Annotated in this window: 53 protein-coding genes, 1 tRNA gene and 1 pseudogene (1 of these 55 running past the window's edge); 16 read left to right on the top strand and 39 right to left on the bottom strand. The window is 70.3% G+C overall.

The genetic code is table 11. From position 1 onward, the window contains the following. Positions 1 to 806: the 3' portion of a hypothetical protein gene (locus tag DW306_RS06235; RefSeq protein WP_136054751.1), read on the top strand. Its footprint begins 247 nt before the window's first position; only the last 806 of its 1,053 coding nucleotides appear in the window; the start codon falls outside the window, past its left edge; it ends in the stop codon at positions 804 to 806. 199 nt (positions 807 to 1,005) lie between these two features. Then, positions 1,006 to 1,833 (top strand): RIO1 family regulatory kinase/ATPase, encoded by an 828-nt coding sequence (locus DW306_RS06230; RefSeq protein ID WP_240747092.1) that lies wholly within the window; start codon positions 1,006 to 1,008, stop codon positions 1,831 to 1,833. Between the two features lie 130 nt (positions 1,834 to 1,963). On the opposite strand, the gene speB is transcribed toward DW306_RS06230, so the two are convergent. The 4 genes from speB to DW306_RS06210 are packed head-to-tail and all read right to left on the bottom strand — an operon-like array spanning position 1,964 to position 7,577. Then, positions 1,964 to 2,914, bottom strand: a complete 951-nt coding sequence (speB, locus tag DW306_RS06225; protein ID WP_136054749.1) for an agmatinase — start codon at positions 2,912 to 2,914, stop codon at positions 1,964 to 1,966. A 2-nt stretch (positions 2,915 to 2,916) separates the two neighbouring features. Continuing rightward, on the bottom strand, positions 2,917 to 4,527 hold the full coding sequence (locus DW306_RS06220; RefSeq protein ID WP_136054748.1) for a thiamine pyrophosphate-dependent enzyme: 1,611 nt from the start codon (positions 4,525 to 4,527) through the stop codon (positions 2,917 to 2,919). Next, the gene (locus DW306_RS06215; RefSeq protein WP_136054747.1) at positions 4,520 to 6,187 is read right to left on the bottom strand and encodes an amidohydrolase; all 1,668 of its coding nucleotides are present in this window, start codon (positions 6,185 to 6,187) and stop codon (positions 4,520 to 4,522) included. The genes DW306_RS06220 and DW306_RS06215 overlap by 8 nt, the downstream gene beginning before the upstream one ends. A gap of 52 nt (positions 6,188 to 6,239) precedes the next feature. Continuing rightward, a complete protein-coding gene (locus DW306_RS06210) occupies positions 6,240 to 7,577 on the bottom strand; it encodes an MFS transporter (RefSeq protein ID WP_136054746.1) in 1,338 nt (445 codons plus the stop codon). Positions 7,578 to 7,799: 222 nt separating this feature from the next. Here DW306_RS06210 and DW306_RS06205 point away from each other — a divergent pair, with 222 nt between their 5' ends. From DW306_RS06205 to DW306_RS06195, 3 genes are all read left to right on the top strand, one after another. Beyond that, entirely contained in the window at positions 7,800 to 8,696 is an 897-nt protein-coding gene (locus tag DW306_RS06205; RefSeq protein WP_136054745.1) for an Lrp/AsnC family transcriptional regulator, read from the top strand. A 63-nt stretch (positions 8,697 to 8,759) separates the two neighbouring features. Beyond that, positions 8,760 to 10,166 carry an MFS transporter gene (locus tag DW306_RS06200; protein ID WP_136054744.1) on the top strand — a complete coding sequence of 469 codons (1,407 nt, stop codon included), beginning with the start codon at positions 8,760 to 8,762 and terminating at the stop codon, positions 10,164 to 10,166. 18 nt (positions 10,167 to 10,184) lie between these two features. Beyond that, positions 10,185 to 11,102 (top strand): cation diffusion facilitator family transporter, encoded by a 918-nt coding sequence (locus tag DW306_RS06195; protein ID WP_136054743.1) that lies wholly within the window; start codon positions 10,185 to 10,187, stop codon positions 11,100 to 11,102. Between the two features lie 19 nt (positions 11,103 to 11,121). Here the strand turns inward: DW306_RS06195 and DW306_RS21565 are convergent, their stop codons facing one another. Then, positions 11,122 to 11,679 (bottom strand): MarR family winged helix-turn-helix transcriptional regulator, encoded by a 558-nt coding sequence (locus DW306_RS21565; RefSeq protein ID WP_240747091.1) that lies wholly within the window; start codon positions 11,677 to 11,679, stop codon positions 11,122 to 11,124. 105 nt (positions 11,680 to 11,784) lie between these two features. Here DW306_RS21565 and DW306_RS06185 point away from each other — a divergent pair, with 105 nt between their 5' ends. Next, complete coding sequence (locus tag DW306_RS06185; RefSeq protein WP_136054742.1) at positions 11,785 to 12,555, top strand: hypothetical protein; 771 nt, start codon at positions 11,785 to 11,787, stop codon at positions 12,553 to 12,555. A 61-nt stretch (positions 12,556 to 12,616) separates the two neighbouring features. Here DW306_RS06185 and DW306_RS06180 read toward each other — a convergent pair whose 3' ends face one another. Beyond that, positions 12,617 to 13,264, bottom strand: coding sequence for a TetR/AcrR family transcriptional regulator (locus DW306_RS06180; protein ID WP_136054741.1), 648 nt, complete (start codon positions 13,262 to 13,264; stop codon positions 12,617 to 12,619). 73 nt (positions 13,265 to 13,337) lie between these two features. On the opposite strand from DW306_RS06180, the gene DW306_RS06175 reads away from it, so the two are divergent. After that, a complete protein-coding gene (locus DW306_RS06175) occupies positions 13,338 to 14,291 on the top strand; it encodes an alpha/beta hydrolase (protein WP_136054740.1) in 954 nt (317 codons plus the stop codon). On the opposite strand, the gene DW306_RS06170 is transcribed toward DW306_RS06175, so the two are convergent. Both DW306_RS06170 and dcd read right to left on the bottom strand, forming a co-directional pair. Further along, entirely contained in the window at positions 14,275 to 14,730 is a 456-nt protein-coding gene (locus DW306_RS06170; RefSeq protein WP_136054739.1) for a hypothetical protein, read from the bottom strand. The genes DW306_RS06175 and DW306_RS06170 overlap by 17 nt on opposite strands. Position 14,731: 1 nt before the next feature. Then, positions 14,732 to 15,337 (bottom strand): dCTP deaminase, encoded by a 606-nt coding sequence (gene dcd / locus DW306_RS06165; protein WP_136054738.1) that lies wholly within the window; start codon positions 15,335 to 15,337, stop codon positions 14,732 to 14,734. 104 nt (positions 15,338 to 15,441) lie between these two features. Between dcd and DW306_RS06160 the strand changes: the two genes are divergently transcribed. Further along, positions 15,442 to 19,875 carry a glycoside hydrolase gene (locus tag DW306_RS06160; protein ID WP_136054737.1) on the top strand — a complete coding sequence of 1,478 codons (4,434 nt, stop codon included), beginning with the start codon at positions 15,442 to 15,444 and terminating at the stop codon, positions 19,873 to 19,875. A 113-nt stretch (positions 19,876 to 19,988) separates the two neighbouring features. Continuing rightward, positions 19,989 to 20,062, top strand: a tRNA-Gly gene (locus DW306_RS06155). Between the two features lie 2 nt (positions 20,063 to 20,064). Here DW306_RS06155 and DW306_RS06150 read toward each other — a convergent pair. Then, positions 20,065 to 20,295 (bottom strand): hypothetical protein, encoded by a 231-nt coding sequence (locus DW306_RS06150; RefSeq protein ID WP_136054736.1) that lies wholly within the window; start codon positions 20,293 to 20,295, stop codon positions 20,065 to 20,067. Between the two features lie 101 nt (positions 20,296 to 20,396). Here DW306_RS06150 and DW306_RS06145 point away from each other — a divergent pair, with 101 nt between their 5' ends. Beyond that, positions 20,397 to 21,077 (top strand): histidine phosphatase family protein, encoded by a 681-nt coding sequence (locus DW306_RS06145; RefSeq protein ID WP_136054735.1) that lies wholly within the window; start codon positions 20,397 to 20,399, stop codon positions 21,075 to 21,077. 30 nt (positions 21,078 to 21,107) lie between these two features. Here the strand turns inward: DW306_RS06145 and DW306_RS06140 are convergent, their stop codons facing one another. The 8 genes from DW306_RS06140 to DW306_RS06105 form a co-directional block, all read right to left on the bottom strand. After that, a complete protein-coding gene (locus DW306_RS06140) occupies positions 21,108 to 21,437 on the bottom strand; it encodes an L-rhamnose mutarotase (protein ID WP_136054734.1) in 330 nt (109 codons plus the stop codon). A gap of 151 nt (positions 21,438 to 21,588) precedes the next feature. Next, on the bottom strand, positions 21,589 to 21,762 hold the full coding sequence (locus tag DW306_RS06135) for a CsbD family protein (protein WP_136054733.1): 174 nt from the start codon (positions 21,760 to 21,762) through the stop codon (positions 21,589 to 21,591). A gap of 108 nt (positions 21,763 to 21,870) precedes the next feature. Next, complete coding sequence (locus DW306_RS06130; protein ID WP_136054732.1) at positions 21,871 to 22,083, bottom strand: hypothetical protein; 213 nt, start codon at positions 22,081 to 22,083, stop codon at positions 21,871 to 21,873. A gap of 36 nt (positions 22,084 to 22,119) precedes the next feature. Then, on the bottom strand, positions 22,120 to 22,734 hold the full coding sequence (locus DW306_RS06125; protein WP_136054731.1) for a hypothetical protein: 615 nt from the start codon (positions 22,732 to 22,734) through the stop codon (positions 22,120 to 22,122). Then, positions 22,731 to 23,315 (bottom strand): DUF6286 domain-containing protein, encoded by a 585-nt coding sequence (locus DW306_RS06120; RefSeq protein ID WP_136054730.1) that lies wholly within the window; start codon positions 23,313 to 23,315, stop codon positions 22,731 to 22,733. The genes DW306_RS06125 and DW306_RS06120 overlap by 4 nt, the downstream gene beginning before the upstream one ends. Beyond that, positions 23,312 to 23,707: a hypothetical protein gene (locus DW306_RS06115; protein WP_240747090.1), complete on the bottom strand. Its 396-nt coding sequence runs from the start codon at positions 23,705 to 23,707 to the stop codon at positions 23,312 to 23,314. Before DW306_RS06115 ends, DW306_RS06120 begins: the two co-directional genes overlap by 4 nt. Continuing rightward, positions 23,707 to 23,895: a DUF2273 domain-containing protein gene (locus DW306_RS06110; protein ID WP_136054729.1), complete on the bottom strand. Its 189-nt coding sequence runs from the start codon at positions 23,893 to 23,895 to the stop codon at positions 23,707 to 23,709. The genes DW306_RS06115 and DW306_RS06110 overlap by 1 nt, the downstream gene beginning before the upstream one ends. Further along, on the bottom strand, positions 23,892 to 24,416 hold the full coding sequence (locus DW306_RS06105; RefSeq protein ID WP_136054728.1) for an Asp23/Gls24 family envelope stress response protein: 525 nt from the start codon (positions 24,414 to 24,416) through the stop codon (positions 23,892 to 23,894). Before DW306_RS06105 ends, DW306_RS06110 begins: the two co-directional genes overlap by 4 nt. 256 nt (positions 24,417 to 24,672) lie before the next feature. Between DW306_RS06105 and DW306_RS06100 the strand changes: the two genes are divergently transcribed. Genes DW306_RS06100 through DW306_RS06085 form a run of 4 tightly spaced genes read left to right on the top strand, consistent with a single transcriptional unit; the run spans position 24,673 to position 27,192 of the window. Beyond that, complete coding sequence (locus DW306_RS06100; protein WP_136054727.1) at positions 24,673 to 25,194, top strand: sigma-70 family RNA polymerase sigma factor; 522 nt, start codon at positions 24,673 to 24,675, stop codon at positions 25,192 to 25,194. Then, a complete protein-coding gene (locus DW306_RS06095) occupies positions 25,191 to 25,877 on the top strand; it encodes a zf-HC2 domain-containing protein (protein ID WP_136054726.1) in 687 nt (228 codons plus the stop codon). Before DW306_RS06100 ends, DW306_RS06095 begins: the two co-directional genes overlap by 4 nt. A gap of 52 nt (positions 25,878 to 25,929) precedes the next feature. Further along, entirely contained in the window at positions 25,930 to 26,466 is a 537-nt protein-coding gene (locus DW306_RS06090) for a hypothetical protein (RefSeq protein WP_136054725.1), read from the top strand. A 42-nt stretch (positions 26,467 to 26,508) separates the two neighbouring features. Beyond that, positions 26,509 to 27,192, top strand: coding sequence for an SGNH/GDSL hydrolase family protein (locus DW306_RS06085; protein WP_136054724.1), 684 nt, complete (start codon positions 26,509 to 26,511; stop codon positions 27,190 to 27,192). Here DW306_RS06085 and DW306_RS06080 read toward each other — a convergent pair whose 3' ends face one another. After that, positions 27,193 to 29,670, bottom strand: a complete 2,478-nt coding sequence (locus DW306_RS06080; protein ID WP_136054723.1) for a glycoside hydrolase family 2 protein — start codon at positions 29,668 to 29,670, stop codon at positions 27,193 to 27,195. It abuts the gene before it with no gap. A 131-nt stretch (positions 29,671 to 29,801) separates the two neighbouring features. On the opposite strand from DW306_RS06080, the gene DW306_RS06075 reads away from it, so the two are divergent. Next, positions 29,802 to 29,996, top strand: a complete 195-nt coding sequence (locus DW306_RS06075; protein ID WP_136054722.1) for a DUF4175 domain-containing protein — start codon at positions 29,802 to 29,804, stop codon at positions 29,994 to 29,996. Positions 29,997 to 30,040: 44 nt separating this feature from the next. Here DW306_RS06075 and DW306_RS06070 read toward each other — a convergent pair whose 3' ends face one another. The 12 genes from DW306_RS06070 to DW306_RS06015 all read right to left on the bottom strand — a co-directional run bounded on the left by DW306_RS06070 (position 30,041) and on the right by DW306_RS06015 (position 45,175). Continuing rightward, positions 30,041 to 30,415 carry a hypothetical protein gene (locus tag DW306_RS06070; protein WP_136054721.1) on the bottom strand — a complete coding sequence of 125 codons (375 nt, stop codon included), beginning with the start codon at positions 30,413 to 30,415 and terminating at the stop codon, positions 30,041 to 30,043. 86 nt (positions 30,416 to 30,501) lie between these two features. Continuing rightward, positions 30,502 to 32,424: a helix-turn-helix domain-containing protein gene (locus DW306_RS06065; RefSeq protein ID WP_136054720.1), complete on the bottom strand. Its 1,923-nt coding sequence runs from the start codon at positions 32,422 to 32,424 to the stop codon at positions 30,502 to 30,504. Between the two features lie 59 nt (positions 32,425 to 32,483). Then, positions 32,484 to 33,260: an enoyl-CoA hydratase/isomerase family protein gene (locus DW306_RS06060; protein ID WP_136054719.1), complete on the bottom strand. Its 777-nt coding sequence runs from the start codon at positions 33,258 to 33,260 to the stop codon at positions 32,484 to 32,486. Then, positions 33,260 to 34,525 (bottom strand): CoA transferase, encoded by a 1,266-nt coding sequence (locus DW306_RS06055; RefSeq protein WP_136054718.1) that lies wholly within the window; start codon positions 34,523 to 34,525, stop codon positions 33,260 to 33,262. The genes DW306_RS06060 and DW306_RS06055 overlap by 1 nt, the downstream gene beginning before the upstream one ends. Then, positions 34,522 to 35,883 (bottom strand): MFS transporter, encoded by a 1,362-nt coding sequence (locus tag DW306_RS06050; protein WP_136054717.1) that lies wholly within the window; start codon positions 35,881 to 35,883, stop codon positions 34,522 to 34,524. Before DW306_RS06050 ends, DW306_RS06055 begins: the two co-directional genes overlap by 4 nt. Positions 35,884 to 36,014: 131 nt before the next feature. After that, entirely contained in the window at positions 36,015 to 37,202 is a 1,188-nt protein-coding gene (locus tag DW306_RS06045; RefSeq protein WP_136054716.1) for a M20 family metallopeptidase, read from the bottom strand. Then, the gene (locus DW306_RS06040) at positions 37,199 to 37,987 is read right to left on the bottom strand and encodes an ABC transporter ATP-binding protein (protein ID WP_136054715.1); all 789 of its coding nucleotides are present in this window, start codon (positions 37,985 to 37,987) and stop codon (positions 37,199 to 37,201) included. Before DW306_RS06040 ends, DW306_RS06045 begins: the two co-directional genes overlap by 4 nt. Further along, positions 37,984 to 39,777: a dipeptide/oligopeptide/nickel ABC transporter permease/ATP-binding protein gene (locus DW306_RS06035; RefSeq protein WP_136054714.1), complete on the bottom strand. Its 1,794-nt coding sequence runs from the start codon at positions 39,775 to 39,777 to the stop codon at positions 37,984 to 37,986. Before DW306_RS06035 ends, DW306_RS06040 begins: the two co-directional genes overlap by 4 nt. A 5-nt stretch (positions 39,778 to 39,782) precedes the next feature. Then, positions 39,783 to 40,826, bottom strand: coding sequence for an ABC transporter permease (locus tag DW306_RS06030; protein WP_136054713.1), 1,044 nt, complete (start codon positions 40,824 to 40,826; stop codon positions 39,783 to 39,785). A gap of 4 nt (positions 40,827 to 40,830) precedes the next feature. Further along, the gene (locus DW306_RS06025) at positions 40,831 to 42,414 is read right to left on the bottom strand and encodes an ABC transporter substrate-binding protein (protein ID WP_136054712.1); all 1,584 of its coding nucleotides are present in this window, start codon (positions 42,412 to 42,414) and stop codon (positions 40,831 to 40,833) included. Positions 42,415 to 42,500: 86 nt separating this feature from the next. Next, positions 42,501 to 44,075: a hydantoinase/oxoprolinase family protein gene (locus tag DW306_RS06020; RefSeq protein ID WP_136054711.1), complete on the bottom strand. Its 1,575-nt coding sequence runs from the start codon at positions 44,073 to 44,075 to the stop codon at positions 42,501 to 42,503. Then, positions 44,072 to 45,175 (bottom strand): DUF917 domain-containing protein, encoded by a 1,104-nt coding sequence (locus DW306_RS06015; protein WP_136054710.1) that lies wholly within the window; start codon positions 45,173 to 45,175, stop codon positions 44,072 to 44,074. Before DW306_RS06015 ends, DW306_RS06020 begins: the two co-directional genes overlap by 4 nt. Before the next feature lie 73 nt (positions 45,176 to 45,248). Here DW306_RS06015 and DW306_RS06010 point away from each other — a divergent pair, with 73 nt between their 5' ends. Then, positions 45,249 to 46,727, top strand: coding sequence for a PucR family transcriptional regulator (locus DW306_RS06010; RefSeq protein ID WP_168429249.1), 1,479 nt, complete (start codon positions 45,249 to 45,251; stop codon positions 46,725 to 46,727). A 9-nt stretch (positions 46,728 to 46,736) separates the two neighbouring features. Here the strand turns inward: DW306_RS06010 and DW306_RS06005 are convergent, their stop codons facing one another. From DW306_RS06005 to DW306_RS05965, 9 genes and pseudogenes are all read right to left on the bottom strand, one after another. After that, a complete protein-coding gene (locus DW306_RS06005) occupies positions 46,737 to 47,876 on the bottom strand; it encodes a CoA transferase (RefSeq protein WP_136054708.1) in 1,140 nt (379 codons plus the stop codon). A 69-nt stretch (positions 47,877 to 47,945) separates the two neighbouring features. Continuing rightward, complete coding sequence (locus DW306_RS06000) at positions 47,946 to 49,520, bottom strand: amidohydrolase (protein ID WP_168429248.1); 1,575 nt, start codon at positions 49,518 to 49,520, stop codon at positions 47,946 to 47,948. Positions 49,521 to 49,527: 7 nt separating this feature from the next. After that, positions 49,528 to 50,997 carry an amidohydrolase family protein gene (locus tag DW306_RS05995; RefSeq protein WP_136054706.1) on the bottom strand — a complete coding sequence of 490 codons (1,470 nt, stop codon included), beginning with the start codon at positions 50,995 to 50,997 and terminating at the stop codon, positions 49,528 to 49,530. A gap of 24 nt (positions 50,998 to 51,021) precedes the next feature. Further along, on the bottom strand, positions 51,022 to 52,050 hold the full coding sequence (locus DW306_RS05990; RefSeq protein ID WP_136054705.1) for an ornithine cyclodeaminase: 1,029 nt from the start codon (positions 52,048 to 52,050) through the stop codon (positions 51,022 to 51,024). Continuing rightward, positions 52,047 to 52,685, bottom strand: a complete 639-nt coding sequence (locus DW306_RS05985) for an FMN-binding negative transcriptional regulator (RefSeq protein WP_136054704.1) — start codon at positions 52,683 to 52,685, stop codon at positions 52,047 to 52,049. Before DW306_RS05985 ends, DW306_RS05990 begins: the two co-directional genes overlap by 4 nt. Then, positions 52,682 to 53,509 carry a MaoC family dehydratase N-terminal domain-containing protein gene (locus DW306_RS05980; RefSeq protein ID WP_136054703.1) on the bottom strand — a complete coding sequence of 276 codons (828 nt, stop codon included), beginning with the start codon at positions 53,507 to 53,509 and terminating at the stop codon, positions 52,682 to 52,684. The genes DW306_RS05985 and DW306_RS05980 overlap by 4 nt, the downstream gene beginning before the upstream one ends. Then, a complete protein-coding gene (locus DW306_RS05975) occupies positions 53,506 to 54,735 on the bottom strand; it encodes a CoA transferase (protein ID WP_136054702.1) in 1,230 nt (409 codons plus the stop codon). The genes DW306_RS05980 and DW306_RS05975 overlap by 4 nt, the downstream gene beginning before the upstream one ends. Next, positions 54,732 to 55,739 (bottom strand): hydroxymethylglutaryl-CoA lyase, encoded by a 1,008-nt coding sequence (locus DW306_RS05970; RefSeq protein WP_136054701.1) that lies wholly within the window; start codon positions 55,737 to 55,739, stop codon positions 54,732 to 54,734. Before DW306_RS05970 ends, DW306_RS05975 begins: the two co-directional genes overlap by 4 nt. Beyond that, positions 55,736 to 55,928, bottom strand: a pseudogene (locus DW306_RS05965) (3-hydroxy-3-methylglutaryl-CoA reductase); the annotation flags it as partial. The pseudogene DW306_RS05965 and the gene DW306_RS05970, both read right to left, overlap by 4 nt.

Raw genomic sequence — 55,928 nt, 5'->3', positions numbered from 1 at the left:
CGCTGGCGATGCCGCGCAGCGAAGACGACGACCTGCTCGCGGGCGGCGGCACCATAGCGGTCTTGTCCGGTACGGACCTCGTCGTGACCCGGAACGAGCGAGCGCCGGTGCTGTCGGTGATCGACACGACGACGATGACGGTGCGTGACCTGCCCCGAGAGCCGGCGGTCAGCAACGACGACTTCGGCGACTTCGCGTTCGGCGATATCGCCGTGCACGACGGCGATGCGATCGTCGTGCGGTATCAGCCCCGATCCACCGGATATCTGGACTACCAGCTGCTGCGGGTCGATCTCGACGACGGTGCGAGGACCCTGCTGTACAGCGCACCCCTGTCGCTCGACGACGCCCCCGATACGTTCCCCGGCGTTCCGCCGGTAGACCTCGATGTCGACGCCGAGGGACGCATCTACCTGGCGACGCCATCGGCGCGGATCGTGCTGGACGCCGAGGGCTCCGAGCTGAGCGCGCACGAACAGGCGGCCGACCATCCTCGTGTCGCCGTGGGTCCGGACGGCACCGCGCTCTGGTGGGGCGGCGAGCCCGAGGAGTCGAACGTCCGCGGCGTGACGGTGGGCGGATCGTCCGAGGCGAGAGAGGCGATCGCCCGGCGCGAGAGCTGCGCCAAGGCCGAGGTGTTCCGCACGGATGCGCTCTCGCTGAGCGACGGCGAGGCGCAGCATCCGCTCCCCTTCCTGTGCGGCGCGAACGCCGCCGTCTGGACCGGGGACTCATGGGTGGTCGCGATCGGCGGCGAAGGCGACGGGGTGCTCGTCCGTCTCACCCCGCCCGACGCTCGCGACTGAAGGCACGGCGGCGCCGGGTCTGGACAAGCCGGATGCCGGCGGCCTAGGCTCATCGACGCACCGGGACGAGCCCGGAAGGCCCGAGCGGGAGGAGCTGAGGACATGAACACCGTCTCTGTCGCGCTCTCCGCCGACCACCTTCCCTTCGAGGCCACCCGCTCCTGATCCCTGGCGTGGCCTCCTCTTCCGGAGCCACATCTTGTCTGATCCTCTCGAAACAGAACTCTTCTTCGCCGACGTCGAACCCGGCGAGAACCAGCGCTGGTCCACGTGGCCGGCCGTCACCCCCACCGAACGCGGACCCGAGCCCCGGCCGGACTGGGTCGTCACCTCCGCCGGCGCGCTCGACACCGAGCTCGGCATCCTCAAGACCGGCAAGGAGGCCGACGTGTTCCTTCTGGAGCGCGCTGTGCCCGATGACCCGGCGCAACGCACGCTGCTCGCGGCGAAGCGCTACCGCTCGGCGGAGCATCGCAGCTTCCACCGCTCGGCCGTCTACACCGAGGGCCGCAGCACCCGGAACACCCGCGACGCCCGAGCCCTCGCCCGGAAATCCAGCCACGGGCGGGAGGTCGCCGCGGCGCAGTGGTCGTTCGCCGAGTTCGAGGCGCTGTGCCGCATGTGGGAGCTGGGCGCGCCCGTGCCCTACCCGGTGCAGGTCAACGGCACCGAGCTGCTGATGGAGTTCCTCGGCGACGCGCACGGCACGGCCGCTCCCCGTCTCGCCCAGGTGCGCAACGAGCGTGTCGAGCTCGCCGGGTTCTACGACCAGGTGGTCGAGATCATGCGGGTGTTCGCCGCCGCGGGCTTCGCCCATGGCGACCTGTCGGCGTACAACCTGCTCGTGCACGAGGGTCGCGTGCGCGTGATCGACCTGCCGCAGATCGTCGACATCATCGCGAACCCGCAGGGACTGGATCTGCTGCACCGCGACTGCGTCAACATCTGCGACTGGTTCACCCGCCGGCGCGTGGAATGCGACCCGGAGGAGCTGTTCGCCGAGCTGCTCGCCGCGTCCTACGCCTGAGGCCTTCGGCCACGACCCTTCCGGTCGCAACGGATGCCGCCAGCTCTCCTTCCGGTCGCAACGGATGCCGCCTCCGCGAGGAAAAGGCGGCGGAAAGTGCGACCGGAACCGCCGACGCCGGATGCCGGGGCTACGGCTGCGCGACCTGTGAGGCCAGCAGACTCACGAGTTCGTAGACGACGTGGCTCGCGGCGATGCCGGTGATCTGCGCGTGATCGTATGCCGGGGAGACCTCGACGACGTCGGCGCCGACGATGTTCTGCGCGCCGAGAGCCCGCAGGATGCGCAGCAGCTCGCGGCTCGTCAGGCCTCCGGCCTCGGGGGTGCCGGTGCCGGGGGCATGCGCGGGGTCGAGCACGTCGATGTCGATCGAGACGTACAGCGGCTTGTCGCCGATGCGCTGCAGGACCCGCGTGATCGCGGCCTCGACGCCGTGCTCCTCGATGTACTCGCTCGACACGATCGAGAAGCCGAGGCGCTCGTCGTCCTCGAGGTCCTGCTTCGAGTACAGCGGGCCGCGGGTGCCGACGTGGCAGCTCGCGGTGAGGTCGATCAGCCCCTCTTCGCTCGCCCGGCGGAAGGGCGTGCCGTGCGTGATCGGCGCACCGAAGTACGTGTCCCAGGTGTCGAGGTGTGCGTCGAAGTGCAGCACCGCGACCGGGCCGTGCTTCGCGGCGACAGCCCGCAGCAGCGGCAGCGCGACGGTGTGGTCGCCGCCGATCGTGACGATGCGCTGCACCTGCTCGCCGAGGGCGATCGCGGCCGTCTCGACCTCGCTCACCGCGGCGGTCAGGTCGAAGGGGTTCACCGGGATGTCACCGGCATCCACCACCTGCGCGATCGCGAAGGGCGAGACGTCCTGCGCGGGGTTGTACGGACGCAGCAGACGCGACGACTCGCGCACGTGCGACGGGCCGAAGCGCGTGCCGGGGCGGTAGCTCACGCCGGAGTCGAAGGGGATGCCGACGACGGCGATGTCGGCGCGCGGCACATCCTCGATGCGCGGCAGCCGGGCGAAGGTCGCGATCCCGGAATATCGGGGGTTCACGGAGGCGTCGATGGGGCCGATGTTGTCGGTCATGGTCAGTCCTGTCTTCCGGTGGGGATGTGGACGAGCTGCACGCCGCCCTCGGCGATGGCGGCGCGGATGCTCGGCACGATGTCGTCGCGACGATCGACCCGGCGTCCGGTCGCGCCGAACGCCGTCGCGAGGGCCGCCCAGTCGGGCTGCACGAGGTCGACGCCGATCGGGGACATTCCGCGATCCACCTCGTTCTGACGGATCTCGGCGTAGCCGCCGTTGTCGACGCACACGATCGTGACGTCGAGGCGCTGCTCGACAGCGGTCACGAGCTCGTTCACGCAGAACATCAATGCGCCGTCGCCGATCACGGTGACGACCGGGCGTTCGGTCTGCGCGACGCGCGCGCCGATCGCCGCGGGAAGGCCGTAGCCGAGCGTCGCGTAGGTGGGCGTGTACAGCAGGGAGTGCGGATGCTGCGCCCGCAGCACGCTGCCCAGCGCCATGTAGACGATCTGCGAGGAGTCACCGGCCACGATCGCGTCGGCGGGAAGGCCCTCGACGATGATCTCGGCGAGGGCGACGGCATCCGGCGCGGTCTCACGCATCTCGGCATCGATCGCCGCGCGCGCCGCGGTGAGATCGGGGGCCGGTCGCCCTTCCGAAGGGAGAGCTGCGAGCAGCGAACCGGCGATCGCCGTCGCATCACCCGTGATCCCGACCGTCGCGGTGAGGTTCTTGTCGCGCTGCGCGGGCGAGATGTCGACGCGCACGACGGCTCCGCGCGCCTCCAGCCGCGGAGCCCACAGCTCGGCCTCGCCGAGCTTCGACCCGATCACGAGCAGCACATCGGCATCCTCCGCGACGGCGCGTGCGGCCGCGAGGCGCAGGTTCGATCCGAGGGACAGCGGATGCCGCTCGTCGACGACGCCCTTGCCGTTCAGCGTCGTGAGCACCGGAGCACCCAGGTGCTCGGCGAGCGCGGTGACTTCTGCGGCGGCATCCGTCGCTCCGCCACCGGCGACGATCACCGGGGTGCGAGCGGAGGCCAGCAGGCGCGCGGCATCCGCCACGGAGGAGGGGTCGCCCGCGGCGGGATCGGGCACGGATCGTGCCTTCCGATCCGCGAGGGGGACATCCGCTGCGGCTTCGAGAACGTCGAGGGGGATCTCGATATGCACAGGCCGCGGGCGACCGGTTCGGAAGAGGGTGAACGCATCGTGCACGGCCTCGACGGCTTCTGCCGCCGACTGCACGCGACGCGACCACTCGGCGATCGCGCCGACCATGGCCGTGGCATCCTTCGTCTCGTGCAAGGTGCCGACGTCGGCGAACTCCGCGCCGAGGGGCACGCCGGGCGACAGCACGAGCAGCGGACGCGACTCGCAGAAGGCGGTGCCGATCGCGCTCATGGCGTTCTGCAGTCCCGGTCCGGAGGTGGTGATGACCACGCCGGGGAGGCCGGTCTGGTGCGCCCATCCGTCGGCGCCGTAGCCGGATCCCTGCTCGTGGCGGTTCGTCACCGCGCGGATGCCGAGATCGGCGAGCGGCCGGTAGAGCTCGAGGTTGTGGGTGCCGGGGATACCGAAGATCGCGGTCACGCCATAGGCGCGGATGGTCTCGAGCACCGCGCGGCCCGCGGTGTCGGCGTAGTCGGCGGCGACGTCAGGCACGGTGCCGACGCTCCCCGTCCACCCAGGTCTCGCGCACGGTGATCGCGGCGATGTCCTCGGCGGCCACGGCGAGCGGATCGTCGGAGAGCACGGCGAAGTCGGCGTACTTGCCGACCTCGAGAGATCCGAGATCGTCTTCGCGGCCGATCGAGATCGCGCCCTCGATCGTGTGGGCACGCAGCGCGGCGAGCGCGGAGACCCGCAGGTCGTCGGGTCCGAGCTTGTGCCCGCGACGCGTGACGCGGGTGACCGCGGTCTGGATGGCCTCGAGCGGGATGGGCTCGGCGACCGGAGCATCCGACGAGATCGTGAACGGCACACCCGCGCGCTCGAACTCGCCGAGCGGGTTGAAGCGCTCCCCCGGGGTGCCGATGGCCTCTTCGACGCCCTCCCCCCAGTTGAAGTAGTGCTGCGTCTGGTTCACCGGACGGATGCCGGAGACGGCCATCCGCTCGATCTGCTCGGGCGTCGGCAGGCCGCAATGCTCGATGCGGTGCCGGGCATCGGCATCCGGACGCTCGGCGAGAGCGGCCTCGATCGCCGACACCACCATCTCGATCGCGGTCGGCGACTGCGCGTGCGTCGCGGTCTGGAGGCCGGCCGCGTGGGCCTTGCTGATCAGCGCGGTGTACTCGGCGGGCTCGTGGTACAGCTGACCGGTGCGGCACGGGTCGCCCACATAGCCGTCGGGGAAGTACGCGGTCCAGCCGCCGAGCGTGCCGTCGGCGTAGAGCTTGATGCCGGCGAAGCTGAGGTGCGCGTTGCCGAACTGCCCGACCAGCCCCATCTCGAGCGCCTCGTCGAGCAGGTGCGAGAGCAGGTACATCGACACGCGCAGCTCCAGCCGCCCCGCCTCGGCGAGACGCAGGTACATGTCGAACTCGCGGCGCGTGACCTGGCAGTCGCCGATCGAGGTGACACCGCCGGCGAGGAAACGCTGCGTCGCGGCATCCAGCTGGCGGAGGTGCTCCTCGGGCTCGTCGGCGAGGTGGAAGTTCGGCCCGTGGTGGCCGATCTTCACGCCATGCACGCCGGTGAGGATGTTGCAGGCGGCATCCGACAGCTCGCCGGTCAGCTCGCCGTCGGCGTCGCGGAAGAACTCCCCGCCGTCGGGATTCGGGGTGTCGCGGTCGACGCCGTTCACCGTGAGCGTGTGCGAGTTGACGACGCCGCCGTGACCCGAGGCGTTCATCAGGTACACCTCGCGGTCCGTCGCGACCTCGTCGAGCTCGAAGCGGGTGGGATGCCGCTTCTCGGCGAGGTTGCGCTGCTCGTAGCCGTAGCCGCGGACGGGCCGCCCTTCCGGAGTCTCGGCGGCGGCCGCCTGCAGCAGAGCCACGATCTCGGGGATGCTGCCGGCCTTCTCGGGCCCGCAGTCGACCCACGTCATCAGCTGCCCGAACATCAGGGGGTGGGCGTGCGCGTCGACGAAGCCGGGAACGACCACCGCGTCGCCGAGATCGATCCGCTCCGGGGAGTGCCCACCCCGTTCGGCCGCAGCCTCGCACTCGGCGGGGGTGCCGATCGCGAGGATCCGTCCGCGATCGGTGAGCATCGCCGTGGCCGTGGTGGCCTCGGCATCCGCCGTGTGGATCGCCCGCGCCGTGAGCAGTCGCGGCGTGGTCTGGGCAGAGCGGTCGAAGGGGGTGAGCTTTCTCATGGGAGCCTGTTCGCGGTCGTGTCGGTGCGGGCGGTGAGGGAGGCGGCGCCGATCAGGGCAGCCGGTTCGCCGTCGTGTCGGTGCGGGCGGTGAAGGATGCCGTCACCGGGGCTTCATCCGAGTGCTGCGGCGCGAGCTTCGTGCAGACGCCGGCGATCACGGCCATGCCGATGAACATCGCGATGACCGACCAGATGCTGCCCGTCCAGGCGATGAGCTGCGTCGCGAACCACGGCGAGAATCCGGCCCAGACCGCGGCGCCCACGCCGTACGACAGCGCGATCGAGGTGTAGCGGGCCTGCGGACGGAACATCTGCGCGAGCAGTGCCGCGATGGGGGCGTAGGTCGCGCTCATCGCGATGCGCACCAGCGACGCGAAGAGGAAGATCAGCGGTTCGACGCGTCCCGGCATGATCAGCAGGAACGGCACGAAGGTCAGCACCGAGGTGATCAGGCCGATGTACATGACGTTCTTGCGGCCCCACTTGTCGCCCAGCCAGGCGACCGGCAGCGTCACGAGGAACTCCACGAAGGAGGCGATGGTCATCGCGTCGAGGATGACCTGCTCGCTGACCGAGATCGGCTCGCCGGTGGCGTAGGCCGTGACGAACGTCGTCGCGAGGTAGTAGCCGCCGGTCGAGATCGGGAGGATGCCGATGCCGAGCAGGATCGGACGCCAGTTGGTGCGCAGCGCGAAGGCCAGCGGCATCGACTGCTTGCGGCCTTCGACCTTGGTCTCGAAGACCGGGGTCTCCTCGACGCGGTAGCGCACCCAGAATCCGACGCCGACCAGCACGATCGAGAGCAGGAACGGGATGCGCCAGCCGCCGTCGATGATGAAGTTCTCACCCATGCGCGACATGATCGCGAAGATGCCGGAGGCCAGCAGGGCGCCAGCGGGGTTGCCGAGCTGCGTGAAGCCGCCGTAGAAGGTCTTCGACTTCTCGGGCGCGTGCTCGACGCTCATGAGCACCGCGCCGCCCCACTCGCCACCGACCGCGAGACCCTGGATCGCGCGGAGCAGGATCAGGAGGATCGGCGCCAGGATGCCGACGTTCTCGTAGGTCGGCAGGCAGCCGACGAGCACCGTGGCGGCGCCCATCAGCAGCAGCGTGATGACGAGCGACGTGCGCCGGCCGAGCTTGTCGCCGATGTGGCCGAAGATGATGCCGCCGAGCGGGCGGACGAGGAAGGCGACCGCGAACGTGGCGAAGGCGGCGGCCGTCTCGGCGAGCCGGTCGCCGCTCGGGAAGAACAGCGGACCGAAGACGAGGGCCGCGGCCGTCGCATAGACGTAGAAGTCGTACCACTCGATCGTGGTGCCGACGAAGGCGGCGATGCCGGCGCGTCGCGCCCGGCTGTGGGTGCCGCTGGTGGTGGGGGAACTCATGGGTGGGCCGCTCCTTTGCGGAAGATGTCGGGTACCGGAGGATGCTACGACCGCGACGAGCCGCAGACAAGGGCAGAACTCCAGCGGAAGGAGTCATTCACTGGAGTAATGAACGGATGGCGATGCAGATGTCGTCTTCCCGCCGGTCGTGTGTCTTCGTATGCTGAGGATGTGCTCGCGAGTGCGAGCGTTCCCGGGAAAGTGACGAATCGGACGGATGCCATGGATTTCGACGCCGAACTGATCCGCGCACTGCAGGTGGACGGGCGCGCCAGCATCCGCTCCCTGTCTCTCCGCCTCGGTCAGTCGCGCGCCGCGGTCGCTGCCCGGCTCAAGGCCATGCTGGAGGACCGCACGGTGCGAGTCGTCGCGGCCGTCGACCCGGTGTTCCTCGGGCAGCACGTGCTCGCCCACGTCTCGATCCGCACCGACGGCGCCGTCGAGCTGGTCGCCGAGCATCTGCGGGACATGAGCGAGACCGTGCTGGTGTCGGCCGTCGGCGGCTCGCACGACGTCGTCACCGAGATCCGCGTCGGGTCGATGTCGGAGCTGCACGACCTGCTCGCGCAGATCCGTGCGATCTCGGGCGTGCTCGACATCAGCACGATCATCTACTCGACGGTGATCAAGGGATTCTTCGTCTCGGAGTACCACGGCGGCGTGACGCTCGACGCGATCGACGAGGCGCTGATCGAGCAGCTGCAGACCGACGGGCGTCGCAGCTTCCGTGCGCTCGGCGAAGAGGTGCGACTCTCCCCCTCGGCTGTCGCCACCCGGGTGCAGCGGCTCATCGACGGCGGGGTCATCAAGATCAGCGCGGTCGAGGCCCGCGGGCTCGCGCATCGGCAGCTCTCGATGGGCGTCGGCATGATCCTCGGTGACGACGACGAAGCGGTGATCGACGAGCTGCGGCGCGGACGTGGCGTCGACTTCGCGGCGCGCACCCTCGGCCGGTTCGACGCGGTCGCGACGCTCGTCGAGCCGTCGGCCGGTGCGCTGTACGCGAGCCTCGAGCGCCTGCGCGCCCTCCCGGGAGTCACGCGCATCGAGGCCTGGCTGCACCTGGCGGTACTGAAGGAGGACTACGCCCGCACGCTCCGGCCGCTGCGCACGGAGTGAGGCGAGAGCACCGTCACGGCGCGCCGTCACCCCCCGTTCACCGGGCAGCGCCAGACTTCGAGCATGAGCGAACCCGAACCTCGCCCGGTCACACCCGAGCCCACAGCGACCGCGAACAGCGGAGCCGTCGGCGTGATCGGGCTCGACCTGCGCGGCGAGACGCCCGCCCCGAAGAAGCAGGTCTACTCCTGGGCGCTGTGGGACTGGGCGACGCAGCCCTTCAACACCGTGATCCTCACCTTCGTGTTCACGGCGCTGTACCTGGTCGGCGAGGGCTTCCTCCCCGCCGACATCGCGGCACTCGACTCCTCCGACCCTGTGCGGATGGCCGCCGAGGCCGACCTCGCCTCGGGACTCGGGCTGGGTTCGACGATCGCCGCCTTCGGCATCCTGCTCCTCGCCCCGGTGCTCGGCCAGCAGGCGGATGCCGCCGGACGGCAGAAGCTCTGGCTCGGGATCGGCACCGGCGCCCTGGTGTTCTGCATGCTCGGGCTGTGGTTCGTCGAGCCGACCCCCAGCCTGTTCTGGCTCGGCGTGGCACTCGTCTCGGCCGGATCGGTCTTCGGTGAGATCGCGGCCGTGAACTCGAACGCCATGCTCATCGGCATCGCGAATCCGAAGAACGTCGGCCGCATCTCGGGCCTCGGGTGGGGCTTCGGCTACATCGGCGGCATCCTCGCCCTCGTGATCGTGGTGGTGCTCGACACGTTCGACTGGTTCGGCATGTCGACCGACAACGGTCTCGCCTACCGCCTGATCGCGGTCGGGTGCGCGGTCTGGACCATCATCTTCAGCATCCCGATCTTCCTGAACGTGCCGGAGCCCTCGCTCGGTCGCCCCGAGCGCAAGGTCGGCTTCTTCCGCTCATACGGCCTGCTCGTGAAAGACGTCGCCGGCCTGTACCGCGACCCCGAGACCCGCCCGACGTTCTGGTACCTGCTCTCGAGCGCGGTGTTCCGCGACGGCCTCGGCGGGGTGTTCGCGTTCGGAGCCATCATCGGCACCGCGGTCTTCGGCTTCGAGACCCAGGAGATCATCATCTTCGGCATCGCCGCGAACCTCATCGCCGGCGTCTCCACGATCCTCGCCGGACGCCTCGACGACCGCCTCGGACCGAAGCGCATCATCCTCGCCTCGATCGGATCGATGGTCGTCGCGGGCCTCGCGGTGTTCTTCCTTCGCGACGGCGGGGCGATCGTGTTCTGGATCGGCGGGCTCATCCTGTGCGCCTTCGTCGGCCCGGCGCAGGCGGCGGCGCGCTCGTTCCTCGCCCGGGTCACCCCGGCCGGCCGCGAAGGCGAGATCTTCGGCCTCTACGCCACGACCGGTCGCGCGGCCAGCTGGATCGCCTCGGGCGCCTGGACCATCCTCATCGTGGCGACGAGCCAGACCGCCTTCGGCATCCTCGGCATCGTGCTCGTGCTGATCGCCGGGTTCCTGCTGCTCCTCCCGGTGAAGGCGCCGCGCTGACGGGAGTAGCCTGACCGCGTGACCGTGATCATCGCCTTCCTCGCCAACATCCTGGTCGCGATCGCGAAGACGGTCGCTGCCGTCATCACGTCGTCGGCGTCGATGGTCGCCGAGGCGGCGCACTCGTGGGCGGATGCCGGCAACGAGATCTTCCTGCTGATCGCCGACCGCCGCGGGGCGCGCACGAAGGACGCCCGGCACCCGCTGGGGTACGGCCGTAACGCGTTCGTGTGGTCGCTGATCGCGGCGTTCGGCATCTTCACGGCCGGAGCGATCGTGTCGATCATGCACGGCATCCAGGAGCTGTCGGAGACGGGCCCGGTCGAGAGCCCGCTCATCGCGTACATCGTGCTCGGCATCGCGTTCGTCCTGGAGGGCGCGTCGTTCACGCAGGCGATGGTGAAATCGCGGCGGCTGGCGAAGGAGCGCGGGTCGTCGACGTGGGACTTCGTGCTGGAGACGAGCGACACCACGCTGCGCGCCGTGTTCTTCGAGGATGCCGCCGCTCTCATCGGCCTCGTGATCGCCGGTGGCGCGATCCTGCTCCACCAGATCACCGGCGCCGCCGCCTGGGATGCCGTGGGCTCGATCCTCGTCGGCATCCTGCTCGCGGTGGTCGCGATCATCCTCATCCGTCGGAACATCGACTTCCTGGTGGGCACGACGGCGGCGCCGAAGCTGCGTGCGCGTGTCGGGACTGCGCTGCTCGCCCTGCCCCAGATCGAACGGGTGACGTACCTCCACATCGAGTACGTCGGACCGAACCGGCTGTTCATCGTCGCCGAGGTCGACCTCGCGGGCGATGCGCTCGAGCATGACGTCGCCCGCCGCCTGCGCGATGTGGAGCAGCAGATCGAGGCACACGAAGCGGTCGAGACCGTGGTGCTGTCGCTCTCGGTCGACGACGAGCCGTCACTGGAGTTCGCCGCCTCATAGGCGGGCGGCCGCAGCCGCCCTATCGCTGCCAGTTGTCGGCGAGCTTGTTCAGCAGCCGGGCGAGCTCGGTGCGCTCCTCATCGGTGAAGGCGGCCAGCGCGCCGGCGAGCATCTCGCGCCGCTCACCGCGCATGCCGCGGGCGATCCGCCGCCCCTCGTCGGTGAGCGCGATGCGCGTGCGGCGCGCGTCGTCGGGGTCGGCCTCGCGGCGCACGAACCCCCGCTCGACCCCCTGCTGCACGAGCCGTGACGCGCGGGGCTGATCGACGCCGATCGCCTCACCGAGAGCGCTGACGCTCAGCGGAGTGGATGCCGTGGCCAGCGCCTCCAGCATCCGCATCCGGGCCGGGCCACCCATGCGGCCGGAGGGGTCGGACATCCACGGCGGCATCCCGGGATGCCCGCGGTGGCCGAAGGGACCGCCGCCGTGTTCACCGGGATCACCATGGGGGCCGCCGGGCCAGCCGTGCGGCCCGCCATGGCCTCGGCCGCCGGGGCCGCCGCCGAACCGGCGTCCGCGCAGGCGCGAGAGGGCCTGGGCGATGGCTTCGGCGGGATCGTTCGGTTCGGTCGTCACGAGAATTCATTTTACATGCGACTTGACATGGATCTGTGGTGCATGTCACACTACATATACATGACATGTGACAACCACATGCACACTGACATCTAAGGACTTCCCATGAACACCACTGATTCACAGAACTCAGAGAACACCTCCCGCCCCTTCGGCTACTGGCTGAAGGCTGCCGACCGTCTGATGGCGGCGGAGTTCGCCACGGCCTTCGAGGCCGAGCTGGCGAGCCGCCGCGACTGGCGGATCCTCAACGTCATCGACGGAACCGTTCCGGCGGATCGACCGCTGAACGGGCACAACCTGCACGGTCACAAGCTGCGCCGTCTGGTCGAACGAGGCTGGATCGTCGCCGAGGGCGACGGCTGGACGCTCACCGACGAGGGCCGCGCGGCCAAGGAGCGTCTCGGAGCCGTCGTCGACGGCATCCGGGCCAAGGTCTCCGATGCCGTCTCCGACGAGGAGATGGCCACCACGCTCGCCTCGCTCGAGAAGATCGCCCGGGCGTTCGGCTGGGATGAGGAGACCCCTCTCCCCCGCGGACGCCGCCACGGCTTCGGCGGGCGCGGCGAGGGCCGCGGCTTCCCCGGCCGCTTCGGCCGTCCGTTCGGTCGCGGCTTCGGCCCGGGCTTCGGTCCGGGACGCGGCTTCGGTCCGGGTCACGGCTTCGGCCATGACGCCGACCAGCGCGAGGACGAGTGCCGCCACGGCGAGCGCGGGCGGGGCCACCACGGCCACCCGGGCTTCCGCGAGGGCGAGCACGGTGAGCGCGGAGACCACGGTCGCCGCGGCCACGGCCCGCACCGCGCTGCACGGTTCGTGCAGAACGCCTACGAGCGCGGCTTCGACGCCGGCTATAGCCGGGGTCGCGACGCCTGATCTCCAGGCTCAGGAGACATCGAGACACCTCATCCGACGCACTGTCGGGTGGGGCGTCTCGTCATAGCTCCAGAAGAGCGACGGCGTCCTCATCGGCGCCGGCCGCACGCAGCCGTCCGCGCATGGCGGCGGCCGCCAGTTCGTACGGGCGCTCGTCGCGCATGAGCAGCGAGCGCGAATTCGCCTGGTCGTCGAGGGCGATCAGCTCGAAAGCGAGCACCTCGATGTCGTCGACCTCGAGCTCGCCGGCCTCGACCGCATAGCGGATCTGCATCCCGACGTAGTCGTACCAGTCAGACAGCCCTGCGCGCACGGCGTCGCTCACCGGACCGGGCTTCGAGTCGACATCGGCTGCAGTCGCGGCGAAGAAGCATCCGCCGCTGAAGACGCGGTCGCGCGAGTAGATGAGGCCGTTGCGCATCAGCGCCGCCAGGCGTCGGACCCCACGCGGCTCCGACCGCGCCGGTTCGACGATCTGCGCCACGAAGATCTCGCGGGCCGCCGCGACCGTCGCGAGCTGCAGCCCTTCCTTGCTCTGGAAGAGCGTGGCGATGCTGCTCTTGCTGTAGCCCGACGCCTCCGAGAGGCGCCCGATGGTCAATCCGTCGAGGCCGTCGACCGACGCCAGGTCGGTCGCGCTCTGCAGCACGACGCGGCGCGAGGCATCGCCGCGAGCCCTCCGACCGTCCAGAACTGCATGATCCGACATCCCCCTAGTATACGAACGATCGTTCGCCTACTATACGTATGATCGTTCGTATTGTTTCGGCGAAGGAGAATCCATGTCGTCCCTGCCCGCACTCGTCGCCCGCGGCATCCGCGCCACCGCCGCGGTGTCCCCCGCTCTCGCCGGCGCGTTCGCGCTCCGCACCTTCTTCACGACCGGCCCTCGGATGCGCGTGCGCGACTGGGACGCCACCACCCACAGCGAGGCCCGACACCGTCGCCTCACCGTCCGTGGCCTCGAGGTCGTCGGCTACGAATGGGGCACCGGGCCGCGCACCGTGCTGCTGCTGCATGGCTGGCGCGGCCGCGCCTCGCAGTTCGCGCCTCTCGTGCGAGAGCTCGTGTTCGAGGGATTCCGCGTGGTCACGTTCGACGCGCCCGCCCACGGCGCATCGAAGGGCCGCCGCACCGACGTGCGCGACTGGGTGGCGCTGGCCGAGGAGCTGCAGACGATCCACGGGCCGTTCACGGCGATCGTGAGTCACTCCTTCGGCGCCCTCGCCGCTCTCGCCGCCGCGCGATCGAGCGTGCCGGCACCGGCGGTGGTCGCCATCGCCGGCGGTGCGGGCCCCGACGCCTTCATCGACGAGTTCGTGCGGGAGTTCCGGGTCGACCGGGCGACGGCGGAGCACATGAAGATGCGGTTCCGCCGACGGTTCGGCGTGGAGGAGACCACGGCCGGGGCCCTGTCCGATGCGGCGCAGCATCCGCTTCCCGACGAGTCGTCGTTGCTGGTCGTGCACGATCGCAACGATCGTCGGATGCCGGATGCCGACTCGCTGCGCCTCCACGCCGCGCACGGCGCGCGCTCACGCCTGATCCGCACCGACGGCTTCGGTCACACGACCGTGCTGTCGGCGGATGCCACGCTCGACGCGGTCGTCGCGATGGCGACCGGCGGCCCCGCGGCCGTCGATGCGCTCGGCACGGGTGCGCCCCGACCCCGCCCGGCGCAGACGGAGCCCCGGGCGGAACCCGGATCGAAGGCCGACGTCAGAACAGCGGCGTGAGGCCGATCGGCACGACCGCGGCGTCCGACACCGGGAACGGGAAGCTCCCCGTGCTCAGCAGATACACCAGCAGCACGACCGCGACCACGAGCAGCAGGAACAGGAACGCGAAGATCGCGACGGTCAGCCCGCGGTAGCCGCCGGATGTCGGCACCTCGGGTGCGACCGACGGCTTCGACCAGTCGTCGGCGACGGCGGCCGGCTGGTCGCCGTCGAGGATCGCCGGGCGCGGGCGTTCTGCCGAGCGGAGGCGAGCCTCGACCGGAGCCGGCGGGATCACCGCGTCCGGCACGGAGCTCTCCGCCGGCGGCGGGTTCAGCAGCCCCTCGGGGATCGGGATCTCGGGCGGAGGCGGCGGGATGACGACATCCGCGGGCGCGATCGCCGGCTCTTCCGGGGTGACCGGTTCGTCCGGAGTCGTGCCGCTGCCGTCACTCATGTCAGCCCCCTACTGCTCCGATGTCGGTCACGCCGACATCCGTGCGATGGAAATTCTGGAAGGAGCGGGATGCCGTCGGCCCGCGCTGCCCCTGGTACCTGTTGCCGTAGGGGCCGGAACCGTAGGGGTTCTCGGCCGGCGAGGTGAGGCGGAAGAAGCAGAGCTGCCCGATCTTCATCCCGGGCCAGAGCTTGATCGGCAGGGTCGCCACGTTCGCGAGCTCGAGGGTCACGTGCCCGGTGAATCCGGGGTCGATGAATCCGGCCGTCGAGTGCGTGATGAGACCGAGGCGGCCGAGCGACGACTTGCCCTCGAGGCGCGCGGCGACATCGTCGGGAAGCGTGACCTGTTCGTACGTGGCTCCGAGCGCGAACTCACCCGGGTGCAGGATGAACGGCTCGTCCGGCTTCACCTCGATGAGACGCGTGAGCTCGGGCTGATCCTCGGCGGGATCGATGAACGGGTACTTGTGATTGTCGAAGAGACGGAAGTACCGATCGAGGCGCACGTCGATGCTCGACGGCTGGATCATCTCCGGCTCGTGCGGTTGCAGGCCGACGCGGCCCGATGCGAGTTCTGCCCTGATGTCGCGATCGCTGAGAAGCACGGGTTCAGCCTAGTTGCCCGCTCTGCCCTTGTCGGGAGGAACGTCATCCGCTAGATTGTGTTGACGTCGACATGTTGACGTCAACACAATCTGATTGGACAAGGATGTCTGAAAGAAGAACGACCCGGCACCGGCGCGCGCTCGCCCTGGCCGCAGTGCTCGCCGCGACGGCGACGGGGCTCACCGCCGTTCCGCAGGCGGCGACGGCGGCCGGATCCGACCTCACCCTCACCCCCAATCCGGCCTATGCCGGCGAATCCTTCCGGGGCTGGGGATCGAGTCTGGTCTGGATGGCGAACGCCACCGGCTCCTACCCGGCCGACCTGCGGGACGAGCTGATCGACAAGGTCTTCGGCGACGACGGACTGAACCTCAACATCGCGCGCTACAACATCGGCGGCGGCAACGCCTCCGATGTGCCCGACTACCTCCGCCCGGGCGGTGCCGTGCCCGGCTGGTGGAACCCTGAGGCGCCGCTCACCGACGAGAACGGCGCGATCTCCTCCGACTTCGCCGACCGGGACCGCTTCCGCGCCGCGTGGACGGGCGAGAACGCGAGCGACTACGACTTCTCCGCGGATGCCGCGCAGCTGGCCTGGGTCTCGGCGATCAAGGACGAGGTCGACACCTGGGAGGCGTTCAGCAACTCCCCGCCCTACTTCCTGACCGAGAGCGGATTCGTCAGCGGCGGCACCGACGCCTGGGCCGATCAGATCCGCCGGGACTCGCTCGGCGCCTTCGCCACCTACCTGAAGACCGTGGTCGAGCACGTCGAAGACACTCAGGGGATCTCCTTCGACACGATCGATCCGCTGAACGAGCCGAACACCAACTACTGGGGCACGACTCTCGGCGATGACGGCTGGCCCACGAGCGCGAGCCGGCAGGAGGGCGCCCATGCCGGCCCCGCCCTGCAGGCCGAGGTGATCAAGGCCCTCGCCGCCGAGCTCGCCGAGTCGGGCACCACGACGGATGCCGCGATCTCGGGCCCCGACGAGACCAACCCCGACCGGTTCGTCGAGGACTGGAACGGGTGGGACGGCGAAGCGCGGGACGCGGTCTCGCAGCTCAACGTGCACACCTACGGCACCGGCGGCCGTCCGCTCGTCCGCGACATCGCCAAGAGCGCCGACAAGCCGCTGTGGATGAGCGAGGTCGAGGGCAACTGGGGCGGCGACAGCTGGAACCCCGACGCGATCGAGAACGGACTCGGCATCGCGCAGCTGGTCAGCGACGACCTGCGCGAGCTCGAGCCGGAGGCGTGGGTGCTGTGGCAGCCGGTCGAAGACCTCTACAACATGGAGAAGGTCGAGAAGAAGAACTGGGGTTCGATCTTCATCGACTTCGACTGCGACGCGAACGGCGACTCCGCCCGCCGCATCGCCGACGGCGACGCCGACCCGAGCTGCCAGCTCCGCACGAACGCGAAGTACAACACGCTCCGCAACTTCACGCACTACATCGAGCCGGGCGACCAGCTGATCCGCGTCGGCGACGACGACACCACGGCCGCGATCGACGGTGACGGCTCGGGTGCCACGCTCGTGCACACCAACGAGAGCGACCAGGCCCGCACGATCACGATCGATCTCTCGCTGTTCGGCGAGGTCGACGCGGGCGCGACCGTGACGCCGATCGTGACCACCGAGTCGCCGGCATCCGACCCGGAGGCGAACGCGCTCCGCGCGGGCACCGCGGTCTCGGTCGGCGCCGACGGCGCCGCGACTCTCACGGTTCCGGCGAAGTCGGTCACCACCTTCGTCATCTCGGGCGTCGGAGGTGTCGCCGCCGAGGCGCCGGCTCTCCGCGACGGCGCCTCGTACACGCTGACGGGCGCGCAGAGCGGGCACGCGCTGACCGTGGTCGACGACAGCACGCAGCTCGGCAGTGCCCGTGAGCCCGCACTGATCGAAGCCCAGACGTGGACGGCATCGCTGATCGACGACCAGCCGGGAACGACGCGCGACCGCTTCGCACTGCGCGCCGCCGACGGTCGCGCGCTCGTGGCCGATGGCGACGGCACCGCGCTGCAGACGCTCGACGACGCCGCGGCATCCGCCGATCCATCGGCCCTGTGGATGATGACCTCGACGAACGGCACCACCTTCAGCCTGCTCAACGCCGGCCGCGGGAAGGTGCTCGACGTCGCCGGCGCCTCGACATCGACCGGCGCGTCGGTGGGGGTATGGCAGTCGAACGGGGGCGCGAACCAGCAGTGGCGTCTCGACCCGGCGCGCGAGGACATCGCTCCGTACGCGAGCTTCCGTCCCGGCCAGGAGTGGCTCGACACCGACGGCGAGGTGATCCAGGCCCACGGCGGTCAGGTGGTCCCGTCGAAGGACGACGACGGCCGCACGATCTACTACCTCTACGGCGAGGACCGCACGAACGGCTACCACTCGGCGCCGGGCGTGCACGTCTACAGCTCGTACGACCTCTACAACTGGGAGGACCGCGGGGTCGCGCTGCGCACGCTGGCGTCGACGGAGGACTTCGACGATCCGTACTTCGAGGCGCTCTACGGCGACTACTCGCAGGAGCAGAAGGATGCCGTCTACCGCGACCTCGGCACCGTGCCGGTCGAGGGGGTGACCCCTCCGATCATCGAACGCCCGAAGGTCATCTACAACGAGAAGACCGGCAAGTGGGTGATGTGGGCGCACATGGACGGACCGTCCGCGACGTCGTCGGCGCAGTACGCCAAAGCGAATGCCGGAGTGGCCGTGGCCGACTCCCCGTTCGGGCCGTTCCGCTACATCGACAGCTACCGGCTGAACTCTGCGCCGGCGGATGCCGATCCCGTCAACAACGCGCCGAACAACCCCGGTATGGCGCGCGACATGAACCTGTTCGTCGACGACGACGGGACCGGATACATCATCTACTCGAGCGAGGAGAACGCCACCATGTTCATCTCGAAGCTGAACGAGGAGTACACCGATCTCGCGACGCCCGCCGATGAGGCCGTTCTCGGCGTGGACTACAACCGCATCTTCGTGAACCAGTCGCGCGAATCCCCGGCGATCTTCCAGCACGACGAGCGGTACTTCCTGATCACGTCGGGCACGACCGGGTGGAGCCCGAACCCGGCGCAGTGGGCGACGTCGACCGACCTCATGGGCGCGTGGACCGAGATGGGCGATCCGTTCCCCTGGTGGGCGCAGAGCAACTCGTGGAACTCGCAGCCGTCGTCGGTGATCCCCGTCGATCCCGACCAGGGGAAGTACATCTACATGGGTGACCGCTGGAACGGCGGCACCGACCTGAAGAACGCCCAGATGGTGTGGCTCCCGATCAGCATGGGCGAGGGCGGAGACTCGCTCTCGGTCGAGGTGTACGACGAGTGGACGCTCGACCAGCTCGATCAGTGGTCGGCGTGGGAGGTCTCGGCGGTTCCCGAGACGGTTCCGGTCGGCGGTGACTTCGACGTGCCGGTCGTGAACGTGACGAGGAACGGCGTCGCGACCGAGCAGCCGGTGACGTGGAGCTTCAGCGGATCCTTCGACGCCCCCGGCATCGTGACGGCGACGGGCACCCTGCCGGAGTTCGGCGGGCGCACCTTCACCCGCACGATCGCGGTGGTGCCGGAGGGGATCCGCTACGCGGTCAACGCCGGCGGGCAGCAGACATCGGACTGGCTGGCGCTGAAGGATGCTGTCGCCGACGGCGACCTGCAGAACAGCCGCGCCGACCAGCCCTACGGAGAAGACGCCGACACCGGCGCCTCGTGGGGCTACGTCAGCGAGGGCAGCAAGACGTCGGGTGCGACCGACGGCACGATGTTCTCCACCCTGCGGTACGCCGTCGAACAGCGCGATATCGCGTACCGCTTCGGCGACCTGGAGCCGGGGCGGTACAGCGTGCACGTCGGCTACGCGGATCCCTGGGACCAGTGGGATGACCGCGGGGCACAGGTGAGCGTCAACGGCGCGGTCGTCGAAGAGGACCACGACTACACGGCGGCCGATGAGACGCGCAGCTACGCCGACATCAGCGTGGGAGACGCCGGCGAGATCGAGCTGGTGCTGCATCCGACGCGCGACGCCGACGTGCAGGTGAGCTGGATCATGGTGACGCTCGACGAGCCGACGACTCCGGCGGCGCCCGAGATCACGATCTCGTCGGATGCCGTCACCGCCGGCGACCGCATCACCGTCGAGGTCGCCGGGCTCGAACCGGAGGAGGACGTGTCGTTCGCGCTGCACTCCGACCCGGTCGACATGGGCACGGTGACGGCGGACGGCGCCGGAGCCGCGTCCCTGACCTGGCGGGTCCCGACGAGCGTCCCCGCCGGAGCGCACCACGTCGTGATGACGAGGGCCGATGGATCGGAGTTCCGCGCCGCGTTGACGGTGCGGGCAGCGCAACCGGGGACCGGGCAGCCGGGAGCCGGCGGGGTCGTCGGTGGAGCGAGCGGCGGAGCACTCGCCTCGACCGGCCTCGACGGCGGCGCGCTCTCCGCGATGCTGGCACTCGCGGCGCTCCTGCTCGTCGGCGGCGGTCTCGCCTTCGCCGGCCGGCGGCGCTGGCGGCGCTGACCGGATTCATCCGTCGGGGGTCACTGCGGGCAGTCGTCCGTGGTGGCCCCCGAGCTTTTGCCATCCGGCGGCGGACGGGTAGGCTTGCGTTCACCCGCTCCGCGAGCGGGTTCGGGACTGTAGTTCAATGGCAGAACTTCTGCTTCCCAAGCAGATAGCGCGGGTTCGATTCCCGTCAGTCCCTCCACATCACGACGTCCCGCCATCGCGCGGCCGCGCGTGGGTCTTCCGCCGGCCAGCGTCCTTGCCGTAGGTCTCCTCGAAGGAGTGCATGGCCCGGGCGACCTTTCGCAGCACGAACACCTGCGCAACCGTCAGGCCGAGGAACGCCACGCCGAGGATCACGCGGAACGCATCGAACCCGTCGAGCAGGCCGGACAGCAGCCACCACGCACCGTTGATGCCCCAGACGACGAGCATGACGGTCGCCCAGATCCTCTGTCGTCGAAGCGCCGCACGCTGCGGGATCAGCGCCGGCGGCTGCGAGGCTCGATGTCGCCGCAGGTTCCTAGGATGGACGCATGCGTCTGCTCCTGATCCGTCATGCTCAGACACCGTCGAACGTGCGCGGCCTGCTCGATACGGCGGCTCCGGGCCCCGGCCTCACCGAGCTCGGGCACCGACAGGCGGCCGCGATCCCCAGGGCGCTGAAGGATCGCGAGATCAGCAGCATCACCGTTTCGAACCTCGTGCGGACGTCGCTGACGGCGGCACCGCTCGCGGAGGAACGCGGCTTGACGCCCGTGATCGATGCCGGCGTCCGGGAGATCGACGCCGGTGACGATGAGATGGCGGCGGGCTTCGCCTCCTTCACGCGCTACATTGAAGTGGCATGGGCGTGGGCGAGCGGCGATCTCGACGTGCGGATGCCGGGCGCCGAGAACGGCCACGAGTTCTTCGAGCGGTTCGACGACGCGGTGGAGCGGGCTCTGACCTCGGGCGGACCCCATCCGGTCATCGTCAGCCACGGTGCCGCGATCCGCGTCTGGGTCGGCGGACGGTGCCGCAACATGGGCGACCTGTTCAGCTCCGACATCGAGCTGCACAACACCGGCAGCGCCCTGGTGGAACGCGAGGACGACGGCTCCTGGACGCTGGTGGAATGGACATCGAACCCCATCGGCGGCCCGCAGGTCGACACTCCGGTCCACCCTGCGAGCCAGGACCCGACGGGCTCGCTGACCGCGGAAGACCTCGACTGACGTCGAGTCTTCGCTCCGCAAGAGACCGGTTCAGCCGTCGACCTGCGACCGCAGGTCCCACACCTCCTCGAGGGGCACGAACCCCTCGGAGCCGTCGGCGTCGCGGAACAGCTCCACGAACGGGCCGATCTCGGCCTGCCACGCGTGGTCCGCGGGATCATCGGCCAGAGCCGCGAGCGCGGCATCCCAGTCCTCGCACTCGACCAGGTGGAAGAGACGGTGACCCGAGCGCCAGATCGTCCAGTCGCGGATGCCGATGCGGGCGAACGTCGCGGCCAGGTCGTCGGGGATGCGGGCGTGGTGCGAGCGGTAGTCGTCGATCGCGCCCTCGCGGATCTCGGAGTGCAGAGCGATGCGCATTCAGGGCCTTTCGTCAGATGCGGGAGCGGAACGAGATCGCGACCGGCGTCGCGGCATCCGTCTTCTCCAGAATGGCACCGTCGGCCGCGACATGACGATGCGGGGCGGGCAGGGTCTCCCCCGTCCGCCCCGCATCGCAGGCCGCCTGCGATTACTTCTTGAAGGCGTCCTTGACGTTCTCGCCGGCCTGCTTCACGTCGGACTTGGCCTGGTCGGCCTTGCCCTCGGCGACGAGCTTGTCGTTGTCGGTCACGTTGCCGATCGCTTCCTTCGCCTTGCCGGCGATGTCCTGAGCGGCGTTCTTGATCTTGTCATCGAGTCCCATGGGGAGCTCCTTTCCTGGTGGTGATCATGACGTCGGGGTGATCCCCGACGCCTTATCGACGCGCCGCGCAGCGACCGGCGATAAGTCTGGGAGGGGGCGGATGCCGATTCAGCGACGCGCCTTGTCGAGCGCTTTCCGCGCCGCCTTGGCTGCCTTCTCGGCTTTCTTGTGACGCTCCTTCTTTGCCTTGGGGTCGTTCCACATGCGCACGAGCTGGTGTCGCACCGACTCGCCCTTGTCGATCCGCACCGTCGCGGCCCTGCTTCCGAAGATGTAGGCGACGAAGGCGACAGCGCCGATGAGGAGGATCTTGTCACGCATGGTGGCTGCTTTCCCTGTGGGTGAGGTGGACGCGGCTCAGACGAGCCGGCGCTGATCGTGGGCGAGACGCGCACGCAGACCGGTGTGGATCGAGACGTAGGTCTCGGTCTCGCGCCCGGTCAGGGCGGCGAGGTTCGTGAGCAGGCGGTCGATGTGCTCGACCAGCTCGCGAGGGTCGGTGTTCTGCCGGGGGGTGACGGCCACGTGCAGCACCGGCCGGCTCTTGATGTCGTTGGCCGTGACACTCGACGAGAGGATCTCGTCTCGCGTCGCCAACGAGTTCTTCACGGCATCCGAGACGAACGACTCCGTGACGGTGACGCGGCCGAGCGGGTTCTGCGCACCGGACGAGCGCAGCACCGTCTTCGAGCGACGACCCGCGACGCTGGTGAGCGCCAGGATCAGCAGCACGATGACCACGAGGATCGCGGCGACAGCGCCGACGCCGATCCACGACAGGTTGCCACCGGCGATGGCGGAAGCCGCGATCGCCTGGTCGAGCCAGGTGCGGGCGCCCTTTCCGCCCGACGTCCATACGTCTGTCGCGGTGGGCCAGCTCATGATGGCGACGCCGACCGCGCCGAGACCGAGGAAGATCAGGCCGATGATCAGCAGCAGGGTGCGGTTCAACGCACGGTTCGTGTTGTTCACAGCTCGTCTTCCTTCTCGTCGGGGCGATCGATGCGAACCCGCGTGCGGACGCTCCGGGTGAGCCGGTACGTCTGCAGTTCGAGCTCGGCAGCCGACTGCACCATGCTCTTGTCGAGCGGGACGCCGGCGCCGGGGCGCACGGTGACGTCGACGCTGCGGTGGCCCACGCCGACGGTGATGTTCTCGCGGGCGAGACCCGTCTGATCGGACACATGCTGGGCGAGAGCGCTCGCGATCACGCCGTTGTCGACGACGACCGCACGGTCTCCGGCCTCGAGCGTGTGCTTCGAGAGACGGCCGGGGGTGATGGCGAGGACGATGAAGACCACGCCGATGACGGCGAGGACCACACTGCCCGCGATCACGAGCCCTGCCGGCTGGGCGGTCGGAAGACCGACGAGCCATCCTCCTGCCGCGGCGGGACCGAGGAGGAGTGCCGGCTGAGCCGCGAGGTTCAGCACGATCTCCAGTCCGATATAGGCGAGCGCCAGGATCAGCAGGATGACCGCGACGAACGTCGCGACGGTGCGCGGCGAATGCGTCTCGCGTCGGACGACGCGACGCAGAACCGGGGTGCTCATCGCACTCGTCTCCTTTCAGGGATGGTGGCGCCGGTGATGGTGAGGTTGATGCGCGTCACTTCTCGGCCGAGCATTCGGGAGAGGCTCTGCTGCAACTGCTCCTGCAGCTGACGCGCCCGGTCGAGGACCGGCATGCTCTGGGCGATCGCGGCGGTGTCGTCGAGATCGGGGACGGGAAGCGGCGTCGCGATGCGGACGGCGATGCCTCCGGGGTGTTCCGCGACGTCGACCTTCACGTCACCGCGGGGCACACCGATCAGGGTTGCGGACGCCTGCTCGGTGACCGTGCGGTACACGCGCTCTCTCACGTCGATGCGGCCCGGGACGGCGTCCCCTCCGGTGGCGACCCCTGCAGGGCCGCCACCGGGGGCGAGGTGCTGGTCGACGCGCATCAGGAGGTGCGCCGCCCTGTGAAGGCGTCGGCGAGCCCGCGGACGTCGATCTTGCCGGAGACGATCCGACCGACCACCGCGCCGATGCCGGCGAACAGAGCCATGAGAAGGAATCCCCAGAACCCGAACAGCAGCGCTGCGAGGGCGAGGAGGGCGCCGATCAGGGCGCCGGTGGTGGTGGGGGTCATGAGACTCGCGACTCCTCGTTCTCCTGGTTGTCGGTGCCGGGCACGTGCACGTCGTTGACCTCGACGTTGACCTCGACGACCTCGAGGCCGACCAGGCGGGTGATCGCACCGGCGACGGCGGCGCGTACGTTGCTCGCGACCTCCTGGATCGGAGCGGGGTACTCGACGACGATGGTCAGGTCGGCAGCCGCCTGGGTCTCGCCGACCTCGACCTTGACGCCCTGAGCGAGGTCGGTCGCGTTGATCACGTCGCGGATGGCGCCGAAGGCGCGGGCTCCGCCACCACCGAGCGCGAACACACCGGGAACCTCACGAGCGGCGATGCCGGCGACCTTGGCGACCACGCCGTCGGCGATGACCGTCTTGCCCGCGGCATCCGTGTCGGCAGGAATGCGCGACGTCGAGAAGCTCGAGGAGCGGTCCACGCGAGAGGTGGAAGCTGCCGGCTTCGAGGCGGCTGCCGTGTCGGGCAGTCCCTTCTCGGCGGGGGTGGCGGGAGTGTTCTGATCCTGGTTTGCCATGACGGGTCCTATCTCGATCTGTGGGCCGACCGCGAGCCCCCGTGGGCTCCTGCCGGGAGCGATCGACTCGCTCACAGGTAAGACGCATGGACCCGCCGATTCGTCACGAAAAGATCTGAACTTTTCGTGCGCCCGTATCGTCTCTTCTTCGGAGGGTGCGTTTCCGCGCCCACGGAACGGGGGGTCTCATGGGCGGATCGACGTCGTCGATCACCGGCGGAGCCGCGGAATCACGGGTAGGGGCGCGCGCGCACCTATGACGGATTTCGGAGCACCGACGGATGCCGATCGGCTGCTGCGAAACGCTCACGACCGTTATTCCGGCATGCTGCGAGGCTTCGTGATCTCGCTCCCCTACGACGCCGCCCTCGCCGACGACGTGGTGCAGGAGACGCTCCTGAGGGCCTGGCAGCACTCCGAGATCCTGACGAGACCCGAGCCGGTGGTGCGGGCGTGGCTGTGCCGGGTGGCGCGCAACCTCGTCACCGATGATCTGCGCAGCGCCAGGAGACGCCGCGAGATCGCGGTGGAGACGCTGCCGGAGTCCGCGCACGTCGACGACACCGATCGCCTGTTCGAGCGCTGGATCATCGCCGAGGCGGTGTCCACACTGCCCGCCGACCACCAGGCGGTCATCAACGGCGCGTACCACGGCGGCCGGAGCGTTGCGCAGCTCGCCACCGAATTCGGCATCCCCGCCGGCACCGTCAGATCGCGCCTGCACTACGGCATGCGCGCCCTGCGCGTCGCCCTGCAGGAGAGAGGCGTCGTCTCATGAAGCCCGACGAGTACTCCGAATGGGATGCGGCCTACGTGCTCGGGGCTCTCAGCGTGAGCGACCGGCGCGAATTCGATCTTCACCTCTCCACCTGCCGGTCCTGCCGACAGTCGGTGAACCAACTGGCGCCTCTCCCCGGCATGCTCGCCGCGGTTCCGGCGCCGGGCGTGCGCGCTGCGCGGCCGGAGGCGACGAGTCGCACGGATGCCGTGGCATCCGCTCCCCGCGTGCGCACGGCGCGAGCCGAGCGCGTGCGCCGACGGAAGCGGAAGGGCAGGATGCTGCTCGCCGCCGGCGTGCTGGGCGTGATGCTGCTCGGCGGCAGCGCCGGCTACGCCATCATCATGCACGCCGGCAGCAGTGTCGCCGCGAGCGAGTCCCTGCACCTGGAGCCGGTCGCGAGAAGCGGTGTACGGGCCGACCTGTCGATCACGGCGATGGCTGCGGGCACGCGTCTCGACTGGACCTGCTCGTACCCGCCGGGGGTCCCGCTCGGACACGGCTACGAACTCGCCGTCATCGACGCCGACGGCGTGCGGACGGTCGTCTCGACCTGGGTCGGCGACGGCAGATCGCACACCACGGGGCTCTCGGCCACCACGGCCACCCCGGCGGACGAGATCACCCGGATCGAGCTGTCCGCCGCGGGCTCCGGCATGCTCCTCGCCGCCGCCGATCACTGACCACCGCACACCGACACCGACACCGACACCGACACCGACACCGGAGGAAATCATGTCCACACGCACAGAGATCGCCCGCACCGCACCCGCACCGTCCGCCCTCGACTCGCCCGCGGCCCGCGTCTTCATCGCACTCACGCGCATCGCCCTGGGCTTCGTCTATCTGTGGGCGTTCGTCGACAAGCTCTTCGGCTTGGGCGTCGCGACCCCGCCCGAGGGCTCGGTGCTGGCCGGCCAGTCGCCGAGCGCCGGCTACCTGAGCCACACCGACGGCGCGTTGTCGGGCATGTTCCAGGCGCTCGCGGGAAACCCGGTCGTCGACGTGCTGTTCATGCTCGGCCTCGGCGCCGTGGGGGCGGCGTTCATCGCGGGCGTCGGGCTGCGTCTCGCCGCCCTCGGCGGCACGTTCGTGATGGGCGGCATCTACCTCAGCATGCTGCCGCTCTCGAACAACCCCATCGTCGACGAGCACCTCGTGTACATCCTGATCGGCTGGATGCTCGCCGCGGTCGGCGCCGGTTCCGCTCTGGGCCTCGGCGCGTGGTGGCAGTCGCTGCCCTGGGTGCGGGGGCATCGCTGGCTCTCCTGACGCCGATCCCATCCGGCGAGCGATCGGCGACGAACAAGACGCATGCGCCGTCTCCGATCGCTCGCGTCCGTCGTCGCCCTCACCCTCGGCCTCACCGCCTGCAGCGCCGGGCCCGCGCCCGACGTGTCGCCGACACCCGCCAGCGGTCCGGTCGTCGCGTTCTACGGCGACTCGTACACGCTCGGCACCGGAGCGAGCGACTCTTCGCTGCGCTGGTCGACGATCATCAGCGCCGACCGCGGCTGGAGCGAGTTCAACCCGAGCGTCAACGGTCTCGGGTTCGTGAACCATCGCTCGGACTTCGGCGAGGATGATCTTCCCGAACTCGTCATCGAGGCCGACCCCGACATCGTCTTCATCACCATGGGCCTGAACGACAACTTCAGCTACGACCAGCGGGCCGACCTCATCCGCGAGACGATCACGGCCGACCTCACCCGCATCCGGGAGGCCCTACCCGACGCGCGGATCATCGTCGTCGAGCCGTTCTGGTACACCGAGGAGCGCCCGGAGTCCGTGGAGACGATCATCGGCTGGGTCGAGGCGGCCGCGGCCGAGATCGGCGCCGACTGGATCCCCGGCGCGAGCCGCTGGCTCGACGGCCACTACGCCGGATCCAAGGACAGCTGGATGGCATCCGACGGCATCCATCCGAACGACGACGGGTATGCCCACATGGCCGACGAGATGGATGCCGCGCTGGCGCAACTCGATCCGGCGCTGTGATCAGCCGGCCGCCGCCGCCTCGTTGACCGTCCGCAGTACCGGGAAAGAGCCGAGAGCCTCGGCATCGAGCGCCTCCGGCGACATCACCGTGACGCGGGTGATCTCGCCGGGGACGATGTCCATGTCGGCGTCGTCGGTCCATGCATCGGCGACCAGCCGGTCGGGGAAGAAACAGAGCCCCCGCACGAACTCGCCGGCGGTGACGTCGATCGTCTGCTGCCCGTCACGCCACTCGCCGACCTCGACCTGGAGGACGGCCGCCTGCAGCGCGAGATCCTTGTCCTCGACGAACATGTGGCTCGTTGCGCGGGCACCCGAGACATCGACCCGGATGACCTCGCGGCGGGAGTCGGCGGGCGTCGCGACATCCGCGTCGACCGGCTCTCCCACGCTGTCGAGCGCGGGCACGGTCAGCGACACCGCCTGCTCGGCGAGCACGCTGCCGTCGAACGCGAGCCGACGGATGCTGCCGGCCACCGCCCAGTCCTCGATCGAGTCGTTGACCGCGACGAGCATCAGGGTGCCGTCGGGCATCGGCTGCACGGTGACGATGCGCTCGGCGTTCGACCGGCGCAGTCCGTGCCAGAGCGGCTTGCGCCGTCCGTCGCCGTCGACCGCGGCCCACGAGGTCACCGGCCAGCAGTCGTTGAGCTGCCAGACGATCGTGCCCATGCAGTGCGGGCGCTGCGAGCGATAGCGCTCGATGCCGAAGACGATCGCGCGCGTCTGGTTGAGCTGGGTGAGGTAGTGCCAGTCCTCCATGGACTGCGGCGCGGGCAGGTGCGGCTCCATGCCGCGGGCGAGCTTCTCGTTGCCGTCCGCAGCCTTCTGGTGCAGCAGCATCCCGGGCGACTCCGGCGTGAGCGGCTCGTCGTGGATCGCGCGCGTGAGCGTCGACCAGGTCGGCGGGCCCTGGAAGCCGAACTCCGAGACGAAGCGCGGCTCGTAGTCGGCGTAGGTCGTGTAGTCGACGCGGTTCCAGACGTCCCAGATGTGCACGTTGCCGCGGTCGAAGTCGTTCGGGTGGAAGTCCATCGACCCCGAGAACGGGCTGCCCGGCCAATAGGGAATGGTCGGCGCGAGCTCGGCGACGATCGGCGGGAGGAGCTCTGTGTAGTAGCCGAGTCCCCAGGTGCGGTCGCCGACCTCGTCCTGCCAGTTCCAGTCGAACCAGCCCCAGATGTTCTCGTTGCAGCCGTTCCAGAGCACGAGGCTGGCGTGGGTCGAGAGGCGCAGCACGTTGTCGCGCGCCTCGGCGATGACCTCGCTGCGGATCGGCTCCTCCTCGGGGTAGGCGGCGCACGCGAACAGGAAGTCCTGCCAGGTGAGCACGCCCAGCTCGTCGCAGATGTCGTAGAACTCGTCGCGCTCGTAGATGCCGCCGCCCCATACGCGGAGCAGGTTGAGGTTCGCTCCGATCGCCTGCTCGATGCGGGCGCGGTAGCGCTCTTCGGTCAGGCGCGAGGGGAAGCAGTCGTCGGGGATCCAGTTGGCCCCGCGGATGAACAGCGGGATGCCGTTGATGAGGAAGGTGAACTTCGAGCCCGCTTCGTCGTCCGACGTGTCGAGTTCGACGGTGCGGAATCCGACCCGGCGGCGCCACGCGTCGCGGGTGATGTCACCGTCGCGCAGGGAGACCTCGAGCTCGTAGAGCGGCTGCTCGCCCATGCCGCGCGGCCACCAGACGGCGGCCTGCGGCACGCGCACCTCGGCGTCGACGGATGCTGCGCCCGCAGCGACCGGGACCTCGATGTGGCGGCCGGCGATGGAGACGGTGAGCGTGCGGGCCGTGGTATCGGCATCCGCTTCTGATCCAGACGTCGCGAGCAGTGCGGTGACGCGCACCACGCCGGTGTCGCCGTCGAGCGTCAGCGCGGAGCGCACCTCGGCGAGCCGAGCGCCCGACCACGACTCGAGACGCACGTCCTTCCAGATGCCGGCGGTGACGAGCTGGGGACCCCAGTCCCAGCCGAAGTTCGCCGCCATCTTGCGGATGAACCCGAAGGGCGTGGGGTACGCGTTGGGCAGGTCGCCGAGCTCGGCCTTCACCGATTCGGCGTACTCCCACGCGGAGTCGAAGATGACCTCGAGCTCGTTCGCGCCCTCGCGCAGCCGATCGGTGACGTCGAACCGGTAGGTGCGGTGCTGGTTGAAGGTGCGCCCGACCTCTTCGCCGTTCAGCGACACGGTCGCCACGGTGTCGAGACCGTCGAACCCCAGCTCGGTGCGCTCCTCACCGGCATCCGCCCAGTCGATGCTCGTGCGATACGCCCAGCGGGTGTGGCCGATCCACTCGTCCTTCACCTCGTTCAGGTCGAGGTACGGGTCGTCGATCAGTCCCGCCGCGAGCAGGTCGGTGTGCACGGTTCCGGGAACGGTCGCGGGAATCGAATCCGGCAGCGCGGCCGCGGGGCTCGCAGCATCCGGAGCGACGGCGCGGAGCGTCCATCCATGGGTGAGGGAGGAGACCTGGGTCACGTGGTGCCTGCTTTCGAACGACTCGGGGGATCGCGTGGCTTGACCCAGCCACGCTACCCGCAGGGGACGACTTCTGTTGCTAGGGTCGCGCAGGTACCCACGACCAGGACGACCGGAATGAGGACCAGATCGTGAGCGAGCCCACCCAGGCCAAGACCAGGACGGACGCGCTGTGGCGCGTCATCATCATCGCGATCTTCGTGATCGGAGTGCTGGTCGCGCTCGCGTTCCCGCTTCTCAACGGCAACTGGCGGTCCGTCTTCGCCGCCGTGCCGGTCTTCGCCTTCGGCATCCTGATCGCCGCGATCCGCTCGATCCGCCTCTGACCCGAGGACGGATGCCGCGGCGGCAGACGCCCGGTCATCGCGACTCAGGCCCGGTTCCACTCCGGCAGCGGGTACTCGCTGACGGGTGGCGGCGTGGCCAGCACGGCGGTCAGGAGCCCCAGCACCATCACCGCGCTGAGTCCGACCACGATCCACACCGTGACACGCCGGGCGCGCGTCGGCCGGTCGCCGCCCAGCCCCACGAGCGCGGCGAACAGCAGCAGGACGAGCCAGACCAGGAGCGCGAAGACACCCATCCCGATGCCGATCGCCCGCTCGGCGTCATCCGAATCGGAGTACCCGATGACCATGAGACCCGGGCCTGCCAGCGTGAGACCCGAGAGTCCGAGCATGAAGCCGCCGAAGAGTCCGGCGAGCGTCGCCGCGATGGCGAGGAGGACAGTTCCGACGATCCGCACGGTCCGATCCTGCCACGTGGCGGACTGGTGACCCGACGTCGAGGAAGACCGCTTCGGTCAGCGCCCGCCGGCACAACCGCGGCGCGTCAGACCCCTTCCGCGGCCAGCCGACCCCGCAATGTCTCGAGCCGCACGGCCGCCTGCACGCGGAAGCGATACTCGGGGTCGCTCCAGTCGCCCTCGAGCAGAGCCCACACGCGCTCCAGCCGCTGCTGGACCGTGTTGGTGTGCACCCGCAGCGCAGCCGCGGCGGCCCTGCGGCTCTCGCCGCCGTCGAAGTAGGCGCCGAGCGTCTCGACGAGCAGCGTGCCGCGGCGGGCATCCCATTCCCGCACGGGACCGAGCAGGTCGTCGACATAGCGCGCCACGGCATCCGGCGTGGCCGAGGTGAGCACGTGATACGGAGCGAAGGCCTCGGAACGCACGGTCGCGCCGGTGATGCCGAGCGGCGCGAGGAAGCGCAGATCGCGCGTGGCCCGATCGACCCCTTCCCTCAACGACGGGATGCCGTCAGCGACCGATCCGACCACCGCCGTGACCTCGGGCTGGCGCATGCGATCCGAGATCACACGTCGCACCGATTCGGTCGCCGCCGTGGCATCCGGCACACCCCAGGCGATGATCAGGTGGTTCTCGCGCTGCGCGACGAGGCCGTCGTCGCCGACGGCATCCGCCGCCGCCGTGAGCGCACCCTCTCCCCCACGGACGTCGACCACCGCGCACGCGGTGATCGACGCGGAGAACTCGGCCCCGAGCTCCGCGGCATCCCGCCCTGTCGCTCCATCGAGAAGACCCAGCAGCAGGTGGGCGCGGCGGTCGGCCCGCAGAGCCGACACCGCCTCGCGTTTGAACGACACCAGCGCGGCGACGTGCGCGGCGCGCTCGAGGGTCGGTCGGGCGACGTCCTCGACCGGCGCATCCTCCTGATCCTCGGCGACGATCGCGCCGAGCACGCGGTCGGCACCCAGGATCGCGACGACGAGCCATCGATGCCTGCCGTCGTCGACCGTGGCGGCATGACCGCTGCGCTGACTCTCACGCACGGCATCCGCCAGCAGGGCGCGCGCCGGGAGCCCGGAGCGGGCGCCGATCGAGGCATCGAGCGGGCGGGCCGCATCGTCGACGGCCCAGACCCGGCGGCCGAGCCGGTCGGACAGAGTGGCGACGAGATCGACGACGGTCGCTCCCGACATCACGGCGGCCGTGAGCTGCTCATGGATGCTGCTCGCCACCTGCGTCGCCTCGAGATGCCGCTGCAGCTCCTGGTACGCGGCCTCGGCGCGAGCACGGGCAGCCGCACTGTCGGCCAGCACACGGGCGCTGTGCAGCACCGCCGCCGCGTGGTCCGCGAAAGCCGACAGCAGCAGGACCTGCTCGGGCGTGAAGTCGTGCGCGAAGCGGTTGCAGGCGAACAGGGCCCCGAGCACCTCGTCGCCGACCGCGAGCGGCACGCCGAGGAACGACACCAGCCCCTCGCGTTCGACGGCCGCATCGATCGCCGCGTCGTGCGGAGCATCCGCCATCCGCGTGTACTGGCGCACCCAGACCGGCTCCCGACTCTGCGCGACCAGGCTCGCGAGGCCGAACCCGGCCGGTACGAGCAGATCGCGGAACTCGGGGGTGACGGTGCCGACCGAGTACCGCACGCGCAGGTCTCCGCCCGTGTTCTCGACCTCGGAGAGATAGGTGACGTCGGTGCCCATCAGCTCGTGCGCCCGCTCCACCAGCCGGCGCAGCACATCGGTCACGTCCTGCAGGCGCACGAGCTCGCGCGCCGTGGAGAAGAGCGCCTCGAGCTCGGTCGCGCGACGTCGCAGCCGCGCGGTCAGCTGCTGCGATTCCTGCACCGATGCGAGCAGCTGCTCGACCTCGGCGGCGGCGACATCGGCATCGGCGAGCAGCCCGGCGAGCGCGGTCATGCCCTCACCGGGCTCGGAGCGGATGGCGGCGACGACCTCGGTCACCAGGGCCGACGACGCATCGGACGAGGTTCGGGGCTTCACAGCCATCGCATCTCCTCGGGAAGCGGCCAGCGGGGTCGACAGCAGTCTACGAGCGCCGCTTCCGCCTAGCCGTGCGAGGGGAAGACCGGCGCACGGCGCGCAGCGAAAGCAGCGAGACCCTCCCGGGCGTCGGCGCTCGCGAACGCCTGCTGTCCGATGACGGCCTCCTGACGGAACGCCTCGTCCTCCGGCAGATCCTGCAGGGCGCGCACCGCGCGCTTCACGGTTGCGACGGCGGTGCGGCTCTTCGCCAGCAGCTGCTCCGCCACGGCGAGCGCCTCGTCGCGGAGGTCGGATGCCAGCACCACGCGGTTGACGAGTCCATAGCGGAGCGCGGTGTCGGCGTCGATCCGCTCTCCGCGCAGCATCAGATCCATCGCGAAGGCGTACGGGATCTGCCGCATGAGCCGCACCAGCGTGCCGCCCGCCGGCACGACGCCCACCCCGGTCTCCGGCAGCCCGAACTCGGCGTGGGCCGCGGCGAGCCGGATGTCGGTCGACAGCATGATCTCGAATCCGGCGCCCAGAGCCAGGCCGTTGATCGCGGCGATCACGGGCTTCTCGAGCGTCGAGTGCTTCTGGTGCGCGGCATCCCACTCGCTGATGTCGAATCGCTCCTCGGTCAGCGCGGGAATCGACTCGCCGAGGTCCGCCCCGACGCAGAACGCGCGATCCCCCTCGCCCGTGAGCACCGCGACCCCGATGCCGGCGTCGTCGCGCACCTCGGCGAACGCGGCGCCGAGCTCGTCGTACATGGACAGCGTCATCGCATTGAGCTTCTCGGGCCGATCGATCGTGATGAGTCCGATGGCACCGTGCCTTTCCAGACGGATGCCGGGCATCAGATCGCGCCTCCCGCGCGCAGGGCCTCGACGTCGTCGGGCGAGAACCCGAGCAGATCGCGCAGTACGTCGGCCGTGTGCTGGCCCATCTCCGGTGCGAGCCCCGACGTCTTGGCCGGGGTGCGATCGAGCTTCACCGGCGAGCCGAAGGTGCGCAGCGTGCCGTGGCCCGGGTACTCGGCCTCCACGATCATCCCGCGGGCGGCGATCTGCGGGTCCTCCACGACCTCCCCGATGTCCTTCACCGCGCTCAGCGGCACGAGATCGCCGGCCAGCTGCTCCAGCTCGGCCTTGGTGCGGTCGGCGAACCAGCGCTCGACCATCGGCCGCACCTCCGTGCGGTAGACCTCCGCGTCGAAGCGCGCGGCCATGGTGTGCAGGTCGGGATGCGCCTCCCAGTCGGCGGCGGTGCCGAACGTCTCGCACGAGATGCGCCAGAACTTGTCGGTGTACCCGCCGAAGAACACGAACCCGTCGCGGCACGGGAACAGCTCGTACGGCCGGACGAACGGATGCTCGTTGCCGAGGGGCTCCGGGATCGTGCCGTCGACCGTGTATGCCACGACCGCATTCTCGGTAAGGGTGAGCACCGAGTCCTGCTGCGAGACGTCGACGAGCTGGCCCTCGCCGGTGCGCTCGACGTGGCGCAGAGCGGACAGCACGCCGATGACCCCGTACAGGCTGGCGGCGAGGTCGCCGATGATCGTGCCGACCCGTGTCGGGGGGCCGCCGGCCGGACCGTTCATCGACCACAGGCCGCCGGTCGCCTGCGCGCTGTTGTCGTACGCCGGGCGCAACCGGTACGGCCCGGTCTGCCCGTACCCGCTGAGCGCCGCGTAGACGAGGCGCGGGTTCACCGTGCGCAGGCGGTCGTAGCCGTGCCCGAGCCGGTGCATCGTGCCGGGGCGAAAGTTCTCGACCAGCACGTCGGCCTTCTCGACGAGACGGTCGAGCACCGCCGCGGCATCCGGGCTCTTCAGATTCAGCGTGACGCCGAGCTTGTTCCGGTTGTACTGCGCGAAGAAACCGCTGAGCGGCTCCTCCCCCTGTCGCTCGAGCAGCGGCGGGAACGTGCGCGTGTAGTCGGGGTCGCCCGGGTTCTCGACCTTGATCACGGTCGCACCGAGATCGGCGAGGATCATCGAGCAGTACGGACCCGCGACCACACGCGTGACGTCGAGCACGACGACGCCGTCGAGGGAGCCGGGTGCGGCATCCACTCCGCCGAGGGTGTTCAGCAGGGCGCGCGTCGCGTCGTCGATCATCGAGCGGATCCTTCGGTTGCGGGGCCGGTGCGCCGTGCGGCGCGACCGGTGAGTAGGTGCAGGAGCGTCGCCGAGACGAGAGTGACGAGGCCCGCCACCACGATGTAGAGCGCGATCGCCCACGAGCCGCCGAAGACCGACAGCAGCTCGAGGTAGATGATCGGCACGAACGCCGAGCCGATGATCGTGCCGATCCCGAGCGCCAGCGACATGCCCGTGTACCGGATGCGCACGTCGAAGGCCTGGGCGTACAGCACGCCGAGAGTGCCGTAGGTGGCGCAGAACGCGATCGTCATCGCGAGGTAGGCGGCGTAGGCGGCGGCGAGACTGCCGGTGTCGATGAGCCAGAACGCGGGGAAGGCCAGCAGCACCGACAGGATCGTGCCCGCGGCGAAGACCTTGGCCACGCCGAAGCGGTCGGCCAGCTTTCCGGCCAGCGGCAGACCGCCCAGCGCCAGCACCGAGCAGATCGTCGCGATCGTGAGCATCTCGGACCGCTCGTGACCGATGAACTCGGTGCCGTAGGTGAGGCTGAAGGTGAACAGCATGTAGAAGACGGCGCCGATCACGGCGAAGCTGAGGGCGGCGAGTAGCACCTGGGCCGGGTGGGTCTTGAGGGTGTCCCACAGCGGCACCTTGGCGGCCTTGCCGGCATCCCGCATCTTCTCGAACTCGGGGGTCTCGGTGATCTTCAGACGGATGAACAGGCCGACGAGAACCAGGACGGCGCTGATCAGGAACGGAACCCGCCAGCCCCACTCGGCGAACGCGTCGCCGGGCAGTGCGACGAGGGGCAGGAACACCAGGGTCGACAGGGTGAGACCGAGCGCGAGCCCGACCTGCGGGAAGCTGCCGAGGAACGCCCGCCGGCGGGGTTCGGCGTGCTCGACGACCAGCAGCACCGCGCCGCCCCACTCGCCGCCGAGAGCGAAACCCTGCACGAAGCGCAGCACCATCAGCAGGATCGGTGCGGCGATCCCGATCGCAGCGTAGGTCGGGAGGAGGCCGATGAGGAACGTGGCAGCACCCATGAGCACGAGTGAGATCACGAGCATCTGCTTGCGTCCGATGCGGTCGCCGAAGTGCCCGAACACGATCGAGCCGAGCGGGCGCCCGAAATACCCGACGGCGATGCCGCCGAAGGCGAGGATCGTGCCGACCAGCGGGTCGTAGTCGGGGAAGAACAGTCCGTTGAGGATGAGGGCCGCCGCCGTCGAGTAGGCGAAGAAGTCGAACCACTCGACGGTGGTGCCGACGACGCTCGATGCGACGATGGTGCGGATCTGCGACGGCGCGGCCGGGCCGTTCTTTCCGGATGCTGCGCCTGAGCCGCGCGTCGCGGTGGATGCCGAGGTCATGATGGGTGTCCCTTTCCGCCGGCATCCGCGCTGAAGCCGGCAGATACCAGCCTGGCTGGCGGAGGGACTTCGGAGTATGTGGCTCCGGGCTATAACCAGTGCGTGGTCATGGTGCCCTGAGCCATGACCGGTCAGCCGCGGTCAAGCCTCCGCCACGCGAGCTCGGCGAGCACCTGCGCCTGCAGGGGCAGCACCGCGTCGTCGAAGATCGCGTCGTCGGAGTGGAGCGGCAGCGGTCCGCTGTCGGGCGCGGCGCCCACGAAGACCAGGGTGCCCGGCACCTCCTGCAGCACGTACGAGAAGTCCTCTGAGGCCATCGAGGGCGCTTCCAGCCGTGTGACCCGCTCCACCCCGACCACCTCGTCGAGCACCGCGAGCACCTCGCGCGTCTCGGCCGGATCGTTGTAGGTCACCGGGTACGACGCGATGAACTCGATCTCGAGCGTGCAGCCGTTCGCCTCCGCGATGCCCGTGAGCAGCACCGGCAGCTGCGCGCGCACCGTGTCGAGCGTGGCCTGCGACAGCGTGCGGATGTTCGCCTCGAGCGACACGCTCGCCGCGAGCACGTTGCTCGCCTCGGAGTCGCTGCTGAGCCGGGTGATCGAGATCACGGCCTGGTCGGTGGCGGGCAGTCGCCGCGCGGCGAAGGTCTGCACCGCGAGGATGAGCTGCGCGGCCACGGGCACCGGGTCGATCCCGAGCTGCGGGAACGCGGCGTGACCGCCCGTGCCCCGGAGCGTCATGCGCATCGCGCTGGCGCTCGCCATCATGGCGCCCTCGCGCGTGACGAGCTGCCCGCGCGGCGTCGCGCTGTCGACGTGGATCGCGTACGCCGCGACCGGGCGTTCCCCCGCGGCGTCGAGGACGCCCTCCTCGATCATGATGCGACCGCCGGCCTGCCCCTCCTCGCCGGGCTGGAACATGAAGATCACGGTGCCGGGCAGCTCGTCCCGACGGGCGACCAGCAGGCGGATGGCACCCAGGAGACCGGCCATGTGCAGGTCGTGCCCGCACGCGTGCATCGCGCCCGAGGTCGAGGCGAACGGCAGGCCTGTCGCCTCGGCGACCGGGAGTCCGTCCATGTCTCCACGCAGCAGGACCACCGGCCCGGGTCGACCGCCGCGCAGCACGGCCGTGATCGACGACAGCGACGTGCCGCGCGTGATCTCGAGGCCGAGTCCTTCCAGTTCGCGCAGCAGGATCGCCTGCGTGTGCGGAAGGTCGAGGCCGATCTCCACCGCCCGGTGCAGCTCCCGCCGCACCGCGATCAGGTCCTCGCGCAGCTCTTCCGCTGCGGCATCCGCGAACCGTGGCGTCATCCGAACTGCATCCTCTCGCCGAGCACAGGCACCGCGTCGAGCAGATCCTGCGTGTAGGGGTCGCCCGGAGCCGCGAGCAGCGTCTCCGTCGGGCCGCCCTCGACCAGCTTGCCATGCCGCATCACGCACACCTCGTCGCTGATGTACCGCACGACTGCGAGGTTGTGCGAGATGAAGAGCATCGAGATGTCGAGCTCCTGCTGCAGCTCGCGCAGCAGGTTGAGGATCGCCCCCTGCACCGACACGTCGAGCGCACTGGTGACCTCGTCGGCGATGAGCACCGACGGCTCCCCCGCCAGCGCCCGAGCGATCGTGATGCGCTGCCGCTGGCCGCCGGAGAACGCGCTGGGCCTCTCGTCGGCGCGATCCGGGTCGAGGTGCACCTGGGTCAGCAGCTCGCGCACCCGCGCCACCCGCTGGGCCCGGCTCCACCGGCGGCCGGTCGCCCGCAGCGCCTCCGCGATCGAGTCGCCGATCGGCATGAGCGGGTCGAGCGCCGAGAACGGATCCTGGAACACCAGCTGCATCCGGCGGCGAGTGCGACGGGCCGCGGCGTTCGCGCCCACGGCATCCGCTCCATCCACTCTGATCGATCCCGACTCCGGCCGAACCAGCCCCACCGCGGCGGCGGCGATCGTGCTCTTGCCCGATCCCGACTCCCCGACCAGGCCCACCGTTCGCCCCTTCGGCACGGCGAGACTCACGTTCTCGACCACACGGGTGCGGCCGTAGCGGACGCTCAGGTTCTCGATCTCCAGCGCGTTGACCTTCTCGGGCGTGCTCACACCGTCACCTCCCGGTCGTCGTGGACATCGTCAGGGGACTCGTCGAGCGCCTCGGGCACGAGCTCCGGCGGGATCACCGGCAGCGGCTGCGTGCGGTCGCTGTTCATGTCGGGGAGGCAGGCGATCAGCGCCTTCGAATACGGATGCCGGGCGTCCTCGCGGATGCGGCGCGCATCGAGGGTCTCGACGGCACGACCGTCCTTCATCACGATCACCCGGTCGCAGAACGCCGACACGAGCGCGATGTCGTGCGAGATGAACACGATCGCTGCGCCCGTCTCCTCCTGCGCTCGATGCAGCACGCCCATCACCTGGCGCTGCACCGTCACGTCGAGCGCGGTGGTCGGCTCATCGGCCACGATCAGCCGCGGACGCCCGGTCATGGCCATGCCGATCATCGCCCGCTGCCGCATGCCCCCGGAGAACTCGTGGGGATACTGCTTCAGCCGCTGCGCCGCGTGCGGGATTCCGACGGCGTCGAGAGCGTCGGCCGCCCGTGCCCGCGCCTCCTTCGGCCGCATGCCCATGTGCACCTCGGGCACCTCGGTGAGCTGGCGGCCGATCGTGAGCGCCGGGTTCAGGGAGGTCAGCGGGTCCTGGAAGATCATGCCGAGCTCGACGCCGAGGCGTGCGCGATCGGCCGCGGACGGAGCTCGTGTCATGTCGATGCCGGCGAAGGTGTGGGCGGAGGTGGTGATGATGGCATCGTCGCCGAGCAGACCGGCCAGTGCCATCGCCGTCAGCGACTTGCCCGACCCGGACTCGCCGACGATGCCGACGACCTCGCCGCGGCCGATGCGCAGGTCGACGCCGCGGACCCGCTCGACGGTGCCGCCGTCGGGGGTGGCGAATGCGATGTGCAGGTCGCGGATCTCGGCGACCACATCGCCCTCGGGCTCTGCGGTCTGTGCCACGAGCTCACGACGACGCGAGGAGATGGTGACCGCTCCCGCCGCGCGCGCGGCGACGGCGCGGAACCCGGCGCCCCGCGAACCCGCGACCGCCTCGCTGACCATGGTGAAGACGAGTCCGGCGAGGACCACGGCGAGGCCGGGTCCGAGGGCCGCGAGCGGGTTGACGTAGATGCGGAGGATGCCCTCCTGCAGCATCCGTCCCCAGTCGTATTCGGGCGCCTGCACGCCCAGGCCGAGGAACGACAGTCCCGCAAAGGAGAGCAGCGTCACGCTCGCGGTGGCTGCGGCGTTCACGAAGAACGGGTTCGAGATGTTCGGCAGCACGTGTCGCAGGAGCACGCCGACCGGTCCGACGCCGACGACCCGCGCGGCCCGCACGTAGTCGCGCCCCGACACGGAGGCGGCGAGGTTGTAGACGAGGCGGGCGAAAGACGGGATGCCGGCGAAACCGATCGCGAGCATCGCGCCGGTCGCCGTCGCTCCCCAGATGACCGTGAAGAACAGCACCATCAGCAGCCACGGGAACGCGAGCAGGATGTCGAGCAGGCCGGTGAACAGGCGCCGCGGATACTTCGGCAGGATGCTGACGACGAGTCCGAACACGATCCCGCCGCAGAGCGCGATCGCCGTCGCGCCCAGGGTGAGCAGCAGCGTCAGGCGTGTGGCGACGAGCACCCGGGCGAGGATGTCGCGACCGAGCTCGTCGGTGCCGAACGGGTGGGCGGCACTCGCGCCGAGGAGGCGGGACGAGACATCTGTCGTGGCCGCAGCGTCGCCCCAGATGGCGGGGCCGGCGACGGCGGCGAAGAGCAGCAGCGCGCTGCCGGCGATCGCCGAGATGGCGATCGGGTTGAGGAATCTCCTGCGCAGAGACATCGGGATCAGCCCTCCGTGATCGACGAGCGCGGATCGATGGTGGCGAGGATGACGTCCACCACGAGGTTGACGCCCAGCACGATGAGGGCGTAGACGATGACGACGCCCTGAACCATCGGATAGTCCTTGGCGCCGACCGAGGAGACCATGATCGAGCCGAGGCCGGGGATGGCGAACACGGCTTCGATGAGCACCGTCGCCGCGGTGAGTCCGGCGAGGATCATGCCGCCGACCGTGAGGGTCGCGGTCACGATGTTCGGCAGGGCGTGGCGCAGATGGATCAGGCGCCGCGGCAGGCGCTTGGCGCGCGCCGTGGTCATGTATGTGGTGTCGAGCACCGCGAGCATCTCCACCTGCACGATGCGCACGAGGTAGGCCATGGGCCCGATCGCGAGCGCGATGACCGGCAGCACGGCATCCGCCGGCGCCCCCCAGCCCGCCGCGGGCAGCCAGCCGAGCCGCACCGCGAAGAGCGAGATCATTCCGACCGCGAGCAGGAAGCTGGGCACCGCGATCAGGACGCCGAGAACAGCCGAGACGGCCATCGACAGCCCGCGGCGGCGACCCGAGCGGGCGAGCACGGCCGCGCCGATACCGGCGGGGAGTGCACCGACGACGGCGATGACGAAGGCGAGGACTGCGAGCAGCAGCGTGGTCGGGAACCGCTGGGCGATCACGTCGGCGACGGGACGCTGCAGACGCACGGATGTTCCGAGATCACCGGTGAACAGGCCGCCGATGAAGCGCAGGAACTGCTCGGGCATCGACTTGTCGAGACCGAGCTGGATGCGCGTCGACTCGACGAGCTCGGGTGTCGCACTCTGGCCCAGGGCCGCACGCACCGGGTCTCCCGGCACGAGGTACATGAGCAGGAACGAGGCCATGATGACGACGGCCAGAGAGACGATCAGTCGCCCCAGCCGGCGGAGCAGGAAGGCGGTGCGCGGGGTGAGACCCCGGCGCAGGCGGCGCTCCTCCGCCCGCGCCGCCAGAGCGGCCGTGGTCGTGTCGACCACGTCGGCGGTCGCGAGCGGAGGAGTCGTCGTCATGGTGTCAGCCGAGCATCCGGATCGAGGTGGGCTGGATGAAGTTCGGCAGATCGAACGTCGCGCCCGACTGGTACGTCGGCAGGATGTTGTCGATCACCGGGAACACGTCGAAGCGCTCGATGAGCTCCTTCTCCGCATCCTGCCAGATGCCACAGGCGTCCTCCGGGCTCGCGCTGGAGGCCTCGGTCACGAGGGCGGAGTACTCGGGGTTGTCAACCCACATGAAGTTCAGGCCGCCCACGTCGGGCGTCGCTCCGTCGAAGAAGACCGACAGCAGCACGGGTCCGCCCGGGGCGATCTGCACCCAGCCCGTGTCCCAGTCGAACGTCGTGTAGAGCTGCTCGGACCAGGCGGCCGCATCGTTGCCGGAGAGCTCGGTGGTCACGCCGAGGCCGTCCCACGTCTCCTTCACGAGCTCCGCCGCGGCGGCGTGCGTCGAGGTGGGGGCGTTGTAAACGAACTTGATGGTGAGCGGCTTGCCGTTCTTGTAGCGCAGGCCGTCGTCCTCGAGAAGCCATCCGGCCTCGTCGAGCAGCTCGGCGGAGCGGTCGAGGTCGGTGTCGGGCAACGACCATTCCGGCTTGTCCGCGACACACAGCAGCGGGTTCTTGGTGACGAGGGAGATCGACTCCAGGCCCTCGCCGTCGGCGATCACCGTGCCGACCTCGTCGCGGTCGATCGCGGTCGACAGCGCCTCACGCACGAGCGGGTCGGAGAACGGACGCCCCTCCTTCTCGTTGAACAGGATCTCGCCGACGGGGTTGCGCACGCCGACGAAGGTGAGGCCGGCGGCATCCAGGCGGGCACGGTCGGCACCCGAGATGGTCGCGGCGTTGATCTCGCCGGACACCAGCAGGTTGGCCGCGGTGCTCTCATCGGAGATGACGCGCGCCTCGATCGCGTCGGGAAGACCCTCGGTGTCGCTCGTGACGTCGTCGGGACCCCAGGTGTAGTCGTCGCGCTTGGTGAACGTGTAGGTGTCGCCCGGCTTGATGTCGCTCAGCGCGAAGAGGCCGGTGCCGTCGGTCGCGTCGGACAAAGTGGTCGGATCGGCCAGACCGGCGTCGCACACCAGCTGGATGGTGCCGATGTTGACCGCGAGGAACGGGTTGTTCTCCGTGCTCGTCACGGTGACGGTGTTGCCGTCGGCCGTCGCGGAGATCTTCTCATCGATGACCGAGCCGTACGAGAACGTCGCGTTCGCGGGATCGGCGTTGTAGTTCAGGTTGTCGGCGACGGTCTGGCCGGTGAACTCGGATCCGTCGGAGCAGGTGATGCCGTCCTTGAGCGTGAAGACGACCTCGGTGCCGGTCTCCTCCCAACTCTCCGCGAGCCACGGCTCGAGGTCGCCCTCGGGCGTCACGGCGATCAGCGATTCGTAGGCGAGGCTGATCACCGAGAAGGTGTCGGGTGAGACCGCCTTGAGCGGGTTGAGGTCGCCGGGGTCGTCGCCCACGGCGGTGACGAAGGTGCCGCCCGAGACGACCTCGCCTTCTTCGGACGGACCGGTGGAACCCGCGCAGGACGTCAGTGTCAGCGCGAGCGCAGAGAGAACGGCGGCCACGGGTACTGCGGTACTGCGTTTCATTGCGATCTCCTCTTATCGGGTGGGAAGTGCGTGGTACGGCGGTGGTGCGGCTACGGCGGTGGTGCAGGGTACGGCGGTGGTGCGGATCAGCGGACCGGAGCCTCGGCGGAGAGCCGGGCGAGGGGCCCTGCGGCCTTGACCGTCACGTTGACGGTGGGCTGCGCGGTGTACGGCACGTGGGTCTCGAGCACCTCGACGACCGACACCTGCAGCGGGTCGGCTCCGGCCTGGATGGCTTTCGCGACAGCGGCCTCGGATGCCTGTTCGATCGCGGTATCCCGATCCCCCATCGGGGCCATCTGGTCGGCGCGACCTCCGGCGAGCGAGATCGCCGCGCCGACAGCGTTGGCGACGCCGCCGTGGTCCGGGCGCAGGATGCGACCCGCGCTCGCGAGATGGTCGGGCACGAGGAAGCCTCCGCCTCCGACGACGACCAGGGGGATGTCGAGGCGTCCGAGCGAGAGGCGCTCCACGGCCTCCTCCAGCCGGTCCGCCACCACGGCGAGCGCGGCTTCCAGCGCCTGGGACACGGTCGATGAGAGCGGCGGGAGCGAACGACCAGACACCGGGCTCCCGGCGAGCGCCGCGGCATCCGTCAGCGTCGGGGTCGAGCCGCCGAACAGCAGCCCCTCCGGATCGATGCGGTAGCCGACGGAGTCCGGCCCGACCCGCCCGGAGGCGACGTCGACGACCGTGCCGCCGCCGATGCCGACGCTGAGGATGTCCGGCATCCGGAAGTTCGTGCGCACCCCGCCGATCTCGCGGGGCAGCGTGGATTCGCGCGGGAAGCCGCCGACGACGACCCCGAGATCGGAGGTCGTGCCGCCGACGTCGATGACGATCGCATCATCATGGCCCGACAGGTAGGCGGCGCCGCGGATGGAGTTCGCCGGTCCGGAGCCGATCGTGAGCACTGGGTACTGCGCCGCGTAGTCGAGCGACATGAGCGTGCCGTCGTTCTGCGCGAAGAAGGTGGCGGCGTCGAGTCCCTCCTCGGCAACGACGGTGACCAGCGCCTCGGTGACCGAGCGCGCGACGCTGTAGAGCGCGGCGTTGAGCAGCGTGGCGTTCTCGCGCTCCAGCAGCCCGGTCGGGCCGATGTCCTGGCTGAGGAAGACCCGGGTGTCCTGACCCAGATGACCGCGGAGCAGTTCGGCGACCTCGAGCTCCTGCTCGGGCGAGGAGGGGCTGAAGATCCCGGCGACGGCGATCGCGTCGAAGTCGTCGAGTCCGTCGACGAAGCGCAGGATGCCGTCGCGATCGAGCGGCGAGATCGGCGTGCCGTCGACCATGTGTCCGCCGCCGAGCATCGCGGATCCGGCGAGCACCATGCGCACCAGGTCGTCCGGCCAGCCCGTGAGCGGAGGGTACTCGGTGGCGGCGGGGGCTCCGAGCCGGATCATCGCGACCCGGTCCAGCTGACGGCGCTGCACGATCGCGTTCGTCGCGTGGGTGGTGCCGAGCATGACGCGCGAGACCCGGGAGCGGTCGTCGCCGATCGCGGCGAGCACGTCGCTGATGCCCGCGCGGATGCCGCCGGTGATGTCGTCGGTCGTAGCCCGCTTGGTCCAGGCCAGCACTCGGCCGTCGCCGTCGAGCACCACGGCGTCGGTGTTGGTGCCGCCGACGTCGACGCCGATCGCCAGGTCGCGCGCGGTCATCGGGTTGCTCCTTCGAAGGGGACGTACGGGAGGTCGTAGCCGAAGGCCGCGGGTCCGGCGAGCTCCAACCCGCGCGGTGTGCGCCAGATCGGGTCGCAGGCCCAGGCGAGCACCGACACCCGCTGCCCGAAGCGCAGCATCTCGGTGGTGATCGCGTGTCCGGTCTCGGCGTCGATGATGGTGATGAGGTCGGGCACGCTGGCGAGCACCGCCCCGTCTTCGAGCACCAGGAGGTTCTCGTTCTGCAGCTCGAGACGCTGCAGGCGTCCGCGGTCGGCGCCGGTGCCCGAGATCGTGACCGAGCCGCGCACGAAGCCTCCGGCGGTGCGGCGGTCGAGATCCGTGATCTTGCCGGTCATCAGCACGCGGGCATCGAGCTCCGCGGCCACGGCGGCGACCGGGTCGGACGACGACATCAGAGCGTGGCCGACGCGGATGGAGGCGCTCACCGTGCCTTCGATCACGGCGCCGCGCACGGTCTCGGCCGTCATCGGGTAGTGTGCGCCGAGGCAGATCGAGCCGCTGGCGACGGTGAGCGCTCGCGCATGACGCTCGAGCCAGTGCAGGTCGATGGTCTTCATGACCGAGATGTTGCCGACGACGTCGCTCTGGACCGCCCACTCGCACGGCACCCCCGCGACGTTCATGGCTACCATCGCGGCGTCGGGGAACGCGCGGCCCATGCCGTCGGCGTCGAGCACCTGGAGCCCGAGGCGGGCAGCCCAGCCGATCGGCTGCACGCCGTTGCCTCCGCCGATCTCCGCGGCCATGAGCGTGGTGACCTTGCGGCCGAGCAGTCGCTCCGCCTCGTCGAGCAGCGCGTGGATCTGTCCGGTGGCCGACAGCATCTCGATGCCCACGGTGGGGGCGCCGATGCCCGACATCAGGATGACGACGTCGTCGGGTCCGAGGTCGTCGACCGTCACGAGCCGCACGGGTCCGTGGTCGCGCAGCGCGTTCTCGACCATGATCTGGCTGGTGTAGACGGCGCCGCCGCCGCCGGTGCCGAAGATCGCGGTGCCGATGCCGAGCGCGGCGACGTCGTCGACCGTGATCTCGGTGATGCGCTCGGTGCGCGCGATCGGGGATGTCTGTGCCATGTGATCACGCTACGGTCGGGGTGAACGCCCGGCAATGTTCCCAGGAGACAGTGTTTCCCGGCATACTGTGCGGATGGCACAGTACACGCTGGAAGACCTGCGCGGGGACGCGAGCCGCCTCGGACTGCTGCACGCGGCGGGTCCCGTCGACTCCCGCATCGTCGTGCGCGTCGACATGGCGGCGGTCGATCGGCTCGACGCCGTGCCAGCGGGGACGCTCGTCATCATCCCCGGCGAGGAGCAGCCGCCGCCGTACCGGATCGACGTGGCGCTGCGGCAGGCCAGTGCGCGCGGCCTCGCCGGCATCGTGTTCACCACGGCTCTCGCCCTCGCCGAGACCGCCACGGTCCTCGCGACCCGGGCCGGCGTGCCCGTGTTCTCCGCCGCCGGCATCGGCGCCGCGGACCTGGCGAAGACCATCGACCGCGCGATCTCGGGCGGCGCCTCCGAGGCCATGATGCGCGGGGCGCACGCGGTGTCGGCAGCCACCGAGGCCGCCGCGGCATCCGAGAGCACTCCGGAAAGCATCCTCGCCGCCGCGAGCGGGGCGCTCGGCATCGAGCTGTCGATGATCGCCGATCCGACCGTGACGTGGGCGGCATCCGACGCCGTCTGCATCGGCGAGGTGCCCGTGGGACGTCTGGTGGCGGCGACCACCGACGGCGCCACGGCCGTGTCGGTGCCGGTGATCGCCTCGCTGCTGTCGCGCGTCGTGCAGCGACAGAGCCGCGACCGCTACGCGCCCACCCAGTCCCGTGCCGACCTGCTCGTGGAGCTCGTGCTCGCCGAGTCGTCGCGCGTGGAGGGCTTCGTCGGGCAGGCCGCACGGCTCGGGCTGCCACTCCCCCAATCGCACGTCGTCGCCTGGCTCGCGCCGACCCACACGGCGGATGCCGAGGCGCGGGCACCCCGCAGCGTGCAGCCCGCCCTCGAGCTGTTCGTGCTGCAGCTCGTGGAGTCGCGCGATGAGATGTGGCACGCCGCGTTCCTGCAGGACGATCTGATGCTGGTCTGCACCGAGGAGCACGGCGCCGGCGACCACCAGCGCCGGGTGCGCGAGGTCGCGCGGCTGATCCAGCACCAGGCCCGAGAGCTGGCCGGCGCCGAGTGGGCGTACACGCTGGGGCTGGGCACGCCCAAGCTCGGCGCGCTCGGACTGCGGCAGTCGGCCGCCGAGGCGCGGATCGCCGCGGAGTCCGCGATCGCCGCCGGGCGTCTGGGCGGGGTCGAGCTCACCGACGTGACGGGGCTGCGACGCGTGCTGCTCGACGTGTACGCGTCGCCGATCAGCCGCGACCTGCTGCACGATGTGCTGCGCCCCCTCGACGACCTCGGTCCCGAGCGCGCGCTCGGCGCGGTGCGCACGCTGCTCGTGTACCTCGCGCACGGCCGGTCGCTCGTGCACGCCGGCAAGGAGCTGATGCTGCACCCGAACGGCGTCGGCTACCGCATGCGCCGCATCCGCGAGCAGCTCGACATCGACCTCGACGACCCCGATGTGCGCTTCGCGGTCGAGCTGGCCTGCCGGGTGCGGCTCTTGGGGGCGGGGTAGCGTCGAGCCTCACTCACCGGCCTCGGCGCGCAGCGCGGCACCGTCGGCATCGAGCTGCGGCGCCCGCGCCAGGTGCGCGGTGCCGTTCGTGCCGAGCGCCGACCGGGCGATCGAGACGCCGTCGTCGTGCTCGATGAGGCCGAGCGCTGCGGCCTGCTCGCCGGCCGCCGCCTCTTCGGGGCTGCGCACCCGCGCGACGAGCACCCGCGCCGCCTTGAGACGCGCCTCGATGTCGTCGAGAGGCAGGGTCGCGACCCGCTCGGCGAGCACGGCCTCGAGCTCGGTGCGGCCCTCGACCCTGTCCTGATTCGCGGTCCACCGCGCGGCGCCGAGCGAGTCTGCGAGATCCAGCGCGCCGACGAGCCGTGCGAACATCGCGTCGTTCGTCGCGCCGAGCACGACGCTCCCGTCGGCCGCCGCGAACGCCCGGTACGGCACGATCGACGGATGCGAGCTTCCCCAGGGCTTCGACGGCGGGCCTCCCGCCGAGGTCGCGGCGATGACCGTGCCGAGCGAGCTCAGCGCCGTGGCGAACAGCGAGAACTCCAGGCGCCGACCGATGCCGGTGCGGGTGCGCTCGAGGAGTGCCGCGAGCACCCCGTTGATCATCGACATGCCGGTCGCGATGTCGACCATCGCCACCCCCGAGCGCACGGGGTCGGCGCCCTCGTACCCGGTGACGTGCATGAGCCCCGACTCGGCCTCGACGGTGACCGCCGTGCCGGGTTCGGCGGCCAGCGGACCGTTCGGGGAGAAGCCGCTGATCGAGGCGTAGACGAGCCGTGGGAACCGTTCACGCATCACCGCCGGGCCGATTCCCAGGCGCTCGGCCACACCCGGCCGGAAGCTCTCCACCAGCACATCGGCCGACTCGATGAGCCGGAGCGCGACGGCGCGGTCCGCGGCATCCGTCAGGTCGAGCGCGATGCTGCGCTTGCCCCGGTTGATCGCATGGAAGTAGGCGCTCGCGCCGTGCACGAACGGCGGACCCCAGTGCCGGGTCTCGTCGCCGATGCCCGGCTGCTCGACCTTGATCACCTCGGCGCCCAGCTCGGCGAGGGTCATCGTCGCGTAGGGGCCCGCGAGCAGCCGCGTGAAGTCGATGACCCGGATGCCGGCGAGCGGCAGGAACGCGCCGTCCGAGGTCATGCGGTGCTCCGGTGCGTGTTCATCTCGGTTTTATCCAGAACCAATGAAGTCATCTGAAGCTTGTAAGGGTCACCGCACGAACACCCGCTCGCCTCGCACCCAGGTCTCGGCGACCCGCACGGCGGCGATCTCGTCGTCGGGCACCGTGAACACGTCACGGTCGAGCACGGCGAAGCTGCCGTCGTACCCCGGCGCGAGCGTGCCGACACCGGTCAGCGGCGAGAGCGATGCCGCGCGCGAGGTGTAGAGCAGCAGGGCCTGGGCGACCGTGATCGCGGCATCGGCGCCGAACTCGATGCCGTTGTAGGTGCGGCGGCGCACGGCGGCTTCGACCGACAGCATCACGTCATCGGCCCCGCTCCACGCCGTCGCCGGCCGATCCGACGAGAGGGCGAGCGGACCGAGGCCCGCGTACAGCCGGGCGATCGGGTACGCGTCGGGCACCTGCTCGACGCGCAGCGCCTTCTCGTAGCCGTCGTACTCGGCGAAGAAGAACACCGTGTGCGTCGCGATGCCGAACGACATGCGTGCCGAGGTGAGCCTGTCGAGGTACGCGTCGCTCACGATCGTGGCGTGCTCGATGCGCACCGAGGGGATGCCGTCGAGCCAGGGCTCCGCGTCTTCGAAGAGCTCCACGACCCGATCGAGCGCCCGGTCGCCCATGGCGTGCACGGCGAGCTGCACGCCGTTGCGCCGCGCCCAGTCGCCCGCGGCGAGCACGTCGGCGTCGTCGACCAGCCGCAGCCCGTGGTCGCACGAGTCGGGATAGGCCTGGTGCACCCAGGCGGTGCGGTTCGAGTAGGCGCCGTCGAGCACGACCTTGACGCCGGCGACCCGGATCTGGCCCTCGCGGTCGCCCGGAGACAGGTCGTCGAGCGGCGCCGCCGGATCCCACCCCGGGTACAGCGCGACCTGGGTGCGGAGCCCGCGCTCGACCGCCGCGCGGAAGGTCGCCAACGGCTGGTCGATGCGCGACGACAGCAGGTCGCAGACCGCGACGATGCCGCGCGACGCGAGCTCTTCACCGATCGAGAGGATCGCCGCGAGCTGATCATCACGGGTGGGCGCCGGGATGAAGCGAGTCACCGCGTCGACTGCGGCGATCTCGGTCAGCACGCCGTTCGGCTTCCCGTCGATGCCGCGCTCGAAGCGGGCTCCTTCCGGGTCGGACGTGTCGGCGGTGATGCCGGCCACCTCGAGAGCCTTCGTGTTGCACACGGCGGAATGGGCGTCGCAGCGCCACACCAGCACCGGGCGCTCGGTGCTCACGCGATCGAGGTCGGCGGCCGTCGGCATCCGCCCGTCGGGGAACTTCGTGTCGTCGAATCCGCGGCCGAGCACCCATGCGCTCGGGGCGAGTCCGGCTGCATGCCGCTCCAGCACGGCGACGAGGTCGTCGGGCGACATCACCGCGGGCGGGAAGCACTCGGCCGCCGCGGCGGTCCCTGCCAGGAGCGCGGGATGCGTGTGGCTGTCGAGGAGTCCGGGCAGCACGGTGCGTCCGCCCAGGTCGACGGCATCCGGATCGGTGACCTCCGCCGCGTCCCCGACCCAGTCGATGCGCCCGTCGGCGATCCGGAACGCCGAGGCGAACGCCGTCTCTGACTCGCCGGTGAACACCCGGCCGTTGGTGAAGGTCGTCATGCCGTCCTCAGATCGTTCGCCAGGTGAATCGTCCGCCCAGCAGGGTGGCTGCGACGGGCATCGTGCGCAGTTCATCGCGGTCGCTCGCGTACGGGTCGCGGTCGGTGAGCACGAGGTCGGCCGCCTGCCCGACGGCCAGCGAGGTGCGGACGGATGCCGCGAGCGCCACGTCCAGCGGCAGACGCTGCTCCGGATGCCAGGCCTCACGGTCTCCGCGGCTGCGGGCGGTCGCGGCGCTCAGCGAGACCCAGGGGTCGAGCGGAGCGACCGGGGCATCCGACCCGAGGCGCAGCGCCGCACCCGAGCGGTGCAGCGATCCGAACGCGAAGGCACGACCGGTGCGGCCGGCCCAGTGCCGATCGGCGACATCGCGGTCGTCCATCGCATGCTCGGGCTGCACGCTCGCGATCAGCCCCAGTGCGGCGAAGCGCGCGAAGTCCTCGTCGCGCACGAGCTGCGCGTGCTCGATGACGCCCTTCATCCCGAGCGCCTCGAACGTGTCGAGCACCTCGGTGTTCGCACGGTCGCCGATCGCGTGGACGGCGGCCTCTATCCCGGCACCGCGCGCGCTCTCCAGCAGGCGCCGCAGTTCCGGGATCGGCACGCTCTCCATGCCGCACGCGTGCGGGTGCTCCGCATCCATGCCCGGATACGGGTCCCAGCACCACGCGGTACGGGTGTTCAGCGACCCGTCGACCACGACCTTGAGACGGCCGAAGGTGATGAGCCCCTGCTCGTCGACCACGTCACCGGTGCGACGACCGGAGGCGATGACCGACTCCAGCCGATCCGGCCACACCGAGATGTCCGCACGTAGACTCGTCAGCCCTCCGGCGGTCCGCTCCGCCCACTCCGTCACGTTGTCTGTGTTCTCGTACTCGACGATGCCGACGACACCCCGTGCCGCCGCGGCATCGGCCGCCTCGTGGTACGCATCGGTCGGGAGTGCGGATGCCTCGTCGAACGAGTGCAGCAGCTGGATCCACGGCCCCTCGCGCAGCAGCCCGGTCTCATCGAGCGCGAGACCGAAACGACGCGCGGCCGCGCGGTTCATCCACCCGCAGTGCAGGTCGCCGCTCACCAGCACGACCGGCACATCGGACACCACCGCGTCGAGGGCGTCCAGCGAGGCAGGCACCGGCCAGAGCCCGTCGCGGAACCCGTAGCCCATCAGCATCCCGTCGCTCAGCGGCGCGTTCGCCGCCCGCGCTCGGCGCACGATGTCGAGCACGTCGGCGGCGCTGCGCGTCTCGGTCAGGTCGACCCGGCGACGGCGGATGACGTGCTGCGTGAAATGCACGTGCGCGTCCCAGAACCCCGGCCCCACCCAGCGCCCGTCGACGGCGACGACCTCACCTTCGGGCGCGACAGCACCCGCCGGGGCGATCGACGCGATGACGCCGTCGCGCAGAACCAGATCGACGGGCTCGCCGCCGTCGAACGGGCGCGCTCCGGTCAGGGTCACGGTCTCGGTCATGATGCTCCGATCAGGAAGCGCGTCTCAGAGTGCGGGGACGGGCGCGTGGGCGAACCCGAACAGGTCCTTCGGGTCCTCGGGCGCCGCGACGAGGTCGATCTCGGTGTCGAGCCCGCTGCCGGCGAGGTCCGCCCGGAGGTGCCGCAGGGCCGAGAAGTCCTCGATGGCGAAGCCGACCGAGTCGAAGATCGTCACCTGATCGGTCGAGGTGCGCCCGGGCGCGAGTCCGGCGAGCACCTGCCAGAACTCGGTCACCGGGAAGTCGGGGGCCACGTTCTGGATCTCGCCCTCGACACGGGTCTGCGGCGTGTATTCGACGAACACCGGACCGCGCGCGAGGATGCGCGGGTCGAGCTCGGTCTTGCCCGGGCAGTCGCCGCCGATCGTGTTGACGTGCATGCCGGGCGTGACGTCGGCATCCTTCAGCACCTGCGCCACCGCCTTGTCGGCCGTGCAGGTCGTGACGATGTCGGCACCGGATGCCGCCTCGGCCGCAGACCCGCAGACCGTGATGTCGAAGCCGCGCGAGCCGAGGTTGCGGACGAACTTCTCGGATGCCGCCGGGTCGACGTCGTAGATGCGCAGCCGTGAGATGCCGAGCACGCCGCGGAAGGCCAGCGCCTGGAACTCGGCCTGGCTGCCGGCACCGATCATCGCCATCGTGGTGGAGTCCGGTCGGGCGAGCCTGCGGGCGACCATGGCCGAGGTCGCCGCGGTGCGCAGCGCCGTGAGCAGCGTCATCTCGGCGAGGAACACCGGGTAGCCGTTGTGCACGTCGGCGAGCACGCCGAACGCCGTCACCGTCTGATAGCCGCGGCCCGGGTTGAACGGGTGACCGTTGACGTACTTGAACGCGTAGATGTCGGGGTCGCTGATCGGCATCAGCTCGATCACGCCGAACGGTGTGTGGTTCGCGACGCGCTCGCTCTTGTCGAACGACTCCCAGCGGCGGAAGTCCTCCTCGATCGTGTCGGCCATCTCGGTCATGATCGTCTCCGCGCCGCGACGCGAGATCCACTCCACCATGTCGGCGACTCCCACGAATGCGGTCATGCCGTCACCTCCTGTCCATTGGTGCTCGCGATGCGATCGGCGAGCTTCGGGTTCTCGTAGGGGCCGGGGCGCCGCAGAGCGTCGACGATCTTGGCGATCACCTCGGCCGGCTTGTCCTGGCTCATCTTGTCCTTCGCCTCGAACCGCTCGACGCGCAGGCGGAAGCCGACCGTGCCGTGCACGATCCGCTCGGCGTACGCGGTGTTCTCGAGCGTGCGGTGCATCAGGAACGGCTCGGGCAGCGGGCTCTCGAACCACGCGACGAGGCGGTCCAGCACCTGCAGGTTCTCCTCGTCGGAGAGGATCTCGGGGGTGCCGTGCAGGTGCGCGACCGCGAAGTCCCAGGTCGGCACGGCCGGCGACACGTCGTACCAGCCCGGCGAGACGTAGCCCTGCGGTCCGTAGACGATCACCATCACCTCGTGCTCGCCGAGCCGGTGCATCCGCTCGTCGGGCCGACCGACATGACTCACGAGCGCGATGCCGTCGGCATCCTCCTCGAGCAGCATCGGATAGTGCGAGGCCACGAGGCCTTCGCCGGGCACATGGGTCACGATCGTCGCCCACGGGTTGTCGCGCACGAGGGCACGGACCGCCTCGACGTCGTCGAGCGCGTAGTCGGGGGTGTGCCTCATGAGGTCCTCTGCCAGTCGATGTCGGCGGTCGCGAGCACGACGTCATCCGGATCGACGGCGGTCACCCGCGTCGTCTCGCCGGCCGTGCGACCCACGATCCGCAGAGGCCGGTCGACGAGCACCGGGGCGGTCGCCCGCACGTCGAGGCGCGCGGGCACGCGGTCCGGGGCGTTCCGCCGCGCGGCATCCATCAGCAGGATGCGGGTGAGCGGGCCGTGCACGAGAAGGTCGGGCAGCCCCTCCACCTCGCGCGCCCAGGCACGGTCGTAGTGGATGAGGTGCGTGTTGAAGGTCAGCGCCGAGAACCGGAACAGCTGCCGGGCGTCGAGGGTGAGCTCCTCTTGCCAGTCGGCCTCGGCGACGACGGCCGGATCGGGCCGGGGTGCGCGCGCCGGAGCATCCGGATCGGCCGCCTCCAGGAAGACGTCGTGCCACACGCTCCGCACCGCGGGCTCGCCGCCGGTCGCGTACTCGCGCTCGACATCGACGAAGACCAGGCGCCCGCGGGAGCCGTTCTTCTCCACGACGCTCCCGAGTGACGTCGTTCGCGTCACCTCGTCGCCCACGTGGAGCGGGCGCAGGAACTCCGTCGTCTCACCGGCGTACATCCGCCGCGGCAGATCGATCTCGGGGATGATGCCGTCGCGGGCGGGAGTCCCGTCGGGACGGAGGTCGGCGAGCACCGCGTCGAACGGGAAGAACACGCCCTCCCAGCCGGCCGGCAGCACGTCGCCGTCGGTGCGCGCCCGGTCGTCGGCCGCGAAGGTGCCGCGGTACGCCTCGACGGTGGATGCCGCGATCCGCTCGGTGCGCAGCTCGCTCACGGGAGTGCCCCCGCGGCACGCAGCTCGGCGATGCGGGCGGCGTCGTAGCCGGCGAACTGCGCGAGCACCTGATCGGCGTGCTCGGCGAAGCGGTTGGCCGTGCGGGCCGGGGTCGCGGGCGTCGCCGACAGCTTGATCGGCTGCCCGAACATGCGCAGCACGCCCAGGTCGCCGTAGTCGGCCTCGACGATCATGTCGCGCTCGGCGGTTCCCGGGTCTTCGACCACCTCGCCGATCGTCTTCACCGCGGTGAGCGGCACGACGTCGCCGGCGAGATCCTCGAGCTCCTTCTTGGTGCGCGACGCGAGCCAGCCCGCCACGATCGGCTTGACCCGGCGCTCGTACACGTCCTCCTCGAACCGCTTGCGCATGGTGTCGATCTCGGGGTCGCCCTTGTGCTCGGGCGTGCCGAACAGGTCGCAGCTCGCGTTCCAGAGCTTGTCGGTGTACGCCCCGAAGAACACCTGCCCGTCAGCGCAGTCGAACAGCTCGTACGGACGCACCCAGGCGTGCGCGTTGCCCTGCGGCGTCGCCACCGTGCCGTTGACCGTGTAGTCGACGACGGCGGTCTCGGTCAGCGCGACGATGCTGTCGACCTGCGCGACGTCGACCACCTGGCCCTCGCCCGTCGCCTCGGCGTGCCGGAGGGCGGCGAGCGTGCCGACGACCGCGAACAGCGTGGCCGAGAGGTCGCCGATCGTGACGCCGACGCGGACCGGCGGATGCTCGGCGTAGCCGTTCATCGACCAGATGCCGCCCGCCGCCTGCGCGGTGTTGTCGAACGCGGGCCGCTTGCTGCGCGACCCGGTGCGGCCGTAGCCCGAGATGGCGGTGTAGACGAGGCGCGGGTTGACCTCGCGGAGCACCTCGTAGCCGACGCCGAGCTTCTCCATCGTGCCGGGGCGGAAGTTCTCGACCAGCACGTCGGCGTTCCGGACCAGGTCTTTCAGCACCTCCTTGCCCTCGGGGGTGGCGAGGTCGAGGCCCATCCCGAGCTTTCCTCGGTTGTACTGGGCGTAGTAGGCGCTGAACTCCTCGTCGCCGTCGGTCAGATACGGCGGGAAACCGCGCGACACGTCCGGATCCCGCGGGTTCTCGACCTTGATCACGGTGGCTCCGAGGTCGGCGAGCATCTGCGCGGCGTAGGGTCCGGCGAGCACGCGCGACAGATCGATCACGGTGACCCCGGCGAGCGCGCCGGGAGCGGGGAGCGTGGTGTCGATCATGCGGGCGTGACCTCCTGGGCGGGTTGAGGGGCGACGGATTCGGCGGCGTCGGTGCCGATGCTGTCGATCCCGGCGGCGGCGAAGGCGCGGGCGACGTTCGATGCGGGACGCACATTGCGGATGCGCGAGAGCCAGAGCGTGGTCGCGGCCAGGGCGCCGAGATCGAGTCCGGTCTCGATGCCGAGTCCGTGCAGCATCCACACGAGGTCCTCTGTGGCGAGGTTACCGGTCGCACCCTTCGCGTACGGGCAGCGGCCGAGTCCGCCGACCGACGCGTCGAACTCGGCGACGCCCAGCTGCAGCGCGGCGTGCACGTTCGCGAGCGACTGTCCGTAGGTGTCGTGCAGGTGCAGGGCGATGTCCGAGACCGGGATGCCGACGGCGAGGGTCTCCTCGATGATCCCCACGGTGTGCCCCGGCGTCGCGACGCCGATCGTGTCGCTGAGGGCGATGGTGCGGCTGCCGGCCTGGTGGAGGGCGGAAGCCGCCTCGATCACGGCATCCGCGTCGACGGCACCTTCCCACGGGTCGCCGAACGCCATCGAGACGTAGCCGCGCACCGGGATGCCCTGCGCGGTGGCTGCGGCGATGACCTCGACGGCGCGGTCGATCGCCCCCGCCCGCGTGGTGTTGAGATTCGCCTGCGCGAACGACTCGGTGGCGCTGACGACGACCGACACCTCGCGGATGCCGGCATCGATCGCGCGCTGCAGGCCGCGGAGGTTCGGCACGAGTCCCACGGCGCGGGCGCCCTCCGGTACCTCGAGGCCGGCGACGACCTCCTCGGCGTCGGCGAGCTGCGGGATCCAGTTCGGGGGCACGAAGCTCGTCACCTCGACGTCGCGGCTGCCCGCGGCGTACAGCCGGCGGCAGAGCTGCGCCTTGATGTCGGCGGGGATGATGTCGGTCTCGGCCTGCAGGCCGTCGCGCGGGCCCACCTCGAACACGGTCACCCGCGTCGGCAGACCGTCCTGGCGGATCACCCGGGGTGCGGGAGAGCTCATGCGCCCGCTCCGCCGGCCCGCAGCTCGGCGAGCACTTCCTTCGCGTACTCCACGCGGATGCGGCGCTCCGCGACGATGCGCGCGGCGACCGCGCCGATCTCACCGACCTCGGCGCCGGCGCTCGCGGCGATGGTGCGGGCGTGCAGGGTCATGTGCCCGCGCTGGATGCCCTCCGCGGCGAGCGCGCGG

It is taken from the genome of Microbacterium sp. K24, assembly GCF_004794465.1.
In the GTDB taxonomy this organism is placed as follows: domain Bacteria; phylum Actinomycetota; class Actinomycetes; order Actinomycetales; family Microbacteriaceae; genus Microbacterium.
The sequence above is the reverse complement of the archived record's forward strand: the minus strand, read 5'-3'. Positions and strand labels throughout refer to the sequence as shown.

Excerpts from the sequence above, each read along its gene's own strand:
- DW306_RS06210 (WP_136054746.1), bottom strand. The coding sequence starts at position 7,577 with ATGAGTTCCCCCACCACCAGCGGCACCCACAGCCGGGCGCGACGCGCC.
- speB (WP_136054749.1), bottom strand. The coding sequence starts at position 2,914 with ATGACCGACAACATCGGCCCCATCGACGCCTCCGTGAACCCCCGATAT.
- DW306_RS06065 (WP_136054720.1), bottom strand. The coding sequence starts at position 32,424 with ATGGCTGTGAAGCCCCGAACCTCGTCCGATGCGTCGTCGGCCCTGGTG.
- DW306_RS06130 (WP_136054732.1), bottom strand. The coding sequence starts at position 22,083 with ATGCGTGACAAGATCCTCCTCATCGGCGCTGTCGCCTTCGTCGCCTAC.
- DW306_RS06035 (WP_136054714.1), bottom strand. The coding sequence starts at position 39,777 with ATGTCTCTGCGCAGGAGATTCCTCAACCCGATCGCCATCTCGGCGATC.
- DW306_RS06015 (WP_136054710.1), bottom strand. The coding sequence starts at position 45,175 with ATGGCACAGACATCCCCGATCGCGCGCACCGAGCGCATCACCGAGATC.
- DW306_RS06175 (WP_136054740.1), top strand. The coding sequence starts at position 13,338 with ATGTCGTCCCTGCCCGCACTCGTCGCCCGCGGCATCCGCGCCACCGCC.
- DW306_RS06160 (WP_136054737.1), top strand. The coding sequence starts at position 15,442 with ATGTCTGAAAGAAGAACGACCCGGCACCGGCGCGCGCTCGCCCTGGCC.
- DW306_RS06000 (WP_168429248.1), bottom strand. The coding sequence starts at position 49,520 with ATGACGACCTTCACCAACGGCCGGGTGTTCACCGGCGAGTCAGAGACG.
- DW306_RS06085 (WP_136054724.1), top strand. The coding sequence starts at position 26,509 with ATGCGCCGTCTCCGATCGCTCGCGTCCGTCGTCGCCCTCACCCTCGGC.
- DW306_RS06055 (WP_136054718.1), bottom strand. The coding sequence starts at position 34,525 with ATGATCGACGACGCGACGCGCGCCCTGCTGAACACCCTCGGCGGAGTG.
- DW306_RS06095 (WP_136054726.1), top strand. The coding sequence starts at position 25,191 with ATGAAGCCCGACGAGTACTCCGAATGGGATGCGGCCTACGTGCTCGGG.
- DW306_RS06205 (WP_136054745.1), top strand. The coding sequence starts at position 7,800 with ATGGATTTCGACGCCGAACTGATCCGCGCACTGCAGGTGGACGGGCGC.
- DW306_RS06200 (WP_136054744.1), top strand. The coding sequence starts at position 8,760 with ATGAGCGAACCCGAACCTCGCCCGGTCACACCCGAGCCCACAGCGACC.
- DW306_RS06215 (WP_136054747.1), bottom strand. The coding sequence starts at position 6,187 with ATGAGAAAGCTCACCCCCTTCGACCGCTCTGCCCAGACCACGCCGCGA.
- DW306_RS06110 (WP_136054729.1), bottom strand. The coding sequence starts at position 23,895 with ATGACCCCCACCACCACCGGCGCCCTGATCGGCGCCCTCCTCGCCCTC.
- DW306_RS06030 (WP_136054713.1), bottom strand. The coding sequence starts at position 40,826 with ATGACGACGACTCCTCCGCTCGCGACCGCCGACGTGGTCGACACGACC.
- DW306_RS06050 (WP_136054717.1), bottom strand. The coding sequence starts at position 35,883 with ATGACCTCGGCATCCACCGCGACGCGCGGCTCAGGCGCAGCATCCGGA.
- DW306_RS06145 (WP_136054735.1), top strand. The coding sequence starts at position 20,397 with ATGCGTCTGCTCCTGATCCGTCATGCTCAGACACCGTCGAACGTGCGC.
- DW306_RS06105 (WP_136054728.1), bottom strand. The coding sequence starts at position 24,416 with ATGGCAAACCAGGATCAGAACACTCCCGCCACCCCCGCCGAGAAGGGA.
- DW306_RS05975 (WP_136054702.1), bottom strand. The coding sequence starts at position 54,735 with ATGATCGACACCACGCTCCCCGCTCCCGGCGCGCTCGCCGGGGTCACC.
- DW306_RS06120 (WP_136054730.1), bottom strand. The coding sequence starts at position 23,315 with ATGAGCACCCCGGTTCTGCGTCGCGTCGTCCGACGCGAGACGCATTCG.
- DW306_RS06115 (WP_240747090.1), bottom strand. The coding sequence starts at position 23,707 with ATGCGCGTCGACCAGCACCTCGCCCCCGGTGGCGGCCCTGCAGGGGTC.
- DW306_RS06180 (WP_136054741.1), bottom strand. The coding sequence starts at position 13,264 with ATGTCGGATCATGCAGTTCTGGACGGTCGGAGGGCTCGCGGCGATGCC.
- DW306_RS05970 (WP_136054701.1), bottom strand. The coding sequence starts at position 55,739 with ATGAGCTCTCCCGCACCCCGGGTGATCCGCCAGGACGGTCTGCCGACG.
- DW306_RS06100 (WP_136054727.1), top strand. The coding sequence starts at position 24,673 with ATGACGGATTTCGGAGCACCGACGGATGCCGATCGGCTGCTGCGAAAC.
- DW306_RS06135 (WP_136054733.1), bottom strand. The coding sequence starts at position 21,762 with ATGGGACTCGATGACAAGATCAAGAACGCCGCTCAGGACATCGCCGGC.
- DW306_RS06150 (WP_136054736.1), bottom strand. The coding sequence starts at position 20,295 with ATGCTCGTCGTCTGGGGCATCAACGGTGCGTGGTGGCTGCTGTCCGGC.
- DW306_RS06185 (WP_136054742.1), top strand. The coding sequence starts at position 11,785 with ATGAACACCACTGATTCACAGAACTCAGAGAACACCTCCCGCCCCTTC.
- DW306_RS05990 (WP_136054705.1), bottom strand. The coding sequence starts at position 52,050 with ATGACCGCATTCGTGGGAGTCGCCGACATGGTGGAGTGGATCTCGCGT.
- DW306_RS06045 (WP_136054716.1), bottom strand. The coding sequence starts at position 37,202 with ATGACGCCACGGTTCGCGGATGCCGCAGCGGAAGAGCTGCGCGAGGAC.
- DW306_RS05995 (WP_136054706.1), bottom strand. The coding sequence starts at position 50,997 with ATGACCGAGACCGTGACCCTGACCGGAGCGCGCCCGTTCGACGGCGGC.
- DW306_RS06020 (WP_136054711.1), bottom strand. The coding sequence starts at position 44,075 with ATGACCGCGCGCGACCTGGCGATCGGCGTCGACGTCGGCGGCACCAAC.
- DW306_RS06005 (WP_136054708.1), bottom strand. The coding sequence starts at position 47,876 with ATGACCTCGGACGGCGCGTTCCTGCCGCTCGCCGGCATCCGGGTCATC.
- DW306_RS06060 (WP_136054719.1), bottom strand. The coding sequence starts at position 33,260 with ATGCCCGGCATCCGTCTGGAAAGGCACGGTGCCATCGGACTCATCACG.
- DW306_RS05985 (WP_136054704.1), bottom strand. The coding sequence starts at position 52,685 with ATGAGGCACACCCCCGACTACGCGCTCGACGACGTCGAGGCGGTCCGT.
- DW306_RS06010 (WP_168429249.1), top strand. The coding sequence starts at position 45,249 with ATGGCACAGTACACGCTGGAAGACCTGCGCGGGGACGCGAGCCGCCTC.
- DW306_RS06140 (WP_136054734.1), bottom strand. The coding sequence starts at position 21,437 with ATGCGCATCGCTCTGCACTCCGAGATCCGCGAGGGCGCGATCGACGAC.
- DW306_RS06090 (WP_136054725.1), top strand. The coding sequence starts at position 25,930 with ATGTCCACACGCACAGAGATCGCCCGCACCGCACCCGCACCGTCCGCC.
- DW306_RS06170 (WP_136054739.1), bottom strand. The coding sequence starts at position 14,730 with ATGAGTGACGGCAGCGGCACGACTCCGGACGAACCGGTCACCCCGGAA.
- DW306_RS06025 (WP_136054712.1), bottom strand. The coding sequence starts at position 42,414 with ATGAAACGCAGTACCGCAGTACCCGTGGCCGCCGTTCTCTCTGCGCTC.